34 protein-coding genes are annotated in these 42,896 nt (G+C 61.2%); 20 read left to right on the forward strand and 14 right to left on the reverse strand.

Going from position 1 to position 42,896, the window contains the following annotated elements:
• Positions 1-138: 138 nt before the first annotated feature.
• Positions 139-1,284 (reverse strand): glycosyltransferase family 4 protein, encoded by a 1,146-nt coding sequence (locus tag CCD76_RS15225; protein ID WP_256961331.1) that lies wholly within the window; start codon positions 1,282-1,284, stop codon positions 139-141.
• A 168-nt stretch (positions 1,285-1,452) separates the two neighbouring features.
• On the opposite strand from CCD76_RS15225, the gene CCD76_RS15230 reads away from it, so the two are divergent.
• The 6 genes from CCD76_RS15230 (at position 1,453) to CCD76_RS15255 (ending at position 8,949) form a co-directional block, all read left to right on the forward strand.
• Positions 1,453-2,190 carry a 3-deoxy-D-manno-octulosonic acid kinase gene (locus CCD76_RS15230; protein ID WP_071232425.1) on the forward strand — a complete coding sequence of 246 codons (738 nt, stop codon included), beginning with the start codon at positions 1,453-1,455 and terminating at the stop codon, positions 2,188-2,190.
• Between the two features lie 6 nt (positions 2,191-2,196).
• Positions 2,197-4,038 (forward strand): DUF3413 domain-containing protein, encoded by a 1,842-nt coding sequence (locus tag CCD76_RS15235; protein ID WP_071232426.1) that lies wholly within the window; start codon positions 2,197-2,199, stop codon positions 4,036-4,038.
• 126 nt (positions 4,039-4,164) lie between these two features.
• Positions 4,165-4,968, forward strand: coding sequence for a glycosyltransferase family 2 protein (locus CCD76_RS15240; protein WP_071232427.1), 804 nt, complete (start codon positions 4,165-4,167; stop codon positions 4,966-4,968).
• A gap of 4 nt (positions 4,969-4,972) precedes the next feature.
• Positions 4,973-6,034: a glycosyltransferase family 4 protein gene (locus CCD76_RS15245; protein WP_087720311.1), complete on the forward strand. Its 1,062-nt coding sequence runs from the start codon at positions 4,973-4,975 to the stop codon at positions 6,032-6,034.
• Positions 6,035-6,166: 132 nt separating this feature from the next.
• A complete protein-coding gene (gene ddlA / locus CCD76_RS15250; RefSeq protein WP_087720312.1) occupies positions 6,167-7,264 on the forward strand; it encodes a D-alanine--D-alanine ligase in 1,098 nt (365 codons plus the stop codon).
• Positions 7,265-7,386: 122 nt separating this feature from the next.
• Positions 7,387-8,949, forward strand: coding sequence for a sulfatase-like hydrolase/transferase (locus CCD76_RS15255; protein WP_087720313.1), 1,563 nt, complete (start codon positions 7,387-7,389; stop codon positions 8,947-8,949).
• On the opposite strand, the gene CCD76_RS15260 is transcribed toward CCD76_RS15255, so the two are convergent.
• The 5 genes from CCD76_RS15260 to rfaD form a co-directional block, all read right to left on the reverse strand.
• Positions 8,942-9,607, reverse strand: a complete 666-nt coding sequence (locus tag CCD76_RS15260; protein ID WP_256961332.1) for a hypothetical protein — start codon at positions 9,605-9,607, stop codon at positions 8,942-8,944. The two genes, CCD76_RS15255 and CCD76_RS15260, sit on opposite strands and share 8 nt — an antisense overlap.
• Positions 9,608-10,025: 418 nt before the next feature.
• Positions 10,026-11,171, reverse strand: a complete 1,146-nt coding sequence (locus tag CCD76_RS15265; protein ID WP_087720315.1) for a glycosyltransferase — start codon at positions 11,169-11,171, stop codon at positions 10,026-10,028.
• Positions 11,172-11,183: 12 nt separating this feature from the next.
• Positions 11,184-12,092 (reverse strand): hypothetical protein, encoded by a 909-nt coding sequence (locus CCD76_RS15270; RefSeq protein WP_087720316.1) that lies wholly within the window; start codon positions 12,090-12,092, stop codon positions 11,184-11,186.
• A gap of 33 nt (positions 12,093-12,125) precedes the next feature.
• Positions 12,126-13,178 carry a lipopolysaccharide heptosyltransferase II gene (waaF, locus tag CCD76_RS15275; protein WP_087720317.1) on the reverse strand — a complete coding sequence of 351 codons (1,053 nt, stop codon included), beginning with the start codon at positions 13,176-13,178 and terminating at the stop codon, positions 12,126-12,128.
• Positions 13,171-14,154 carry an ADP-glyceromanno-heptose 6-epimerase gene (gene rfaD / locus CCD76_RS15280; protein ID WP_087720318.1) on the reverse strand — a complete coding sequence of 328 codons (984 nt, stop codon included), beginning with the start codon at positions 14,152-14,154 and terminating at the stop codon, positions 13,171-13,173. The genes waaF and rfaD overlap by 8 nt, the downstream gene beginning before the upstream one ends.
• Before the next feature lie 163 nt (positions 14,155-14,317).
• Here rfaD and glyQ point away from each other — a divergent pair, with 163 nt between their 5' ends.
• The 6 genes from glyQ to CCD76_RS15310 all read left to right on the forward strand — a co-directional run bounded on the left by glyQ (position 14,318) and on the right by CCD76_RS15310 (position 22,221).
• On the forward strand, positions 14,318-15,280 hold the full coding sequence (glyQ, locus tag CCD76_RS15285; protein WP_071232499.1) for a glycine--tRNA ligase subunit alpha: 963 nt from the start codon (positions 14,318-14,320) through the stop codon (positions 15,278-15,280).
• Between the two features lie 2 nt (positions 15,281-15,282).
• On the forward strand, positions 15,283-17,349 hold the full coding sequence (gene glyS, locus CCD76_RS15290) for a glycine--tRNA ligase subunit beta (RefSeq protein ID WP_087720319.1): 2,067 nt from the start codon (positions 15,283-15,285) through the stop codon (positions 17,347-17,349).
• Positions 17,350-17,664: 315 nt separating this feature from the next.
• Positions 17,665-18,195, forward strand: coding sequence for a CinA family protein (locus CCD76_RS15295; RefSeq protein WP_087720320.1), 531 nt, complete (start codon positions 17,665-17,667; stop codon positions 18,193-18,195).
• A 72-nt stretch (positions 18,196-18,267) separates the two neighbouring features.
• Positions 18,268-19,086 carry an ammonia-dependent NAD(+) synthetase gene (nadE, locus tag CCD76_RS15300; RefSeq protein WP_087720321.1) on the forward strand — a complete coding sequence of 273 codons (819 nt, stop codon included), beginning with the start codon at positions 18,268-18,270 and terminating at the stop codon, positions 19,084-19,086.
• A 353-nt stretch (positions 19,087-19,439) separates the two neighbouring features.
• The gene (gmhB, locus tag CCD76_RS15305) at positions 19,440-19,991 is read left to right on the forward strand and encodes a D-glycero-beta-D-manno-heptose 1,7-bisphosphate 7-phosphatase (protein WP_087720322.1); all 552 of its coding nucleotides are present in this window, start codon (positions 19,440-19,442) and stop codon (positions 19,989-19,991) included.
• A gap of 154 nt (positions 19,992-20,145) precedes the next feature.
• Complete coding sequence (locus CCD76_RS15310) at positions 20,146-22,221, forward strand: AsmA family protein (protein ID WP_087720323.1); 2,076 nt, start codon at positions 20,146-20,148, stop codon at positions 22,219-22,221.
• Positions 22,222-22,454: 233 nt separating this feature from the next.
• Here the strand turns inward: CCD76_RS15310 and CCD76_RS15315 are convergent, their stop codons facing one another.
• The gene (locus tag CCD76_RS15315; RefSeq protein ID WP_087720324.1) at positions 22,455-22,856 is read right to left on the reverse strand and encodes a hypothetical protein; all 402 of its coding nucleotides are present in this window, start codon (positions 22,854-22,856) and stop codon (positions 22,455-22,457) included.
• Positions 22,857-23,050: 194 nt separating this feature from the next.
• On the opposite strand from CCD76_RS15315, the gene exaC reads away from it, so the two are divergent.
• Positions 23,051-24,571 (forward strand): acetaldehyde dehydrogenase ExaC, encoded by a 1,521-nt coding sequence (exaC, locus tag CCD76_RS15320; RefSeq protein ID WP_087720325.1) that lies wholly within the window; start codon positions 23,051-23,053, stop codon positions 24,569-24,571.
• A gap of 160 nt (positions 24,572-24,731) precedes the next feature.
• Here the strand turns inward: exaC and CCD76_RS15325 are convergent, their stop codons facing one another.
• Entirely contained in the window at positions 24,732-25,706 is a 975-nt protein-coding gene (locus tag CCD76_RS15325) for a threo-3-hydroxy-L-aspartate ammonia-lyase (protein WP_087720326.1), read from the reverse strand.
• 162 nt (positions 25,707-25,868) lie between these two features.
• Between CCD76_RS15325 and CCD76_RS15330 the strand changes: the two genes are divergently transcribed.
• Complete coding sequence (locus CCD76_RS15330; RefSeq protein ID WP_087720327.1) at positions 25,869-26,342, forward strand: GNAT family N-acetyltransferase; 474 nt, start codon at positions 25,869-25,871, stop codon at positions 26,340-26,342.
• A gap of 109 nt (positions 26,343-26,451) precedes the next feature.
• On the opposite strand, the gene gabT is transcribed toward CCD76_RS15330, so the two are convergent.
• Positions 26,452-27,726: a 4-aminobutyrate--2-oxoglutarate transaminase gene (gene gabT / locus CCD76_RS15335; RefSeq protein ID WP_087720328.1), complete on the reverse strand. Its 1,275-nt coding sequence runs from the start codon at positions 27,724-27,726 to the stop codon at positions 26,452-26,454.
• Positions 27,727-27,832: 106 nt separating this feature from the next.
• On the reverse strand, positions 27,833-29,254 hold the full coding sequence (locus CCD76_RS15340; RefSeq protein WP_087720329.1) for an APC family permease: 1,422 nt from the start codon (positions 29,252-29,254) through the stop codon (positions 27,833-27,835).
• A gap of 185 nt (positions 29,255-29,439) precedes the next feature.
• On the opposite strand from CCD76_RS15340, the gene CCD76_RS15345 reads away from it, so the two are divergent.
• Entirely contained in the window at positions 29,440-30,903 is a 1,464-nt protein-coding gene (locus CCD76_RS15345; protein WP_087720330.1) for an aminotransferase-like domain-containing protein, read from the forward strand.
• A gap of 118 nt (positions 30,904-31,021) precedes the next feature.
• Here the strand turns inward: CCD76_RS15345 and gyrB are convergent, their stop codons facing one another.
• The 4 genes from gyrB to dnaA all read right to left on the reverse strand — a co-directional run bounded on the left by gyrB (position 31,022) and on the right by dnaA (position 37,559).
• Entirely contained in the window at positions 31,022-33,436 is a 2,415-nt protein-coding gene (gene gyrB, locus CCD76_RS15350; RefSeq protein ID WP_087720331.1) for a DNA topoisomerase (ATP-hydrolyzing) subunit B, read from the reverse strand.
• Between the two features lie 19 nt (positions 33,437-33,455).
• A complete protein-coding gene (gene recF / locus CCD76_RS15355; RefSeq protein ID WP_087720332.1) occupies positions 33,456-34,541 on the reverse strand; it encodes a DNA replication/repair protein RecF in 1,086 nt (361 codons plus the stop codon).
• A gap of 241 nt (positions 34,542-34,782) precedes the next feature.
• Entirely contained in the window at positions 34,783-35,886 is a 1,104-nt protein-coding gene (gene dnaN, locus CCD76_RS15360; RefSeq protein ID WP_087720333.1) for a DNA polymerase III subunit beta, read from the reverse strand.
• A gap of 194 nt (positions 35,887-36,080) precedes the next feature.
• On the reverse strand, positions 36,081-37,559 hold the full coding sequence (gene dnaA, locus CCD76_RS15365) for a chromosomal replication initiator protein DnaA (protein ID WP_087720334.1): 1,479 nt from the start codon (positions 37,557-37,559) through the stop codon (positions 36,081-36,083).
• A 606-nt stretch (positions 37,560-38,165) separates the two neighbouring features.
• Between dnaA and rpmH the strand changes: the two genes are divergently transcribed.
• The 5 genes from rpmH to CCD76_RS15395 all read left to right on the forward strand — a co-directional run bounded on the left by rpmH (position 38,166) and on the right by CCD76_RS15395 (position 42,896).
• Positions 38,166-38,300: a 50S ribosomal protein L34 gene (gene rpmH, locus CCD76_RS15375; RefSeq protein ID WP_019019264.1), complete on the forward strand. Its 135-nt coding sequence runs from the start codon at positions 38,166-38,168 to the stop codon at positions 38,298-38,300.
• A gap of 11 nt (positions 38,301-38,311) precedes the next feature.
• Positions 38,312-38,695: a ribonuclease P protein component gene (rnpA, locus tag CCD76_RS15380; RefSeq protein WP_083387420.1), complete on the forward strand. Its 384-nt coding sequence runs from the start codon at positions 38,312-38,314 to the stop codon at positions 38,693-38,695.
• Between the two features lie 105 nt (positions 38,696-38,800).
• Positions 38,801-40,486 (forward strand): membrane protein insertase YidC, encoded by a 1,686-nt coding sequence (gene yidC, locus CCD76_RS15385; protein ID WP_087720335.1) that lies wholly within the window; start codon positions 38,801-38,803, stop codon positions 40,484-40,486.
• Positions 40,487-40,620: 134 nt separating this feature from the next.
• Complete coding sequence (gene mnmE, locus CCD76_RS15390; RefSeq protein ID WP_087720336.1) at positions 40,621-41,991, forward strand: tRNA uridine-5-carboxymethylaminomethyl(34) synthesis GTPase MnmE; 1,371 nt, start codon at positions 40,621-40,623, stop codon at positions 41,989-41,991.
• A gap of 170 nt (positions 41,992-42,161) precedes the next feature.
• Positions 42,162-42,896, forward strand: a complete 735-nt coding sequence (locus CCD76_RS15395) for a phage integrase SAM-like domain-containing protein (RefSeq protein WP_087720337.1) — start codon at positions 42,162-42,164, stop codon at positions 42,894-42,896.

A 42,896-nucleotide genomic window follows, 5' to 3' on the forward strand; every position in this document is an offset into this window, starting at 1 on the left:
CTCATTTGATCATCCGGAACCCTACACCTAGCTTTTTTTCGCCAATAAAGATCCAACCACATATCAACAAAGCCTCTCTTTCAACACTTTCACATATCTATTTAAAACAGCCACTTCCAAAAATTCGTAATAGCGAAGTCATCTAGAGACATCTTTGAATAAAAACAGGAAAGAACTTCTCAGCTTTTCCGTTTGCTGACGATAAGAGTAATCAATCACCAGGTGGGAAAGGTTCGTACCCAGAGAGTCGAGACTTGGCTCCTCCAGCATCCGCTCGAGACGATCGACCCAGGCTTTGGTATCCCGACTTTCCAGAATCAGGTCGGCGTGGTCAGCCTCGAGCAACTCGGCGGCGCCAGTGGTCGAAGAAAGCAATACCGGCGTGCCACAGGCCATGGCCTCGAGCGAGACGCGTCCGAACTCTTCGATATGGGCCGGCAGAACGAATATGTCGAGCGCCCCGTAGAGCGTCTCGACGTCACTGACCGTAGTGCGCCAGATGAAGCGTTCGGCGATGCCGGCTTGTTCAGCCTGGCGTTGATAGGGTGAAAAGTCGTCCTTGCCCACGACCAGAAAGCGGCACCGGCCGGGCAAGCGCTGATCCAGTCCGGCCGCCATCTCGACGAATCCCGCCACGTTGCGTTTGGTGAAGTTGCCGGAGGTGATCAGGCCGATCAGCCGGGTGTCGTCATCGATACCCAGTTCGCGTCGCCGCACCGGGCGTCCTGCCGTGGCCCGCTCGAGATTGAATATCTCGGGGTCGTAGCCGGGGTAGCTGATTTCGATTCGCGACTCGTCGATGCCATAGCGATCACGGAAATCATTAGCCATCATGCGCGAATTGACCGCCAAACGGCGGAACTTGCCGCCTTTCAGCACGTGATCGTGAATCGCGGCAACTTCATGGCCCGGTGGCAGATCGCGCCCGTGAATGCGCTGGCTGGCGAGATGGACGCAGTTGTGCATGTAGACGACATCGGGCGTCTCGACATCGCCATGGCTGACCAGCATGGCTGGTCGATGACGCCGACACCAAGCCTGCACCCGGCGATTGAACCAGAAGCGCCGAAAAGGCCCTTTGAACGGCCAGCGCTTCAGCCGAACCAGCTCGGCGCCGGCCGCTTCCGCCAGCTCGCGCCGGCCGCGCTCGGCCAGAATCGCCACGCGATAGCCCAGCGCTTTCAGTGCGATGGACTGTTCAAAAGCGTTGCGACTGGCGCCGGTACTCTTTTCCACCTGACGAATGGCGATCACGGCTAACGGCGCTTGCGAATCTTCAGTCACGACGGCTTCCTTGCGATGTTCGATGGGTCCCGGGCGGTGAAACGCCGACATGCGGTGACGGGGTTGCCCGGTTACAATGCGCCCCGGCGGCTCGTTGCCGTCTATTCTGTCTCTTTTCGCCGGCCCGCTACGATTCAAACGCACCAGGCCCAACGTCAAGGATCGGTCATGTCGTTATCGACCTATCATCATCGAGACGCGCATATCTTATACGATCCTGCGCGTCTCGCTCAGCCTGACCTGCCGATTCTACCTGCGTTCGGTGAAGCGTGGCTCGACCCGGATGCCTGGGCCGAACGCGGCCTGGTGGTCGGCTCGGCGCCGGGACGCGGCGCCAGCCAGTTTCTCGCGGTGGACGACCATCAGTGGGTGCTGCGGCCTTATCGCCGTGGCGGCATGGCGGCCAAGGTCAGCCAGGCCAACTATCTCTGGACGGGACTCGAGCGCACCCGCGGCTTCCGTGAAATGCGCCTGACACGCGCCCTGTTCGAACAGGGGCTGCCGGTACCGGCGCCGGTGGCAGCCATCGTGGTACGCCGCGGTATCACCTATCGCGCCGCGCTGATCACCGAGCGCCTGACAAAGAGCCAGGCATTGGCAGAGCGCCTGGCAAGTGCCTCGCCGCGGTTGCTCGCCGATGTCGGCGCCACCATTCGGCGGTTTCACGATGCCGGTCTCGACCACGTCGATCTCAATGCGCGCAATTTGCTCGTTTCAGCCGACGATAAGGTTTGGCTGATAGATTTCGACCGCTGTCGATTGCGCTCGGAAGGCGCCTGGCGCCAGCGCAATCTGTTACGGCTCAAGCGCTCTCTCCTGCGTTTCTCACCCGCCAACGCGGAACCATTTTTCACCGCCCTCGTCGATGGTTATCGGAGCGTTCCGGCGGATCACGATAAGGTTTGACCCTGCATGCAAGACACGCTGAGGCGCCGTTGGCGCAGCACCCTGCTTTTTGCCCTGTTTCAACTACCGCTCGTCTGGCTGATCGCCCTGCGTTACGTGCCCTATCTCGCGATTCCCCATGACCCCATGGGAATCGCCTATCTGATCCTGACCTGGATCGGCCACTTCGGCATGCTGGTGCTGCTTGGCTGGCTGCCGCTTGCCGTGCTGGCCGTCGTGACAAAGGCGCGCTGGCTATGGCTGCCGGCCACGCTGCTTGGTGCGCTGGGTCTGAGCGCGCTGCTGCTGGATACGGTGGTCTATGCCCAGTATCGCTTTCATGTGAACGCCTTCATGGTGTCGCTGTTCCTGAACGACAAGAACGGCGAGATCTTCAGTTTCGCCACCTCCACCTGGCTGGTGGTCGTAGGTTGCGTGGCTGTCGCCTTGGCACTCGAAGGCTGGCTTGCCCATCGTCTGATCGTGGGCAGGCGCGGCCAGCGGCTGCCGGCAGGGCTCGCCTGCGGCACGATCCTGGTGACGCTGATCGCCAGCCATGCACTGCATATCGTCGCCGACGCCCGCTATCAGCGCAGCGTGACCCAGCAGGTCGGCATCTATCCGCTGCTGTTCCCGGCCACCGCCAAAGGCTTCATGGAGAAGCACGGCTGGCTGGATCCCCGCGCGGCTCGCGCCGAACGTGCCGACATCGACACCAAGCAGGCACAGAATCTCGACTGGCCCAAGAACCCGCTCAGTTGCCAGGCCGAGGATCCGCCCAACGTCCTGGTGGTGCTGATCGACTCCTGGCGCGCCGATGAGTATGGCCCCGAGAACACGCCGAATCTCTATGCCGCACTGAACGACAGCGGTCGGCGCTACCTCGACCACTACAGTGGCGGCAATGCCACCCGTAACGGCACCATGAGCCTGTTCTACGGCCTCACCGGCAACTACTACGCCTATCTGGACGACACCCAGACGCCGCCGCTGCTGATCACCCAGTTGCAAAAGCAGGGTTATGCGCTGGGCATCTTCTCGTCGGCCAGCCTCGATGGTGTCGGCTTCGATCGCACGATCTTCTCTTCGGTCGATCCGTTGCGACTTAGTACGCCGGGGGAGTCGCCGGCGGGCCGGGACCAGAAGATGACCGAGGACTGGCTGGACTGGCTCGATCAGCAGGAACAGAAGGACGACGCTCCCTGGTTCGGCATGCTGTTCTACGACGCGCCCCATGGCTACGACGTGCCAGAGGGCGCCGACCAGCCGTATCAACCTTCGACCAACGGCATGGATTACCTCGACCTCGGTCCCGATACCGATCCAACGCCCTACTTCAATCGTCATCGCAACTCGGTCCACTACGACGACGAACTGCTCGGCCGGGTGATCGCCGATCTCAAGGCCAAGGGCGAGTGGGACGACACGATGCTGGTCGTCACTGCCGACCACGGTCAGTCGTTCAACGATTTCGGCAGAAACTACTGGGGCCACAACAGCAACTTCGCCTCGCCGCAGGTCCTCGTGCCGATGATCGTCAACGGCCCCGGCGTCGAGCCCGGCCGCGTCGAGGGCATGACCAGTCATCTCGACGTCGCGCCGATGCTGATGCGACATGCCCTGGGCTGCACCAACCCGCTCTCCGACTACGCCATGGGCAAGGATCTTCTCGCCCCCGGGATCGATCACCCCTGGGTTCAGTCCAGCAGCTACATCGATTACGGCATCATCGAGCCGGATCGCATTACCGTGGTCGACGGCACCGGGCAGTGGGATATCGTCGATCGACAGCTCAAGCCGATCGAGGACGCCGAATTCTCCCCGGCGGTGTTCGAAGCCATGCAGTGGTTCCGTCAGTTCTATCGATAGCCCTGTCAGCGCTACAATGCCCGAGGCGCTATTCGGAGCCCGATCACCGGGCGTCGCGACGAAGGCGGGTCGCGATGCCCGCTGTCGTTTTCGATAGGCCTATCCATCGACGATACAGGACCGCTCATGGCCGCCATCACCGGCGTAGTGATTACGCTCAACGAAGCCGACAACATCGAGGCCTGCCTGGCCTCGCTGAAGCGGGTGTGCGATGAACTGATCGTCGTCGACTCCGGCTCCCGCGACGACACCGTGGCCCGGGCCGAGGCGTTCGGCGCCAGCGTGATTCACCAGCCCTATCTGGGCGATGGCCCGCAGAAGAACGTTGGCCCGCGTGCCGCCAGCCACCGCTGGGTGCTGTCGCTGGATGCGGACGAGCGGCTCACCGACGACGCCGTGGCGGCCATCCAGGCGCTCGATCTGGATGTCCAGGCGAACGGAGCCGGCAGCCACGACGCCTATGCGCTGCGTCGCCGCAATTTCATCGGCAGCCGCTGGATCCGCCATTGCGGCTGGTATCCGGACTACTGCATTCGGCTCTTCGATCGCGATCGCACCGAATTTTCCGACAGCCGTCAGCACGCTTCCGTCCAGGCGACGCATCCGCGACGCCTGGACGCCGATCTGGAACACTATTCGTTCGCCAATCTGGGCGAACTGTTCGGCAAGGCCAGCGGCCGCTTCTCCAATCGTGCCGCCAAGATCATGTATCTCAAGGGCAAGCGGGCCAACGCCTTCTCACCGTTTTTGCATGGCGCCAATGCCTTCGTGCGCAAATACGTTTTCCAGCGCGGTTTCCTCGGCGGGCTCGATGGCGTCTCCGTCGCGCTGTCGGCGGCGGTCAACGCCTACCTGAAATACGCCAAGCTGCTCGAATTCCAACGCGACGCGAAGGTTCGCGACGCCGAAGACTTCGACCGGATCTGGTGAGCCGATGCCACGCGAACCGCTGCATATCCGTCACGTCAATCTCGCCCGGGGCTTCCGTGGCGGCGAGCGCCAGACGCTGCTGCTGATCGAGGCACTGGCTCGAATCGACGATAATAAACAGGGCAGCATCGAACAGAGCCTGGTCTGCCGGCGCGACTCGCCAATGCGTACAGCGCTGGCCGGCATGGATATCGAATTGATCGACGCCGATCATGCGCTTGCCGGCCATGCCCAACGCCCGCGCGCGAGCCTGACCCACGCCCACGAGGCCAAGGCGGTGCACTGGGCGTGGATCGAACGTCGCCTGCGCGGCACGCCATATATCCTGACCCGTCGTGTCCCGCAGCCGGTCAAGGACAAGCGCTTCAACCGCTGGACCTATCGCGGCGCGGCGACCGCCGTGGCGATCTCCTCGGTGATCGAAACCCATCTGCGCGAGCGGGACTGGTGCCCGGTCGTCCGTATTCCCAGCGTGCTTTCCGGCCAGCCGAGCGATCCGACCGAGGTCACGAAGCTGCGCGAGCGCTTCGCCGGACGCCGGGTGATCGGCCATATCGGCGCTTTGGTGGATCGCCACAAGGGGCAGCGGGTACTGCTTGAGGCGGCGCGGCAGTTGCGCGAGACGCATCCGGACGCCTGCTTCCTGCTGCTCGGCGATGGCGCCGATGGCGAAGCGCTGAAGGCCGAGAGTGCGGATCTGGATAACGTGATCTGGGAAGGCTTCCAGCCGAACGTCGGCGACTATCTCGAGATCATGACGCTGTTCGCGTTTCCTTCACGCAACGAAGGGCTCGGTTCGACGCTGCTCGATGCCATGGATCACGGCGTGCCGATCGTGGCGAGCGATGTCGACGGCATTCCGGATCTGATCGAGAACGACGTCAGCGGTTTGCTGGTGCCCCCCGGTGATGCGGACGCGCTGGCAACGGCGCTCACAGCGCTGCTGGAAGATCCCGCACGCTGCGAGAGACTGTCCGCCGCCGCCAGGGCACGCCTCGAGTCGTTCACGCCCGAGGCCATGGCAGTGGCCTATCTCGCCCTCTATCGCCGCCTCGCTGACTGCTGATTCGCCGGCTGGGCGAGGCAGGCGGTAACCGACTCGCCCAGACAATACTTACACAGCGGGAACGTGGCATCATGACGCCCGACAGGCCGCAGCCGAGCGGCGTCGAGATCGTTAGCGAAGTGGAGCAGAACTATGAGCAAGATTCGGGTTGGCGTCATCTGCGGCGGCAAATCGGCGGAGCATGAAGTGTCGTTGCAATCGGCCAGGAACATCGTCGATGCGCTGGATCGCGAGCGTTTCGAGGTCACGGTCATCGGCATCGACAAGCAAGGCCAGTGGCATATCAACGATGCGGCCGACTTCCTGCTCAACGCCGACGACCCTCGACGCATTGCGCTCAACCCGTCCGTCGGCGATATCGCCCTGGTGCCCGGCCGCGAGTACCGGCAGCTGATCGCCACCGAGGCGTCTCAAGGGGCATTGAACCAGTTGGACGTGGTCTTCCCCATCGTTCACGGCACGCTGGGCGAGGATGGTTCGCTGCAGGGGCTGCTGCGCATGGCCAATCTGCCCTTCGTCGGTTCCGGCGTGCTCGGCTCGGCTGCCGGGATGGACAAGGACGTCACCAAGCGCCTGCTGCGCGATGCCGGCATTCCGGTGGCGCCTTTCGTCACCCTGACCCGCCGCACGGCCGCCAGCGCCGATTTCGACGCGCTGCGCGAGGAACTGGGGACGCCGCTGTTCGTCAAGCCGGCCAACCAGGGGTCGTCGGTCGGCGTCAGCCGGGTGGAGAACGCAGCCGAGTTCCAGCAGGCGCTTTCACTGGCGCTGGCATTCGATCACAAAGTGCTGGTCGAATCCGCCGTAGTCGGGCGCGAAATCGAGTGCGCGGTGCTGGGCAACGACGCCCCCAAAGCGAGCGTCTGCGGCGAGATCGTGGTCGAGGGCGGCTTCTACTCCTACGACACCAAGTATATCGACGACGACGCAGCCAGGATCGCCGTTCCGGCCAATATCGATCCTGATGCCAGCGAGGCGATCCGCGAGCTCGCGGTGCGCACGTTCCAGGTACTGGAGTGTGCCGGCCTGGCTCGGGTCGATGTCTTCCTCACGCCGGAAGGCAAGATCGTCGTCAACGAGATCAATACCTTGCCGGGCTTCACCCGCATCAGCATGTATCCCAAGCTGTGGCAGGCGAGCGGCATGACCTATCCGGCGCTGGTGACACGCCTGATCGAGCTCGCCATGGAACGCCATGCCGACGACCTGGCATTGCGACGTTCACGATAGCACCGGGAACTCGTCGCTAGCCTGCTTGTCTTGGATTCGTCATGATAGAGTCATAACGACTCCTCATGCGGTGCCCGGACCCGGCGCCGGTAGAACACGACGTTCACGGATCGAAGCGCGTCATGACCATCTCTCGTAACACTCGGCGCTGGTGTGCGCTTACTTACATCGGCCTCTGCATCGGTTACGCCATCATGGTGGTCTGGGTACTGCCATGGTGGACGCCCGTCGCCATCACGCTGGGCTGGCTCGCCATCGGCTACCACTTCCACTGGGGTCATGTCTCTCAGCGCGCCACGCAGCGCAAGGCGTGGCCATGGTCGCTGCTGCCCTTGATGCTGTGGTGGGTCTATATCTATCTCGACGACAGTTTCGGACAACTCGACCTGGGCGCGGTGATCTTTCACCTGCAGGCCGGCATCGAGGAGAACGGCAGTACCGACCGCCAGATCGCCGGCGTTATCTACACGATGGCGGCCATCGTGATGCTGATGGCGGTGACCTGGCTGGTGCGGGCCGACCACCGCTGGCGCTTGTGGGAGCGGGTGTTGAGTCTGTTTCTGCTCGCATTCAACCCATTGCTGTTCGGGTTGTCGCTCCGTGGCGCTTCGGCGATCGACGACGACGAGTCCTGGCTCAACGACCGCTACCGGCCACCGGAAATCGTCGCCGCGCCACGCCAGCCGCCAAACCTGATCTATATCTACATGGAGAGTACCGAGCGTACCTACAGCGATACCCAACGCTTCGGTAACGCTTACGAGGATCTGGCGCAGCTGGGCAAGGAAGGCGTGGTTTTTCACGGCGTCAAGCAGCTCGACAACACGGGCTGGACGATGGCCGGCATGGTCGCCAGCCAATGCGGAGTGCCGCTGATGCCGGCGGGACTGATGCACGACAACCAGTTCGAGCCGTTGTCGGACGTGCTTCCCGGCGTCAATTGTCTCGGCGACCTGCTCCATGCGCGGGGTTACGACCTGACCTACATGGGCGGCGCCAGCACGAAATTTGCCGGCAAGGCGAAGTTCTATCAGGGCCACGGCTTCGATACGGCTCTGGGTCGCGACGAACTGGAAGACAAGGCCCCCGCCGGTTACCTCAACGACTGGGGGCTCTATGACGACACGCTGCTCGGCCTGGCCGAGAAGCGTATCCGGCACCTGCACGACAGCGACAAGCCCTACGCCTTCTTCGGTCTGACGCTGGCCGGACACCCACCGTTCGGCAATCCGTCGCAATCCTGTATCGACAATCAGGGCCCCTTCGACGGGACCGATATTCTCTACTCGATCAAATGTACCGGCTGGCTGGTCAGGAATTTCATCGAGCGGCTTCGATCCGAAGGGCTGCTGGACAATACGCTGGTCGTGGTGGCCAGCGATCACCTCTCGATGAAGAACTCCGCCTGGGAGGATCTGATTGCCAAGGAGCGAGAAAACACCCTGATGATGCTGGGCAACGGCCTGCGCCCCCGCGTCATCGAGCGGCCAGCCAGCATGGTGGACGTGCTGCCGACGCTACTGGAAGCGATGAACTACACCATCCCTGACCATCGGGCCGGGCTCGGGGTATCGCTGTTCTCGTCGATCCCGACGCTGGTGGAACGTTATTCGCTGGAAGAAATGAACCAGCGCATGCGCAGCGAGAATCTTCTGCAGGAGCGGCTCTGGAACGGCGTCAACTGAGGCCGTCCGCACATGGGTCCGGGTGGCGCGGCGCCGGCCACTCGATGGGCCCCAGGTCCTCGCCAGGATCCCGTTCGCCCGGCCGGGTTTCGGGGGTGGTGTGCTGCAACGCCTCGGCGACTCGAGCCAGTGCCGTCTCCCCTCGCTCCCCTTCGACCACGCGCTCCCACCAGTCGCGGTGGACGGCACGAACGACCACGGGGACGGATGCCAGGCCCAGGCGTTGAGCCATCGCCAAACGGTGCAGGCCGCGATTGATCTTGAGCAGCCGGCCGTCACGGGTGACCGCGACACCCAGATCGTCTTTCCCCAGCTCGGCATTGAATCCGTGAGCCGCCATATCGTCGAGAAAGCCCAGATAGGTCCGCAGGTAGGCCATTATCTTTTCTTCCGTATCGAGCAGAATGCCCTGTTGATAGGAAGACCAGGGATACCCCGACTCGAGCCGCGAACGGTACTGGCGGAAGCGCTCGGTCTGGCTGAGATCGTCCCTGTGCTCGTCGAGATCGCTGATGAAGCGATAGCGAGAGCCGCGACGCAGGTCGCCGCGGCTCTGATCCCATTCACCGTCCCAGATGAAGGCGGAAGACGATGGGCGCTTGCCACCGATTCCCTTGGCATTGAAGTCGCGAATCAGCGCACGGGGATCGACGTGCACGATTAACGCCTGCCCCAATCTCGCTTCGATCGATCGCCGTGGCAGGCCGCGGCGCTCAGCCCACCGACAGCCTGCCTTTCCGGTGGCCCAGCGCCGAAACAGAGACTCTTCCACTGTCTCGCCAACGCTGCGCTGAAAAGCCGCTTTCAAACTCGCCTGCAGACGTGCACGCCGGATCCCCCACTTCATGCGGGGGTCGAGCAAATCGCGAAACGCTACATCCTCGACGGGCAGGCGCGGAGGAGAAGGCGAGTGGTTTTGTGAAGCGCGCACCATGAAAGCCTACACGTTCGAGTACAGAAAAAGCGGAATTATCAAACGCTGTTCTTCTGCTGTATAGCATACCACTCTCATAAGCATGCTATGCAATTAGCTGTAATGATCCCGTATCCGGCTCTTCGTGTCGACATGGCTCCGCCTAGGTCGTTGGCAAGTCGAGGAATTGCTGCATGATGCGGGTATCACGGAAACGCTCAATCAGCTCGGGATCCGCCTCGATCGATGGCGGATTCATCATCCCTTCACGAATCTTCACGGCCAGTCCTTCTATAGAATTTTCCGCGATCAATCGGGCCTGATCATGGATCAACACGTTGCGCACGCCACCCGGGCAATCCACGGCGACACATGGCGTGCCGCAGATCATGCTCTCTGCCAGCACGATACCGAACGCTTCACTGCGCGAGCTCAACACGAAAAGTCGAGCGTGTTTCATCCAGGGGTAAGGATTGGGTCGACTACCGACGAAATGGATGCGCTCGCGAGCGCCGAGCTCGCCGACCAGTTTTTCGAGACTTTCACGCTTGGGGCCGTCGCCGACAATGACCAGATCTTCCTCGATATCGGCCTTCAGATAGGCACGAATCAGCCACTCCTGACGTTTGACGTCGGACAGTCGAGAGACATGGACGATAAAGGGCCTGGCGGGCAACTCGACAGGCTCATCGGCCTGGCGGCGGATGGCCTCGATGTCGCAGGGGTTCATGATGGTGGCCCAGCGTTTGGGCCGGATATCATAGTGTCCTAGCTGACGCTCGAGCTGCTCGCGTACGTTGGGCGTATTGCAGATTACCTGCTTGCCCTCGTATAGCTTGCGCAGATATATCCCCTTGAGCCGGCTGCCATAATCGCCAGGCCAGGAAACGGTTACCTGCCATAGACGCGGGTCCCGCCAGGACCAGACCGTCTCGAAAGCGCCTTGTCCACGCATGATGACACGGTCGATCGGGCCATGTTCCCTTTCGAGCCTGACCACGAAGCGCTCGAGGTAGGAACCGCCATACCAGCCCCGCCACAGGAATCCCGAACCCGGCAGAAGCGGTTTCAACAATGCCCGCGTGAACAGGTCGTACACGAGTCCCAGCCCCGTCTTGCGAAAGGCCTTGTCGAAATCCACCCGGTGAACCGTCACCGCAGGGTCCGGCGCCAGTTCGTAGCCGCCTTTGAGCACCAGCACATGGACGTCGTGACCCTCTCTCGCCAGCACGTTGGCCAGGTTGACGGTGACACGCTCGATGCCGCCGATACTCAGTTTGCGGACGACCAGCAGGACTCGTTGGGACATGTATTCACCGTTCTATGTATGTAGCGGGTCATCACCCGATAGATCGTCGCGAGACTCGAAGATCAGCGACTTGAGCTCCGGGTAGCGAGCAAGGCAATTGGCAAACTGCCTGTCGTTTCCACCGCGTTTGACGTTGTCTTCATGCAAGGCCGACTCCCCGGATGCTGGCGTGGACAGGAAGTCGACATTGCGTGAATTGACCCGCACGCAGCGCGTTCCCGCCTTGAGAGAAGCCATCTTGAACCAGATATCATCGGCATTGGGTGCCAGGGCCTGAAAGGCTTCGACGTCGAAAACCATAGGGTCCAGTACTCCTGGCGGATACAGCACCCCACCACTACCAGTCGGCATCAGTGCGAAGTTGGGTTGCATGGCGCCCGGATCCTGACGGGTCCTGACCTCTTTATAGGAAATTTCACCCGAGCCCGGCGAGCTCTCACAGAGCATATGGCCACGGTGGCAGACGATACAGCCGGGAAACCGATTTGCGCCATCCACCAGGCGCCTTGCCCAATCCGAGGGATACAGCATGTCATCGTCGGCAGTGATGATCGTCGCTTGCGGATATGCTTCCAGCGCATGCACCAACTTGTCGTAGGAACGCAAGTCGATGTCAGTCACGACGATCTTCACACCACGTCGCGTCAAGCGCTGAAGTGACCTTGGCAGGTCACCGACGGCTTCCTTGTCGCGCCGCGAAAGATAGAGATGGACATCGAATGCTTCGATATCCTGCTCGCAGAGAGATTCCAGCGTGGCGAAGACCTGGCGTATACGGGGCGGATGGGTGGTCAGCGAGATGATGAGTCGCTCGCCACTCGAAGGGACCTGCCGGGAGGACCATACGTTCTTCATGCGGTAGTGCAGGAAACGAAGCGCCGAGAGCAACTTGCGCTTTCGTTTGGCAGTCAGTAGCACCATGGTCGCTCTCGATGATTATGGCAATGGCCGGCCTCACCGGCAGCTGTCTATCGGTGATCCCTGAATCGCTTGTTCGATTCTATCGGGCACCATCTGCTTAAGACAGTTGCGGTGACCCAGCGGGCAAGTGCGCTCGAAACAGGGTGAGCAGGAAAGACCTAGATAATGAATATAGGCGTTGTCGGTCAACGGTGGTGTATAGATCGGCGACGACGAGCCGTAGAGCGCCTGGATACGCGTGCCGACGGCTGCAGCCACGTGCATCAGCCCGGAGTCGTTAGTGACCACTTGCTTACAGGCGGCGAGCAGGTCGACGGCGTCCGCCAGTCGGGTCTTGCCGCACAGATTGTGAGCGTGTTCGAGACGCTCGGTAATGACCGCACCGGCGTCGGCGTCCTTCGGCCCGCCCATGACCCAGACCGAATATCCCTTGCCGATCAGGGATTCGGCGAGTTCGCGGAAATGTTCGAGCGGCCACTGTTTGGCCGGCCCGTATTCGGCCCCCGGCATCATGCCGATGGCGGGACGCTCTCCCAGCCCGAGCGACTCCCGCAGTTCATCCTGATGCCGAGAGTCGACGCTGAGTCGCGGATGGGGAATAGCGAAGTTGCCGCGTACGGCTTCCTCGGCATCGAGACCCAGTGCGACGAAGCGCTTGACGGTCTGATTCAGGACCGCCTTGTCGAGTTTGCGGCGGTCGTTGAGCAGCAGGTAGCGCTGTTCGCCGGTGAACCCCGTCCGGCGCGGGATGCCGGCCAGAAACGGCACCAGCGCCGACTTCAGCGAACGCGGCAGCACGATGGCATGATCGAAACGTCCCTTCAGGGAGCGTGCGATCTCACGCCGGGTCTTCCAGCCGAACTCGCCATGTTTCACGTCCAGCGCAATGGCTTCATCGACTTCCGGCATGCGCTCGAGGATCGGCAGCGACCAGCCCGGGGCCAGCACACCAATCGTCGCGTCCGGGTGGCGTTGCTTGAGCGTGATGAACAGGCTCTGCGCCATGACCATGTCGCCGACCCAGGAGGGGCCGACGACGAGAAGACGCGGCCCGGCTTTGGCATTGACCGCCGCGGTATCAGCCATTCAGCCATTCCAGATAGGCGGAAACGCCCTCGCGCACCGTCTTGAACTCGGCGGTATAGCCGGCGTCGCGCAACCGGCCGATATCGGCACGGGTATAGCTCTGGTAGCGCCCCTTGAGTTCGTCGGGAAAATCGATGTACTCGATCTCGCTCTTGACCCCCTGGTTGCGCGAATAGAAATCGATGGCGGTTTCGGCGATCGCCTTGAACGGCTCGGCGCGTCCGGTGCCCAGATTGAAGATGCCGGAAATCTCGGGGTTATCCAGGAACCACAGGTTGACGTCGACCACGTCGCCCACATAGACGAAGTCGCGGCTCTGCATTCCGGCATCAAAGCCGTCCCAGGCGCCGAACAGCTTGGGATTCTCCCCGCGCTGGACCTGCGTGTGGTGGTGGTAGGCGACACTGGCCATCTTGCCCTTGTGCTGCTCGCGCGGGCCATAGACATTGAAGTAGCGAAAGCCCACGACCTGCGAGTCGAAATCGTCCCAGCGCGCGCGGACGTACTGGTCGAACAGCAGCTTGGAGTAGCCGTAGACATTGAGCGGTTTCTCGTGAGCCGGGTCCTCGACGAACACTTCGCTGCCCCCGTAGGTGGCGGCGGAAGAGGCGTAGAGAAACGGAATGCGCTTGGCCTGGCAATACTCGAGCAGCACCTTGGAGTACTCGAAGTTGTTCTCCAGCATGAAGCGGCCGTCCCATTCGGTGGTATCCGAACAGGCTCCTTCGTGGAAGATCGCCTCGATCGGCGGCAGACCGCCGATCTCGCCTCGTATCTCACCACACAGTTCGGCCTTCACTCTCGCCAGGAAATCGTCCTTGTCGAGATAATCGCCCAGCGTGCAGTCCGCCAGATTGACGAACTTGGTGCCGTCGCTGAGATCGTCGACCACCATGACGTCCTGGTGGCCGCGCGCGTTGAGTGCCTTGACCAGATTGGCCCCGATGAAGCCGGCCCCGCCGGTGACTACGATCATGTCGCTTTCCTCTTGTCTCGACTCGGTCGTCGAATGCAGCCGCCGCCGCTGCGAAAACCGTCGCGAACCCGCTCGACGCCGATTGGCGGCGGTGCCTATAACCGATTGAGCGCTAATTGTATACTTGGCGGCTCACGAATTCATGGGCAACGGTGCGCAGTCAATGACAGACTCGACGGCAGATGCGAAAACCTTTCAGGGGCTGATACTGGCCCTTCAGCAATACTGGGCGGAAAAGGGCTGTGTCGTGCTGCAGCCACTCGACATGGAAGTGGGTGCCGGCACCTTTCATCCGGCCACCTTCCTGCGCTCGATCGGCCCGGAGAGCTGGAACGCAGCCTATGTCCAGCCGTCGCGCCGACCCACCGATGGCCGCTATGGGGAAAACCCCAACCGCCTGCAGCACTACTATCAGTTCCAGGTGGTGATGAAGCCCTCGCCGAAGGATCTGCAGGATCTCTACCTCGGTTCGCTGGAACGTCTGGGTATCGACCCGCGAGTCCATGATATCCGCTTCGTCGAGGACAACTGGGAATCGCCCACGCTCGGCGCCTGGGGACTCGGCTGGGAAGTCTGGCTCAACGGCATGGAAGTCACCCAGTTTACCTACTTCCAGCAGGCCGGCGGGATCGAGTGTTTCCCGGTGACCGGCGAGCTGACCTACGGTCTCGAACGTATCGCCATGTATCTGCAGGACGTCGACAGCGTCTACGACCTGGTATGGACGATCGCTCCCGACGGGACCCGCGTCACTTACGGCGACGTCTACCTGCAGAACGAGCGCGAACAGTCGGCCTACAACTTCGAACATGCCGATGTTCCCTATCTGTTCGAGGCGTTCGACCATTGCGAGACCGAGTGCAACAAGCTGCTCGAGGCCAACCTGCCGCTGCCGGCCTATGAGCAGGTACTCAAGGCCTCGCACACCTTCAACCTGCTGGATGCGCGCCACGCCATCTCGGTTACCGAGCGTCAGCGCTACATCTTGAGAGTGCGTACGCTGGCCCGCGAGGTTGCCCACGCCTACTACGCGTCACGGGAGGCTGCAGGCTTCCCGATGGCGCCGGAAGCCCTGCGCCGCGAGCTGCTGCAGGAATCGTCAGAAACCACTCAGGGAGACGCATGAGCATGGCAGTCAACACCCTACTGATCGAACTGGGCGTCGAAGAGCTGCCGCCGGGCGCACTCGCCAAACTCGCCTTTGCTCTGCGCGACGGCATCGTCAAGGGCCTCGACGATGCCGAAGTTCCCCATGGCGAGGCGTATGCGCTTGCCTCCCCGCGCCGCCTCGCCGTCCGTATCGAAGCCCTCGCCGGCAAGCAGCCGGATCGTGAGGTCGAGAAGCGTGGCCCGGCGCTGGCGGCAGCCTTCAAGGATGGTCAGCCCACCAAGGCAGCCGAAGGCTTCGCCCGCTCCTGCGGCGTGACGGTCGATGAACTGATCCACCTGGAAACCGACAAGGGAACCTGGCTCGGCTATCGTGAACAGCAGCAGGGAGATACCGTCGAGGCGCTGCTGCCGGCCATCGTCAATACCGCTGTCCACGCCCTGCCGGTTCCCAAGAACATGCGCTGGGGCGCTTCACGCACGGAATTCTCCCGTCCGGTGCACTGGCTGGTCCTGCTCTATGGCGACCAGGTCGTCCCGGCCAGCGTGCTGGATCTGGAATCCGGCCGAACGACCCGGGGCCACCGTTTTCACGCTCCCACTCCGATCGAGCTCGCCCATGCGGAAGACTACGAAACCGCGCTCGAAAATGCCTACGTGCTGGTAGATCTCGAGCACCGTCGCGAACGTATCCGCGAACAGGTTTTGGCCGAGGCGGAAGTGCACGACGCCCAGGCGGTCATCGACGAAGACCTGCTGGAAGAAGTCAACGGACTGGTCGAGTGGCCGGTAGCGCTGACCGGCAGCTTCGACGAGCGCTTCCTCGAAGTACCGGCGGAGTGCCTGATCTCCTCGATGAAGGCCAACCAGAAATACTTCCACCTGCTCGATGCCGACGGCAAGCTCAAGCCGCAGTTCATCACGCTGGCCAACATCGATAGCGAAGACCCGCAGCAGGTCATCTACGGCAACGAAAAGGTCATTCGTCCGCGCCTGGCCGATGCAGCCTTCTTCTTCGAGACCGATCGCAAGCGGACGCTAGAGAGTCGCCGCGAGTCGCTGGCTAATGTCGTCTTCCAGCACGAGCTCGGTTCGCTTGCCGACAAGGCCGCTCGTACCGAAGTCGTCGCCCGCTTCATTGCCGGCAAGATCGACGGGGATTCCCAGGCAGCCGCGCGCGCGGCACAGCTGGCAAAGTGCGACCTGGTCACCGAGATGGTGCTCGAATTCCCCGAACTGCAGGGGATCATGGGCACTTACTACGCGCGCCACGACGGTGAGCCGGAAGCCGTGGCCGAAGCCATCCATGAGCAGTATCTGCCCCGCTTCGCCGGCGACGAGATTCCCAGGACATCCACCGGGCTGGCGATCGCGCTGGCGGATCGTCTGGACACGCTGACCGGCATCTTCGGCATCGGCCAGCGCCCCACGGGCGCCAAGGATCCGTTCGCCCTGCGCCGGGCCACCATCGGCGTGCTCAATATCCTGATCAAGGGCGAGCTGGATCTCGATCTGCGCGAGCTGCTGGAACTGGCGGCCTCCCAGCACCGGGATCTGCCCAAGGCGGAAGGCCTGGTCGACGATGTCCTGACTTACATGCTCGATCGCTTCCGCGCCTGGGCACAGGACGAAGCGTTACCCGTCGATGTCTACCTGGCGGTACGTGCCCGCCCGGTAACGCGTCCGCTGGATTTCGCCCGCCGCCTGCGTGCCGTACACCGTTTCGGTCAGCGCGAGGAAGCTGCGGCCCTGGCCGCGGCCAACAAGCGCGTATCGAACATCCTTGCCAAGCAGCAGCACGACGGTCGCACCGAGGTGAACGGCGACCTTCTCGCCGAAGAAGCGGAGATCGCCTTGGCCAACGCCGTCAGCGACTGCCGCAACCAGGTCGAACCGCTGTTCCGAGAAGCCGAATACGCGCAGGCTCTCGATATCCTGGCCACGCTACGGGCACCGGTGGACCATTTCTTCGATGAAGTGATGGTCGCCGTCGAGGATGACGCTGTCCGCGCCAATCGTCTGGCGTTATTGGCTGGCCTGCAGGCGCTCTTCCTGGAGGTCGCGGACATCGCCGAGCTGCAATCGTAGCGCCAATCTTGCGTTTCACGTGAAACATTCGCCCGGCCAAGCGCCGGGCGTTCTTTATTCTCTCCCTCTCCCCTCGGTTGTTCTTTTTCTCCCCGCTTCCATCCTGCAGCTCATGCTCATGGCCGAATGGCGTTTCACGTGAAACATCGCGAAGAGCTGCTATCGCATCACGCCCACCCGATGCTATGTAAAAGTTCTCGATGAGTAATCGTTCTCGATGCCCGCGAGGACACTGATCTCCGTTAATAACAGCGGCGCGCCATTGGCGTATCGTCAGGATTCCGTGAACCCAGATCCAGATTCCAGGAGGACGCCATGGCCGACCAGAACGATGCCATGATCAGCTCGCTGATCGATTACATGCAGGAGAAAGGGCTCGTGCTGACCACTGCCGAGTCCTGTACTGCCGGTCTGATCCTGTCGGAATTCGCCAGTGTTCCGGGGTCCGGCAGTCTGGTGGACTGCGGCCTTGTGGTCTACTCGCCGCAGGCCAAACAGCGTTATCTCAAGATCGATGACGAGATTTTCGAAAAGCACTCGATGACCAGCGAAACACTCTCTCGCGAGATGGCGATTGGCGCACTCGACTACACGCAGGCGAACGTGGCGATCGCCAATACCGGTATCGCAGGGCCAGAGCCGGCGGAGGACGGCACGCCCGTGGGTACGGTTTGCTTTGCCTGGGCCTTCCGCACGGGTGAAGGCGACAGCGTCTACTGCGAAACACGCCGCTTCGACGGTGGTCGCAACGACGTTAGACTCGCCGCCGCGCGCTATTCACTGGAGCGACTGACGCACTACCATGCTGAAAGCCAAGGTGCCGAAACGGCTATCGGTAGCCAGTGACATTGGCACCATGACGCCCTGACTGCCAAGCTATTGCATGGCGCCACTCATCATCACTCCCAGGAGCAGACAATGACTGCAACGACCCAACAACAGATCATCGAATCGCTGGGCATCGAGCCGACATTCGATGCACGCCGAGAAGTCGAACGCCGTATCGATTTCATGGTGCGCTACCTGGAGAAAACCGGTACTCGAGCATTGGTGCTGGGTATCAGCGGTGGCGTCGATTCGACCACCGCTGGGCGGCTATGTCAGCTTGCCGCCGAGCGCCTTCGCGACCGTGGCGGGGAGGCAACCTTCTATGCGATGCGCCTGCCTTATGGCGATCAGCATGACGAGGACGACGCCCAGGCCGCGATCGACTACATTCGCGCCGATCAACAGCTCGATGTCGATATCAAGCCCTGTGCCGATGGCTTGCTTGCGAGCCTTGAAACGGGGAAGCTCGCTTTTCAGGATGAGTACCAACGCGACTTCGTGCATGGCAATATCAAGGCGCGAGCGCGGATGATGGCGCAATACGCCGTAGCAGGAACGCACAACGGCCTGGTCGTGGGAACAGATCATGGCGCCGAAGCCGTCATGGGCTTCTTCACCAAACATGGGGACGGCGCTTGTGACATCACCCCACTGGCAGGACTCACCAAGCGCCGGGTCAGAGCGCTTCTGAGCGAGCTTGATGGTCCTGAAGCATTGGTCAACAAGATCCCTACTGCCGATCTCGAGTCGCTCTCACCAGGACGCACCGACGAAGAAGCGTTAGGCGTGAGCTACGATACGATCGATGACTTTCTCGAGGGAAAGGAAGTCGACCGCGACGCAGCAGATCTAATTATCCGCACCTTCGACCGCACCGCACACAAGCGGGAGCTCCCCGTCGCGCCATAGGCGCGTTCGGCTACTTCCCGGCGGCTCCATTCCAGGGAGGCCGCCGGGATAGTGATATCGGCTTTGGCTGCCAATTGTCCTCTCGGTCTAGCTCCTTTGCACTCGCCTTCCGAGCCAACCTTTGCACTCTCCTTCCGAGCCAACCTTTGCACTCTCCTTCCGAGCCAACCTTTGCACTCTCCTTCCGAGCCAANCTCCTTCCGAGCCAAACTTTGCACTCTCCTTCCGAGCCAAACTTTGCAAGCCTGGTCTCCACTGCATGCACGGGATGTTTCACGTGAAACACGAGGCTTTTGCGTCCCGCAGCATGACATCCGATAATCGGTTTCTCTTTTGTCAGAGCACGGTTTCACATGGTCAAGCTCGTCATACTCGATCGCGATGGCGTCATCAATCGAGACTCTGATGCCTATATCAAATCACTGTCGGAGTGGCACCCCTATCCCAGCGCCATTGAAGCGATCGCGCGGCTGCACCAGGATGGCTGGACAGTCGCCATTGCCACGAACCAGTCCGGCATTGGAAGAGGCTACTACGACATCTGGACGCTCGAGCAAATTCACGATCGATTACGCTCACTGGTCGAACAAGCCGGCGGGAGGATCGCAGCGATCGAGTACTGCCCCCACCTCCCATCCGACGACTGCGCTTGCCGCAAGCCGCGTACCGGCCTGCTGGAACGGATAAAGGGTCGATTGCATCTGCAGACGCTGGAGGGTTGCTGGATGGTCGGCGATAGCCTGCGTGACATTCAGGCAGGCATTACCAGCGGTTGCCAGACGGCACTGGTGCTTACCGGCAAAGGGCAACGCTCTCGGCACGAGCTGGACGACACGCTTGCCGACACCTGGATCTGTAACGATCTGGCAGATTTCACCAGCCGTCTGCTGAATCAGAGCTCGTAAGCCAACAACGCCGCTTCTCCACAACGGCGCCTCTCCAGCCTGGCGAATGTTTCATGTGAAACATCGGTTTTTCCCGAGTTCCCGCAACTGATCCCAACGTCATGCTCAGCCTCGACTATCCTTGGAGAGACACTTCAAGGATGGAAACAGGGCCATGACATTGGGGAAGAAGATTGCGCTAGCCGTAGTAGCGATCGTCTTGTTGTCACTCGTGGCGCTAATCGTCGTCGTCATGACATTCGACTGGAACCGGCTCAAGCCCACGATCAACGAGCGCGTCTCGGCAGCCATTCACAGGCCCTTCGCTATCGAAGGCGACCTCGAGCTGTCCTGGGCGTCCCCGGAAGATGAATCCGGTTGGCGCAGCTGGATTCCATGGCCTCATATCCACGCCGAGGATATCCATGTCGGTAGTCCGGAAGCCGTCACCGACGAAGATCTGCTCAGCCTCGCCTCGTTGGATATCGAATTCTCCCTGCTCCCGCTCATGGACAAGACGGTCTCCATTCCCCATATCCAATTCTCGGGTGCCGAGGCTTCTCTGGTCCGTCTTGAAAACGGCAAGAACAACTGGACATTTGCGCTCGGAAACGGTGAGCAGGATACGGCAGCCGAACCCTCGAACAGCGACAGCGGCTGGACAGTCGATGTCGGAGATATCGCTTTCGATCCGGTGAACGTTCACTACGATGACGCCGTACTGACGGCAACCGCCGATGCCACGGTCCGACTCCTCGGCGAGCCCATCGCCTTCAATGACGTTGCGGAGAAAGGCAGTGCCGCTCGGCAAGCCGTCGGGGATCGAGACGTCGCCGATTACGTATTTGGCTGGAAGGCCGAAGGTGAATATCAGAATCAGGCTTTCGACGGAGAAGGCCGGCTCGGCGGACTGGATGCCTTGCGCCTTCGCGATGCACCCTACCCCCTTCAAGCTACAGTAGAAGCGGGCGCAACCCGGGTGTCCGTCAACGGCACCTTGATCGACCCGTTAGCGCCCAAGAAAATCGATATGGATCTGCAATTTGCCGGCCAGAACCTGGGCGATCTCTACGACATCATTGGCGTGACTCTGCCTGACACACCGCCCTACTCTACCCAAGGCCATCTGACAGCCAATCTCGATACCCAAGAAGCGCTCTCCTTTCGCTATCGCAATTTCGACGGACAGATTGGAGACAGCGACATTCATGGCGACCTTACCTACCAGATGGGCGAACCACGGCCATCGCTGGAGGGCGAGGTCGTTTCGCAGCAATTGCGCTTTGCCGATCTCGCCCCGCTGATCGGTGCCGACTCGAATGCGGAAAAGGCAGACCGAGGAGAAGCCAGCCAGCAGCCGGAAGACAAGCTGCTTCCGGTCGAAGAGTTCGATACGGCGCAATGGAAGACGATGGATGCGAACGTGAAATTCACCGCGCAGCGCATCGAGCATGGCGACTCGCTGCCTCTGGAGGATCTCTATACACATATCACGTTGGAGAACGGGGAGATTCTGCTAGACCCGCTTCGGTTCGGCGTCGCGGGAGGCAATCTCAATACCACGGTACGACTCGACGGTAGCCAAGAGCCGATGCAGAGCCGCGTGGACATGCATATCCGCCATCTCTTGCTGAGCCGTCTGTTTCCCGACGTGGAGCTGATGCAGAACAGCCGCGGAGAACTCAACGGGGGCGCCACGCTGAGTGGCACCGGCAATTCCGTTGCCAGCATTCTGGGCACCAGCAATGGTGACCTGCAGATGCTGGTCAATGATGGCCTTATCAGTCAGAACCTGATGGAACTGGCAGGCCTCAATGTCGGCAACTACCTGGTCGGCAAACTGTTCGGAGATGAACAGGTCAATATCAACTGTGCGGCAACCAATCTGGAAGTCACCGATGGACTGGCCAAAACCCGCTTCTTTCTGATCGATACGGAAAATGCGCTGATCAAAATCGACGGCACCGTCAACTTCGCCACCGAAGCGCTGGATTTCACCATCGAACCGGAAAGCAAGGGAGCACGTGTCTTCACGCTACGCTCGCCACTTTATGTGAAAGGTACGCTCAAGAACCCGTCTCCGGGCGTCGACACCGGATCACTGCTGGCTCGAGGCGCTGTGGGCGCGTTCCTGGGAACCGTGGCGACTCCCGCCGCGGCACTGCTGGCGCTGGTCTCGCCAAGCGCGGACGAAACGACACCCTGTAATGATTTTCTGAGTCAGATTAAAACCGGCACCTCTTCTCAGTAAGCAGTAAATGAACGCTTTCTCGATAAGCGCTTGTTTCACGTGGAACACGTCTACGACCTTGTTTCACGTGAAACCAGGCATCCATTTCCTCAAAGCGCAGCGCGCCAATATCTGACCTGGCGATCAAGCCTGATCAACGAATAGCTTCCGAACGGGAAGCGAGGGATCATTGAGATTGAATAGAGCCCGGCGCGATAGAGTGATACTAGCGCCGGGCTTCGAAAGAAAGAGGCTTACCGGGAGGAGTCGTTCTTGTACTTCTCGCCCAGCGATTCCAGTGCACTGATGATCTTCTCGATCTCGGTGTCGAAGCGCTGTTGCTGCTGTGCATAGAAATGCCGCGTATAGGATGCACCCTTGTGCTTATCCACCAGATTGGAAAACTGGGATTCCAATTGCTCTGTGTGGTAACGCAAACGCTCCGTGAGAAACGAGGCATGGCCCTGGTGACAAGCCACATCCATCAAGGCTCTCATCTGAACCGTCAGCAGATACAGCTGAAGCACGTTGCGATCCTGAACCTCCTTCTGCGTGGAGACGCTATCATCGAGCAGGTTGATCGAACTCATCTGGCAGCAGCCGCTGTCGTCAGTCAGCGGGCGATCCTGAGCCGATTTGTCTTGAGTCTGCAACATGGTCAGACCCTCCTTAGGTCGCTGAACCACACGGTTCATAGTAACACCGCGACATTGCCTGACTGTTCATCATTGGTCGAAGTGCTACCGGGTTACCGGGGTCGCCTAAAGCGTAATGGCGAGAGCGCACCAAGGGGCGCAAATTGGTAGAGAAATCCAGCAATCGGCCACCGATTCACCAGGAGAACCTCACCATGCGTTACGCCAACCCGAATACCTCGGACGCCATCACCCAGTTCGAGAAGCGCTATGACAACTACATTGGCGGTGAGTGGGTACCACCCGCCGAGGGACGGTATTTCGAGAACATCACGCCGGTCACCGGCGAAGTCTTCTGCGAGGTCGCTCGTTCCAGCCAGAAAGATATCGACTTGGCGCTGGACGCTGCTCACAAGGCTGCCCCCGGCTGGGGCAAGACCTCCGTTCAGGAACGCTCGGCCCTGCTGCTCAAGATCGCGGACCGTCTGGAGCAGAACCTGGAAATGCTGGCCGTCGCGGAAACCTGGGACAACGGCAAGGCCGTACGCGAGACACTGGCCGCCGATATTCCGTTAGCCATCGACCACTTCCGCTACTTCGCCGGTTGCATTCGTGCCCAGGAAGGCACCACTGCCGAGATCGACGAGAACACCGCCTCCTATCACTTCCACGAACCGCTCGGCGTCGTCGGCCAGATCATCCCCTGGAACTTTCCGATCCTGATGGCCACCTGGAAGCTCGCGCCGGCACTGGCTGCGGGTAACTGCGTCGTGCTCAAGCCGGCCGAGCAGACCCCGGTCTCGATCTTCAAGGTCATCGAGGTCATTCATGACCTGTTGCCCAAAGGCGTGATCAACATCGTCAATGGTTACGGTGAAGAGGCCGGGCAGGCACTCGCCACCAGCAAGCGCATCGCCAAGATTGCCTTCACCGGATCGACACCCGTCGGCTCACACATCATGAAGTGTGCCGCCGAGAACATCATTCCCTCGACAGTGGAACTGGGCGGCAAGTCGCCGAACATCTATTTCGAGGATGTCATGTCGGCAGAGCCCGCGTTCATCGACAAGTGCGCCGAAGGCCTGGTGATGGGCTTCCTCAATCAGGGCGAAGTCTGTACCTGCCCTTCTCGCGCCCTGGTCCAGGAAAGCATCTACGACGAGTTCATGTCGCGTGTCATCGAACGGATCAAGAAGATCAAGCGCGGCCATCCGCTGGATACCGAAACCCAGGTCGGCGCCCAGGCTTCGCAGGAGCAGTTCGACAAGATCATGTCCTACATGGACGTGGCACGGGGCGAAGGCGCCGAGTTCCTGGCCGGCGGCGAGCGGGAGTCACTTGGTGACGATCTCTCCCGTGGCTATTACATCCAGCCGACCTTGCTGAAAGGCAACAACAAGATGCGGGTGTTCCAGGAGGAGATCTTCGGACCGGTGGTGTCGGTCACGACGTTCAAGGATGAAGCTGAGGCACTGGCCATTGCCAACGATACGGAATTCGGCCTCGGCGCCGGCGTCTGGACCCGCGACATCAACCGCGCCTACCGCATGGGTCGCGGCATTCAGGCGGGCCGCGTGTGGACCAATTGCTATCACCAGTATCCGGCCCATGCCGCCTTCGGGGGCTACAAGAAATCCGGCGTCGGTCGCGAAACCCACAAGATGGTGCTGGAGCACTATCAGCAGACCAAGAACCTGCTGATCAGCTACGACATCAATCCCATGGGCTTCTTCTAACCACCTGACCAGGCGTCCCATCGGAGCGCCTGAGGCCGACGGCTACCCGTCGATCATTGCGGCGGGCATGTCCTGAGGATATTGGCATCAGGGCATGTCCGCCGCTTCTCTGTCAGCAACATGGTCAGTCACGCGTCGTCAGCGATGTGTTTCATGTGGGCTATCCCTTCGCACCCTGAATCAGCTCGGCGAACCGGTGCAAGTCGACGTTCCCCCCGGACAGGATGATCCCTACCCGCTGCCCCTCGACGGCTACCCGACCACTCAGGGCCGCTGCCGCTGCCAGGCAACCGGTCGGCTCGACGAACTGCTTCATCCGCCCGGCCATGAAACCCATGGCATGAACGAGCTCGGCATCGCTCACGGTAACGATGTCGTCGACACAATCTCGAAGTACCGGGAACGTCAGACTGCCCAAGGCCTGGGTCTGAGCGCCGTCGGCGATGGTACGTGGCGTGACGATGGAAACGATCTCGCCGCTGGCCAGGCTTCTCTGCGCATCGTTGCCGGCTTCCGGCTCGACCCCGATCACGCGGCAACGCGGATACCGCGCCCTGGCGACCGTGGCACAACCGGAGAGTAGCCCGCCGCCCCCCAAGGGAACGAGCAGCGTATCGAGCTCGCCGACATCATCGAACAGCTCCTTGGCGGCAGTGCCCTGCCCGGCCATCACGTGGGAATGGTTGAATGGCGGAATCAGCGTCAGACCCTCAGCCTCGGCGATCTCGCGCCCCAGCGCTTCACGATCCTGGGTGTAGCGATCGTAGAGCACCACCTCGGCACCATAACCACGCGTGGCAGCGATCTTGATCGCCGGGGCGTCTTCCGGCATCACGATGACGGCGCGAATGCCGTGCAACCTGGCCGACAGCGCGATCGCCTGCGCATGATTGCCCGAGGAAAACGCGATGACGCCGGCAGCCTTCTGTTCGGCATCGAACTGGCTGATGGCGTTGTAACCGCCCCGAAACTTGAACGCGCCGATACGTTGAAGGTGCTCCGCCTTGAAGTGAAGCGATGCGCCGGTAAGATCGTCCGCCGTCGTCGAGCGCAACACCGGTGTTCGATGCGCAATTCCCTCCAGCCGACGGTGTGCCGCCACCACGTCGTCGTAATCGATTGCCAGATTGCTCATGTCGTCATCGCTCTCCTAGTGATCGTCGCCACTGACATTTTTCGGGGCGCTGCGTAAGATGCCGTTCCGAATGCCTGGATACGTATCGTCCATATTCAGATGTCCGTATCCAGATAAAGCGCTTCGATCATGATGGCTGAACGGCGGCGAGGGAAGAGACAGATGGCATCATACGAGTGGACATGGCAGACCGGCCCCGAGCTCGATCCCGGCGAACTCTATGCGCTGCTGTCGTTGCGGGTAGCCGTATTCGTGGTGGAACAGCAGTGCCCTTATCAGGAGCTGGATGGCCACGACCTTCAGGCCTCGACGCACCACCTGAGCGTGATGACGGAGGATCATCTCGCGGCGACGTTACGGCTCAAGGTGCCGGAGGAGAGAGATAAACCCGTTTCCATCGGTCGCGTGGTCATCGATCCCGACCACCGCGGCAACGGCCTCGGCCATGACCTGCTGCGTGCTGCACTGGCGCGAATCGAATCGCTCTGGCCCGGCCGGGATGCAGCGCTTTCCGCGCAAGCCCATCTGCAAGACTTCTATGGCCGCCACGGATTCGCGCCGATGGGGGATGTCTATCTGGAGGATGGTATTCCGCATATCGCCATGCAGCGGGATGCTGGTCAGCAGAAAAAGTAAGCGCTCACTTACGCTTATCGGCATGCCGCCATGAAAAAACCGACGCTGGTCGCCAGCGTCGGTTTCTTGTAATGACCACTACCGTCCGTCAACGGCAGGCGGCTGTCGATCAGGCGCCGAATTCGCTCAGCATGGTCTCGATCAGATCGAGCCCTTCCCCGAGCACCTCGTCACTGATGGTGACCGGCATCAGGAAGCGGATCGTGTTGGCATAAAGACCGCAGGAGAGCAGGATCAAGCCACGCTCGCGCGCCTCGCGACACAGCTTGCCGGCCAGCTCGGCGTTCGGCGCGCCGCTCTCGCCACTGACCAGATCGAATGCCGCCATGGCGCCCAGGTTGCGCGTGTTGGCAACACTGGCGTACTCCTGCTGCCATTTGTCGAAACGCGCCCTGAGCTTCTCGCCCAGCGCCTGGCTCTTCTCCAGAATGCGCTCTTCCTCGAACACTTCCAGCACCGCCAGCACCGCAGCGCAGGAAACCGGGCTGCCGGTATAGGTGCCGCCCAGCGAGTTGCCGCCGGAGGCATCCATCACCTTGTCCGTACCCACGACCGCGGAGATCGGCATGCCGTCCGCCATGCTCTTGGCCATGGTCATGATATCCGGCTCGACGCCGCTGTGCTCGATGGCGAACAGCTTGCCGGTCCGCCCGAAGCCGGACTGCACCTCGTCGACGACCATCAGAATGCCGTGCTCGTCGCAGATCTCGCGGATCGCTTTCAGGAAGCTCGCAGGCGCCGCATGGAAGCCACCCTCGCCCAGCACCGGCTCGATCACGATCGCCGCGGTGTCGTTGACGTTGGCGTCGGTCTTCAGCGTCATCTTCAGATGGCGCAGCGCCTCTTCCTCGCTGACGCCGATGGACGGCACCGGATAGGGCGCGCGATAGACCTGGCCGGGCATCGGGCCGAAGTCGTTACGATACGGCGCCACCTTGCCGTTCATCGCCATGGTCATGAACGTCCGGCCATGGTAGCCGCCAGTAAAGCAGATCACGCTGGAACGACCGGTAGCGGCGCGTGCCACCTTGACCGCGTTCTCCAGTGCCTCGGCGCCGGAGTTGGCCAGCATTACCTTGGCATGGCCGCGTACTGGCGTCACCTCGCTGAGCTTCTGCGCCACCCGCACGTACCCCTCGTAGGGCATGACGGTCTGGCAGGTATGCATCACCTTGTCGAGCTGCGCCTTGACCGCTTCGACCACCTTCGGATGGCGATGACCGATGTTGAGCACGCCGATACCACCGGCAAAATCGATGAAACGCTTGCCGTCCTCGTCCCACAGCTCCGCATTCTCGGCACGGGCGGCGAACTGGCCGGCCGGGCTGGCCGCCCCGTTGGCGACATAGCGCTGCTTGAGTTCGTTGAGTTCTGCGTTGGTCATGGATGTATTAGCCATGGAACACTCCTCCTGACGCGGCATCGAATGCCGCTAACGTGGATTGCGCGTCGTCGTCGAGCTCGGCAGGCGGCGCGCCATGAAATCGGAATCAAGATTTGTCGTAGGTGGCCCGAATGAGGCGATCGCCCATCTCTCGACCGTAGTGCCGTCGAGCCCATCCGTACAGTGCCAATCCGGCGATCATCCAGCCGCCGAAGATGGACCACTCGACGGGCGTCAGCGCCGACGGGCTACCGGGCAGGTAGAGACAGGTCATGCCCAGCGACAGCAGCACCGCCAGCACGCCGACCAGCTTGCCGGCACCGACATGATAAGGACGCGGCATGTCGGGTTCGCGATAGCGCAGGATCAGGAACGACAGCGCCACGAACAGATAGGCGAGCACGATGCCCAGCCCGCCGGCGTCGACCAGCCATACCAGCGCCGGGCGGCCGAAGAAGGGAGCGGCGGTGGAAAGCACGCCGATCAGGATGATCGCGTTGGTCGGTGTCTTGTAGCGGGGATGCAGCTTGCCGAGGAAGGCGGGAAGCATGCCGGAATGGGCGAGCGCGTAGATCGCCCGCGAGCCACCGATGTAGAACGCATTCCAGCTGGTGATGATCCCGGCAATGCCCGCCAGCACCATCAGATTGCCGGCCCAGGAAGCATCGAATACCGCCGTCATCGCGTCCGGTACGCTGAGCGAGCTGCCCTGCAGCGCCTGGTTGTCGAGCATCAGGCTGGTACCGAGAATGATCAGGGTATACCAGCACACCGCCATGATGACCGAAAGCACCAGCACCTTGCCGATATCCCGGAACGGCAGGTTGATCTCTTCCGCCGCCTGGGGAATGACGTCGAAACCGACGAACAGAAACGGCACCAGCACCAGTACCGCCACGATGCCGCCGAAGGCGCCATGCTCACCGCTGGCGAACAGCGGCTGCATGTTGCCGCCGTCACCGGTGAACAGCGACCCGGTCACGAACATCACCCCCGCCACCAGAATCAGCCCGGTGACGACTTTCTGCAGCAGCGCGGCGGTGGAGATCCCCAGATAGTTGACCGCCATCATCACGATCGAGCCGATCACACCGACCGCGACCCAGGTTGCCTTGACCTCCCAGCCGGCGATGGTCCACAGATCACCGACGGCGTAACCGGGAAACAGATGCTCGAATACCGTGGGTAGCGCCACCGCCTCGAACGACGCCACGCTGACGTAGCCCAGCACGATGCTCCAGGTACAGACGAACGAGGCGAAATGGCCGAGCGCACGATAACTGTAGACGTGTTCGCCACCGACTTGCGGCATGGCAGACGCCAGTTCGGCATAGGTCAGTCCCACCAGCAGCACGGCAATACCGCCGATCACGAAGGCGAGCATGGCGCCCACGCTGCCGCCGTCGAGAATGGCGCTGCCGGTGAGGACGATCCAGCCCCAGCCGATCATGGCGCCAAAGGCCAAGGCAAGGACGTCCGCACGAGCCAGGACTCGCACGAACTCCGGAGGTTGAGAAGCGTTCGACATGACGGGATTCTCTTCAGGTTGTTATTGATGAGCCGAGATCGTGTTGGGTCAACCCGGAGCTCGGCCCTGACGCCACGCTACCACCCCGGCGCCTCGCCGGGACTAGACCACTTTTCAACGACTGTAGACCACCTCCCGCTCCCCACGCATAATCCGAACCTTTCCGCGTCCGCGAGGGGAAGATCATGGACGACCGCCGCCGGGCGCTGGATCGCATCGCGCAGGTTTATCAGGCCCAGCCGCGTCATCTGACCAAGCATTGCCGCCTAGAACAGACCTTGCTGAGGCTGATCGACAGCGAATGGCAGGATGGTCAGCGATTGCCTGGCCATCGGGCGCTGTGTGCCGAACTCGGCGTGGCTCGCAACACGCTTGCCGGTGTCATCGAGGACCTGATCCGCCAAGGTCAGCTGGTCACCGACCACGGCCGCGGCACCTGGGTAAGTCAACGCTTGCATTCGCGAGAGCGCGAGATGGCCGATATCGGCCCGATCTCTCGCCGTGCCAACGACATTCTCGGCGATGTCGGCGCCAGCCCGCTGCAAAGTGGCGCCTTCGTGCCGGGCGTCCCCGATATCGCGCACTTTCCGATCGCCCGGTGGCGCCAGCTCTACTCGCGCATTACCGTGCCCCACAATACGCTGCTGCTCTCCTACGCCTCGGGTGGCTATGGGCCCCTGAAGCGGGCCATAGCCGGCTATCTGGCGCGATGGCGAGGTATCGACTGCGCGCTGGACCAGATCGTGATCACCGAAGGCGCCCATCATGGCCTGCAGCTCTGCGCGCTGACACTGTCCGATAACGGGGATCGCGTAGTCATGGATTCGCCGTTCTACTGGGGCGCTCGCAACGTCTTCCAGGCCGGCGGCCTCGCCATCGAACACGCCATCTGGGAACCTGAGAAAGGCTACACCGGGATCCTGCCGCAGCCTCATCCAAGGTTGCTCTACTTTACCGGGACTCACCATTATCCGTTGGGCGTGAAGTCAGTAAGCACTCACAAACGTGACTTGATCGAACACCTCGGATCGGACTGGATACTGGAGGACGACTATGAATTCGGCGACGGCCATCACCGGGAGCTGTCGTTCGACCCCGATGCCGGCAACCAGATCCTGATCGGATCGTTTTCCAAGCTGATGTTTCCGGGTCTGCGGCTGGGCTACCTGGTGGTGCCGAGAGGTCTGAGCGACGCGATCAACCGGGTACGTACCGGCGTCTTTCGTGAAGGTCGGCTGCTGGATCAGGCAGTGCTCGCCACGTTCATCGATGATGGCGATCTGGATGGCTGGTGCCGCCGCATGGCGAGCGAATATCTTCGGCGTCAACAGCGGCTACATGATCTGCTCGTCGGCACGCCCGGAGTCATTGGCGTTTCACCACCGGCCGGCAACATCAGCTTGAGCCTGGCGCTCTCGCCGACGCTGGACGACGAGCGCTTGTCGAAGGCACTGCTGAACCGACAGCATCTGGTCACTCGCCCGCTGAGCCGGGTCTGTGCTACAGGCGATCATCGACGCGGCCTGATACTGGGCGTCGGCATGGTCGAGGGCGAGACGCTGGAACGCCAGGGCCGACGCCTCGCCGAAGGCATCCGCGAATTCGTCGAGCAGAACCGCCAGCCGCCGGTTCACAGCCGGGACGGCTGACGCGGGCCGATCGCCCACCTCTCGCCTTAAACACGGCACAAAAAAGCGGCTCACCCCGAAGGATGAGCCGCTCTTTATGATGGCTGGCCGACCGACTGGCCGGCTGGTCAGAGGGAGATCACACGTCCAGATTGGCCACCAGCGCGAAGCGCTCGATGAAGTCGCGTCGTGGTTCGACTTCGTCTCCCATCAGCGTGTTGAACATCTGATCGGCGGCGACGGCATCCTCGATGGAGACACGCAGCATGCGTCGAGAGCCCGGGTCCATGGTGGTTTCCCACAGCTGGTCCGGGTTCATCTCGCCCAGCCCCTTGTAGCGCTGAATGCTGAGACCGCGCTGCGCTTCCAGCATCAGCCACTCGAGCGCATCGTAGAAATTCGCAATGGGCTTCTGACGTTCGCCACGGGCGATATAGGCGCCCTCTTCGATCAGGCCATCGAGCGTCTCGCCCAGATTGGCCAGCGCGCGATAATCCGCGCTGCGGAAGAAGTCGATGCCCCAGATGTAGTCCGTGGTCACGCCATGCGCGGTCAGCGCCACGCCCGGCATCCACAGGCCGCGTTCGGTATCTTCCTGGAGCTGGAAGGTATAGCGCGGGCCGCCTTCGTGGGCGATCAGCGAATCCATCTCCACCTGCAGCGCATCGATCCAGGTCTGCATGGTGCCTCGATCACCGAGATTGCTCTCGTCGAGCTTGGGAGCGTGGACCATCTTGCGCAGCACGGCGTTGGGATAGACACGCGACAGACGGTCGATGCGCTTCATCACGTCGCGATACTGGTTGACCAGCGCTTCCAGATGCTCGCCGGCAATGCCCGGCGCATCGGCGTTGACGTAAAGGCGGCCGCCATCCAGTGCCGTGGTGGTGAGATAGTCGGTCATCGCCTGCTCGTCTTTCAGGTACATCTCCTGCTTGCCGCGCTTGATCTTGTAGAGCGGCGGCTGGGCGATGAAGACGTGGCCGCGCTCGATCAGTTCCGGCATCTGACGGAAGAAGAACGTCAACAGCAGCGTGCGGATGTGCGACCCGTCGACATCGGCATCGGTCATGATGATGATCGAGTGGTAACGCAGCTTGTCCGGATTGAACTCCTCGCGACCGATCCCGCAGCCCAGCGCGGTAATCAGCGTACCGACCTCGGCGGACGAGAGCATCTTGTCGAAGCGCGCCTTCTCGACGTTGAGGATCTTGCCCTTGAGCGGCAGGATCGCCTGGGTGCGGCGATCGCGGCCCTGCTTGGCACTGCCGCCGGCGGAATCACCCTCGACCAGGTAGAGTTCGGAGAGGCTCGGGTCCTTCTCCTGGCAGTCGGCCAGCTTGCCCGGCAGCCCGGCGATGTCCAGCGCACCCTTGCGCCGTGTCATGTCGCGGGCCTTGCGTGCCGCTTCACGCGCGCGCGCAGCGTCGATCATCTTGTTGACGATCGCCTTGGCCTCGTTGGGATGCTCGATCAGGTAGTCCGAGAACTGCCGGCTCAACTCCTGATCCACCGCCGTTTTCACCTCGGAAGAGACCAGCTTGTCCTTGGTCTGCGAGGAGAACTTGGGATCCGGCACCTTGACCGAAATGATGGCCGTGAGCCCTTCGCGGGCGTCGTCACCGGCCGTGGCGACCTTGGCCTTCTTCTGGATGTCTTCCGCGTCGATGTAGCTGTTGAGCGTACGCGTCAGCGCCGCGCGGAAACCCGCCATGTGAGTGCCGCCGTCGCGCTGCGGGATATTGTTGGTGTAGCAGAAGACGTTCTCGGCGAAAGTGTCGTTCCACTGCATCGCCACTTCGACGACGATGCCATCCTCGCGCTGAGCCTCGAAGTGAAAGACCGGATTGAGCGCGGTGCGGTTGACGTTGAGGTGATCGACGAACGCCTTGAGGCCGCCCTCGTAATGAAACAGCTCTTCCCGCCCATCGCGCTCGTCGACCAGACGAATCGCCACGCCGGAATTCAGAAACGAGAGCTCGCGCAGGCGCTTGGCGAGAATGTCGTAATGAAACTCGATGTTGGCGAAGGTGTCGCTCGACGGCTTGAAGCTGATCTGCGTACCGGATTTCTCGGTCTCGCCGACCACGCTCAACGGTGCCTGTGGCACGCCGTGATGGTAGATCTGCTCGTGCACCTGGTTGTTGCGCCAGATCGTCAGCTTGAGCTGCTCGGAAAGCGCGTTGACCACCGATACACCGACGCCATGCAAACCGCCGGAGACCTTGTAGGAGTTGTCGTCGAACTTACCGCCGGCGTGCAGCACAGTCATGATGACTTCCGCCGCGGAGACGCCTTCGGCGTGGATATCGGTAGGAATGCCGCGACCGTCATCGGAAACGGTGACCGATTCGTCCGGATGGATGACGATCCGGATCTCGCTGCAATGGCCAGCCAGCGCTTCGTCGATGGAGTTGTCGACGATCTCGAACACCATGTGGTGCAGCCCGGTACCGTCATCGGTATCGCCGATGTACATGCCGGGACGCTTGCGCACCGCGTCCAATCCCTTGAGGACCTTGATGCTCGATGAATCGTAGGCCTGTTCGCTCATTGCTCACTCCATGGTGAAATCATTCCGAATGCAGCCGTCCGTCGGCAAGTGTCGATGCCACCACATCCGTGCTTGGCTGCCAGACGTCGGCCAGCGCCTCGCGATCGACGCTGGTGATGAAGACCTGACAACTGAGCTGCTCCAGCCACTGACAGAAGATCCGCCGATGGTTGCCGTCGAGCTCTGCCGGCAGGTCATCGATCAAGTAAAGGCAGGTACGTCCCGTCAACTGCTCGAGCAGGCGCCCCTGGGCCAGTTTCAGTGCGCTGACCACCAGCTTCTGCTGACCCCGCGACAACACTTCCACCGCCGGATAACGGCCAAGACGAATGCGAAGATCGGCGCGCTGCGGCCCCTGCTGCGTGAAACCCATCTGGCGGTCGGTTTCACGCCCGGCCTCGAAAACCTCCAGCAGCGCCCGTTGACGATCCCATCCTCGCGAGTAACGCAGGGTCAGATCCGGCAACGGCAACAATGCCGCCAGGGTCTCTTCGAACACCGGCGCGAAACGCGTCATGTAGCGTTCCCGCAAACCATCCAGCTGTTCGCTCCAGTGTGCGAGTTCACGCTCCCAGATGCGTATCGACTGAACGTCGATTCTATCATGCCTGAGCAGCGCATTCCGATGTTTCAAGGCCCTTCTGACCCGCTTCCAGCTGTCCAGAAAGTCACGTTCAGCGTGGAAAACGCCCCAGTCGAGAAACTCGCGACGGGAGGCCGGCGAACCCTCGAGGAGACGGAAGGCATCGGGATTGATCAACTGCAGCGGCAGCGCTTCGGCCAGCTGGGTGATTCGCGCAGCACGCTCCCCTCTGACCCGGATATCGAGCTCGGAACTATCGCGCCAGCGCCGCACCCCTATCGGCAGCGGAGGCTCACCGGCAAGCCGGCCGAAAAGCGTCATCTCGTCGCTGTCGTGATCGATCAGCGACTTGAGCTTCTGGGTACGAAAGGAGCGCGCCATGCCGAGGACGTGAATCCCCTCCAACAACGACGTCTTGCCGCTGCCGTTGGCACCGCTGATCAGATTGATATGCGGACCCGGCGCCATCTCGAACGCGCGCAGATTGCGCAAGCCGTGGAAACTCAACCGATCAAGCGGCATGGATACTCGGATCGCAGGGCGAAAGGAAATTGGGTCGAAACCGACATGGCGGGTATTCGTCTTCCGACGTCAAAGAAACTGGCGAGCGATGGCCAAGCTCGCCATCTCTCGCGGGTAATCGGCGAGCGTGATGAAACACGCGGCGCACGACGCTCAAAAAGCGAGACATAACAACGGGGTTAGGCGAGCTTTGAGAGCGACGTGCAACAAAGTGGTTCGCACGCGCAGGCATTACCGTTCGTCAGAGGCGCATCGGCATGACGACGTAGCGCGCATCCCCCCCACCCGGCTCTTCCATCAAGGCCGAGCTGTTGGCGTCGGAGAGCGTCATCTGCATGCGATCGGCGTCCAGCACGTTGAGCACATCGATCAGGTAGCCGACGTTGAAGCCGATCTCCAGCGCGTCGCCGCTGTATTCGATGCTGACGTTCTCTTCGGCCTCTTCCTGCTCGGGATTGTTGGCCATCACCTTGAGGTTGTTCTCCTCGAGATGGAGGCGCACACCGCGATATTTCTCGTTGGAAAGAATCGCGGTACGGGCTAGGTTCTGGCGCAATTCGCTGCGTTCGGCGATGAAGACCTTGTCACCGCCCTTGGGAATGACCCGGTCGTAGTCGGGGAACTTGCCGTCGACCAGCTTGGAGGTAAACGTGAACTCGCCGGTGTTGGCGCGAATGTGGTTGGAGCCCAGCATCAGCTCGACCGGCTCGTCGCTGCCGTCGAGCAGGCGGGTCAGTTCCAGCACGCCCTTGCGCGGCACGATCAGCTTGCGCGGTGTTTCCATCTCGATATCGGCGCTGCGTTCGCAGACCGCCAGACGGTGCCCGTCGGTGGCCACCGTGCGCACCAGGTGGTCGGCCAGTTCCAGCAGCATGCCGTTGAGATAGTAGCGAACATCCTGCTGCGCCATGGCGAACGAGGTCGCGTCGATCAGGTACTTCAGCGTGCCGCGCGGCAGCGACAGCGTGGTGTCGTTCTGACCATCCTCGATGTTGGGGAATTCGGCCACCGGCAGCGTGGAGAGCGTGAAGCGCGAGCGTCCGGCACGCAGCACCACGCGCCCGTCTTCCAGCGAAAAGCTGATGGCGGACTGATCCGGCAGCGACTTGCAGATATCCATCAACTTGCGCGCCGGCACCGTCACCGAGCCGGGCTCGTCGACCAACTCCGGCGTCGCGCGGCCGATCAGTTCCACCTCGAGATCGGTACCGGTCAGCGCCAGCTGATCGTTCTGCACTTCGATCAGTACGTTGGAGAGCACCGGCAACGTCTGGCGGCGCTCGACCACCCCGGCCACCAGCGTCAGCGGGCGCAGCAGGGCTTCGCGAGAGATGGAAAATTTCATTGGGGCTCCGTTGTTGGTTCAATAAGCCTGAAGTCGAATCCAGTAACCGGTGGATCGATCCTGATCATGAGACTCGTTCATAAGGTCCGGTCATGAGAATAGACGGCGAGCGCCGTCGGGCCGCGCCGCCCATTCTTGCCTCGGCGGACGCCACCCGCAATCCCTGTGGTGGCGGAAGTTGGCGGGATACCGCCTCAACTCGTCAACAGCCGCATCAGATTCTTGTAATCCTCGCGGATATCGGCGCTCTCTTCCTTCAGGGCCACGACCTTTCGACAGGCGTGCAATACGGTAGTGTGATCGCGCCCGCCAAAGGCGTCGCCGATTTCCGGCAGACTATGGTTGGTCAGTTCCTTGGCCAGCGCCATGGCGACCTGACGCGGACGCGCCACCGAGCGTGACCGGCGCTTGGAGAGCAGATCGGCGAGCTTGATCTTGTAATATTCCGCCACCGTGCGCTGGATGTTCTCGATGCCGACCTGCTTGTCCTGCAGCGCCAGCAGATCCTTGAGCGACTCGCGGATGAAATCCTGAGTGATCGGCTTGCCCATGAAGTGAGAGTCGGCGATCACCTTCTTGAGCGCCCCTTCCAGTTCGCGCACGTTGGAACGGATCTTCTGGGCGATGAAGAAGGCCGCATCATGGGGCAGGTCGACCTCGGCCTGGTCCGCCTTCTTCATCAGGATCGCCACCCGCGTCTCGAGCTCCGGCGGCTCGATCGCCACCGTCAGGCCCCAGCCGAAGCGGGATTTCAGCCGCTCCTCGACACCGCTGATCTCCTTGGGATAGCGATCCGAGGTCAGGATCATCTGCTGGCCGCCTTCCAGCAGGGCATTGAACGTATGGAAGAACTCTTCCTGGGAACGCTCCTTGCCGGCGAAGAACTGGATATCGTCGATCAGCAGGGCATCGACGCTACGGTAGAAGCGCTTGAAATCGTTGATGGCATTGAGCTGCAGCGCCTTGACCATGTCGGCGACGAAGCGCTCGGAGTGCAGATAGACGATCTTGGCATTGTCGCGCAGTCCCGCCAGATGATTGCCCACCGCATGCATCAGGTGGGTCTTGCCCAGACCCACGCCACCATAGAGAAACAACGGGTTATAGGCACCGCCAGGGTTTTCGGATACCTGGCGCGAGGCGGCGCGGGCCAACTGGTTCGACTTGCCCTCGACGAAGGTTTCGAACGTGAAATTGGGATTGAGCCCGCTGCCATGCTTGAGGCTACCCTCGACCTGGACCTGACGCTGGCCTCCGCGCCGACCGCTCTCTTCCCGTTCCCGCGAGCGATCGACCTGTCTTTCCTCGGCCGCCTCGTCAGACCGCGTCGCTGTCTGCACACTGGGCGAGGATGGCCGTTGCGGCGGCCGACTGGGCGCGGAAACGGGAGCACCCAGATCTCGCGGGGAAACCGCGGCCGCGCGACGGCTTCCCACCGTCAACCGCACCTTGGGCGGTTTGTTGCTGGACGCGACTTCACGCAACAGTTCGTTGATTCGCTTCAGGTACTTGTCGCTGACCCAGTCACGGACAAAACGGTTGGGCGCCAATAGACAGAGTTCGTCCACTTCGCCGTCCTCTGCCTGCAGGGGACGAATCCAGGTATTGAATTGCTGAGAGCTCAACTCATCCTGCAGCGAGTTCAGACATTGTTGCCAGAGAGCGACCGACACACGACCTCACCGAACGTTGAGAAAACGAGAATGGAAAAAACGGGCGCACATTGTAGCGTCGACCTGCCAGGTTATCCACACGAGGGTAAATTCGAGGCAATTGTGGATAAGTTGCCGTCCTTCAGGCCGAAATCTGTGGATTTTCTGGTGATAGCTGCGAATAACCTGTTGCAGGCGCTTGCCTTCATCTTCGAAGGCATCCATCCCGCCCACCGCTAATGCGCAACTTCCCCACAACCTGAATCAACACATAGGCCTTTGTTATAAAGGGGAAAAAACAGCTTATCCACAAACATTATCCCCGTTGTTAACCACATGAGCGACAAGCCCACTTCGGAAACGGTCATCCACGGTACGCCTCCAAGGCCGATCATCGCGGGGTCGCCCAGTTCGGATCCGTTGCGGCACGAGTATCCGACCCGACACGTCAGGGCCCGCGCTCGACCCGTAACAGGGTGTGGATAATTCACGGAAAAATTGCACCGGCACCGCGGATTCACTAGAATTCCCGCTCTTGAGTCGAGTGAGCCCGCTTCCTGCAAACGTGTCGGGCACCCCGCTTCAACCCGTTTTCTTTAGAAATCAACTAATTGGGAATTAGCAGCTATGAAACGCACCTTCCAGCCCAGCGTTCTGAAGCGTAAGCGCGTCCACGGTTTTCGCGCCCGTATGGCCACCAAGAACGGCCGTCAGGTCATTGCTCGTCGCCGCGCCAAAGGCCGCAAGCGTCTCAGCGCCTGATCGGACGCCGAGTGTCCGATCAGCGTTTTCCCCGGCAGTTGCGTCTGCTGAATGCCGGGGACTACAAGCACGTTTTCGACCACGCTCCTTACAAGGTCCATGGTAAAGGATTGCTGGCGTTGGCTCGTCCCAACGCGTTGGGCCATCCGCGGATCGGGTTGATCTTCAGCAAGAAGAACGTGCGTCGTGCCGTCGACCGCAACCGTCTCAAACGCCTCGTGCGCGAATCCATCCGCCATCAGCAGCATCGTTTACCGGCCGTGGATATCGTGATACTCGCTCGGCGAGGGGTACACGAGTTGGACAACGCCAGCGTCTCTCGCCAGCTCAATGGCATGTGGAAGCGCCTGGAAAAGTCCGCTCGTCAGACGCGACAAGACGCTTCGTCATCCTGATCGGACTCCCCCGCGCCGAAAGCCGGGGCGTACCGGCGAATTTTGCCGGTCGACTGCCGATGCCCGGCGCCCACTGACCCATTCCCTTACCGGGCAGACCTCTATATGGATTTGAAACGACTCCTTTTCGTGATTCCGCTGGCCGTGCTGGCCTATCTGCTGATCATGCAGTGGAATCAAGACTATGGTCAGAACGTCGTGAACAACCCGGCGCCGGAGATGGCAGCGTCATCGGGTAACAGCGACAATGGTGAAGGCAGCGCCCTGTCCGCACCGACGGACAGCAACGGCAATGCCAAGCCGATCCAGGATGACATGCCCGCCGGCGCCGATCCGGCCCGAGGCAGCAACCTGATTCAGGTCCAGAGCGACGTGCTGGATCTGCGCATCAATCCCAACGGCGGCGATATCGTCTATGCCGCGCTGTTCGGCCATGATCAGGCGCTCGATTCCAATACGCCTTTCGTTCTGCTCAGCGACAACAACGTGCGCAGCTACGTGGCCAAGTCCGGGCTGCAGATCGAGGGGCATTCGGGTCGCATCCCGTTCACCGCCGATCAGAACAGCTACCAGCTCAGTGAAGGTCAGGACTCGATCAACGTCGATCTGCACGGTAGCGTCAACGGTGTCGACATCATCAAGCGCTTCGTCATCAATCGCGACGATTACGCCATCAAGGTCGAATATCTGATCGACAACGAAAGCCAGCAACCGGTCACCGCACGCTTCATCGGCCAGTTGGCGCGTGATCAGAGCGAAGACCCCACCAACGGCTCCGGCGTCGGTATGCATTCCTTCCTGGGTGCGGCGTTCTCCTCTCCGGACGAGAATTACAGCAAGGTCGACTTCGAAGACATTCGCAGTGGCAACTTCCAGAACCGTGACGTGAAAGGCGGCTGGGTCGCGATGATCCAGCACTACTTCACCTCTGCCTGGGTTCCGGACGCCGACCAGCAGAACCTCTACTACGGCAGCGTCGACAATCGCGATCGCACGGTCGCCGCCTTCGCCGGCCCCAACCAGACCATCGAGCCCGGCCAGCAGGCGACACTCGCCGCGACGCTGTTCGTAGGCCCGAAGGTGCAGGATCGCCTCGAAGCGGTTGCGCCGCACCTCGAACTGACCGTCGACTTCGGTTGGCTGTGGTTCCTGGCCAATCCGCTGTTCTGGCTGCTGGAGAAGATCCACGGCATCGTCGGCAACTGGGGCTGGTCGATCGTGCTGTTGACCGTCTGCGTCAAGATCATCCTGTTCCCGCTGGCCGCCAAGGCCTACAAGTCGATGGCCCGGATGCGCAAGATGGGCCCCGAAATGCAGCGGCTCAAGGAACAATACGGCAACGATCGCCAGAAGATGTCGCAGGAGATGATGAAGTTCTACCAGAAGGAGAAGATCAATCCTCTGGGCGGCTGCCTGCCGATGGTCATCCAGATGCCGGTGTTCATCGCCCTCTACTGGATGCTGATGGAATCGGTCGAGCTGCGCCACGCGCCGTTCATGCTGTGGATCAACGATCTATCGGCCAAGGATCCGTACTTCATCCTGCCGATCATCATGGGCGCCACCATGTTGCTGCAGCAGTTCCTGAACCCGACGCCGCCGGACCCGATGCAGGCGAAGATCATGAAGATGCTTCCGGTCGTCTTCACCTTCTTCTTCCTGTGGTTCCCGGCAGGCCTGGTGATCTACTGGATCGTGAACAATTCGATTTCGATCCTGCAGCAGTGGTTCATCACCAACAAGGTGTTGAAGGAAGATGGCGGTGGCAAGGCCGTGAAAGCCAAGGGCTGACACTGATCTCCCCCGCACCTCCAGACCCTCGCCTCGGCGGGGGTCTGGCGTTTTGATACCTGCCCCCGGACAATACTCGGCCAGGCTTGCCGAACGGCAATGGCCACCCTCGATCCCCTAGACCGGAGACTGCCATGAACATGCCGCTCTACCGACAGGACACCATCGCAGCCCTGGCCACGCCGCCCGGGCGTGGTGGCGTGGGCATCGTCCGCGTCTCGGGGCCGTCGGCCAAAGCCCTGGCGGAGACCATCCTCGGGTATCAGCCGACGCCTCGCTACGCGCACTACGGCGCATTCCAGGGCAACGCCAGCGTCATCGACGAAGGCATCGCGCTCTATTTTCCCGGCCCCCACTCCTTCACTGGCGAGGACGTACTGGAACTCCACGGCCATGGTGGCCCGGTGCTGATGGACATGCTGCTGGAACGCTGCGTGCAGTTGGGTGCGCGGCTGGCGCGGCCTGGCGAATTCTCCGAGCGCGCATTCCTCAACGACAAGCTCGATCTGGCCCAGGCCGAGGCGATCGCCGATCTGATCGACGCCAGCTCTCGTGCCGCCGCGGAAAATGCGCTGCGATCGTTGCAGGGCGAGTTCTCGCAGCGTGTCTCGCAACTGGTCAGCGAACTGATCGAACTTCGTCTTTACGTCGAGGCAGCGATCGATTTTCCCGAGGAAGAGATCGATTTCCTCGCCGATGGCGTGGTCGCCGCCAAGCTGGCGACATTGAGGCACACGCTGGAGACTGTCCGCGCCGCCGCCAATCAGGGCTCGCTGATGCGCGAGGGCATGAGCGTGGTCATCGCCGGTCGCCCCAATGCCGGCAAGTCCAGCCTGCTCAACCGCCTGACCGAACGCGACAGTGCCATCGTCACCGAAATCGAAGGCACGACCCGCGACGTGCTGCGCGAGCATATCCATCTCGACGGCATGCCGCTGCATGTGATTGATACCGCCGGGCTGCGCGACACGCCGGACGCGGTAGAGAAGATCGGCGTTCAGCGCGCCTGGGCCGAGATCGAGAAGGCGGATCGCGTGCTGTTGCTGGTCGACAGCCGAGAGACGGACTCGCTCGATCCGGTGAAGATCTGGCCGGAATTCGTCGAACGGCTGCCCGATCCCGGCCGGCTGACACTGGTGCGCAACAAGATCGACCAGAGCGGCGAAGGCAGCGACGTCGACTTGTCCACAACGCCTCCGGTGATCCGAATCTCGGCGGAGACCGGTGCGGGTGTGGATAACCTGAAAGCGCATCTCAAGGCGGTAATGGGCTTCGACGCCACCACCGAAGGCCGCTTCTCCGCCCGCCGCCGTCATCTCGATGCTCTCGAACGAGCGGCCCAGGCCCTGGCCAACGGTACTGCCCAGCTCAAGGGCGCCGCCGCCGGCGAACTGCTCGCCGAGGATCTGCGCGAGGCCCAGCAATCCCTCAACGAGATCACCGGCGAGTTCACCGCGGACGACCTGCTCGGGGAGATCTTCGGCAGCTTCTGCATCGGGAAGTGAAACGGCCAAAAAGATCGAAAAGCATCCAATAAAATACAAATAAGCCATTGTTTTATAACGAAATTTATTCTATTTCTTTGCAGGCAACTTGATCCGTTTTGCCCCCCCTTGCTCCGTGTGTGCTCCGAGTATAAGTTTTCGGAGCACTCGGAGCACAAAAGGAGCAAAACATGAAAATCACTATCCAGAAACGCGAACCAGACAAGAACGGCCACCGTGCCTTGCGACTGGTCTACTATCACGGTTCCAAGACGGGTCAGAACGGTTCTCGGGCGCAGAAGCGCTCATATGAGCCCCTGAACCTGTTCCTCTACGACAAACCCCGCCTTCCGGCGGAGCGTGAGCACAACAAGACCGTGAATCAGAAGGCTGAGGCCATCAGGGCAAAGCGGCTGTTGGAAATCGAGTCGTCACGACATGGATTGGATGATCGGACCAAGCTTTCTGCCAGCTTCTTCGATTACTTCGACCAGTTGACCGACGAGAAGGCTTCCGGGAGCAAATCCAACCATTCGATCTGGATCTCCACCCGTCATCACCTGCACCGCTACCATGGCTTGTCTGAACTGACCTTTGAACAAGTCGATAAGCGATTCCTGGAAGGGTTCCGGCACTACCTTCAGCATGAAGCTACCACCAAATCCGGTACCAAACTGGCCAAGAACACGACCAGCAGTTACTTCAACAAGGTTCGCGCTGCGCTCAACCAGGCCTATCGGGACGGCATTGTCCGCGACAACCCGGTTCAACAGGTCAAGTCCATCAAACCGGAGAACACCAAACGAACGTATTTGACCCTGGAAGAGGTCCGGGCTCTGACCAAAGCCGAATGCCGGTATGACGTGCTGAGGCGGGCTTTCCTGTTTTCCTGCACTTGTAGTGGCATAGTGAATCTGGCCACCTGA

Origin of the sequence: Salinicola salarius (assembly GCF_002179555.1) — a bacterium.
Lineage (GTDB): Bacteria > Pseudomonadota > Gammaproteobacteria > Pseudomonadales > Halomonadaceae > Salinicola > Salinicola salarius_A.

What these genes read in the sequence shown, in the direction of transcription:
- CCD76_RS15230 (WP_071232425.1), top strand. Translation starts at nt 1,453, where the DNA reads ATGTCGTTATCGACCTATCATCATCGAGACGCGCATATCTTATACGAT.
- CCD76_RS15235 (WP_071232426.1), top strand. Translation starts at nt 2,197, where the DNA reads ATGCAAGACACGCTGAGGCGCCGTTGGCGCAGCACCCTGCTTTTTGCC.
- CCD76_RS15240 (WP_071232427.1), top strand. Translation starts at nt 4,165, where the DNA reads ATGGCCGCCATCACCGGCGTAGTGATTACGCTCAACGAAGCCGACAAC.
- CCD76_RS15245 (WP_087720311.1), top strand. Translation starts at nt 4,973, where the DNA reads ATGCCACGCGAACCGCTGCATATCCGTCACGTCAATCTCGCCCGGGGC.
- ddlA (WP_087720312.1), top strand. Translation starts at nt 6,167, where the DNA reads ATGAGCAAGATTCGGGTTGGCGTCATCTGCGGCGGCAAATCGGCGGAG.
- CCD76_RS15255 (WP_087720313.1), top strand. Translation starts at nt 7,387, where the DNA reads ATGACCATCTCTCGTAACACTCGGCGCTGGTGTGCGCTTACTTACATC.
- CCD76_RS15265 (WP_087720315.1), bottom strand. Translation starts at nt 11,171, where the DNA reads ATGTCCCAACGAGTCCTGCTGGTCGTCCGCAAACTGAGTATCGGCGGC.
- CCD76_RS15270 (WP_087720316.1), bottom strand. Translation starts at nt 12,092, where the DNA reads ATGGTGCTACTGACTGCCAAACGAAAGCGCAAGTTGCTCTCGGCGCTT.
- waaF (WP_087720317.1), bottom strand. Translation starts at nt 13,178, where the DNA reads ATGGCTGATACCGCGGCGGTCAATGCCAAAGCCGGGCCGCGTCTTCTC.
- rfaD (WP_087720318.1), bottom strand. Translation starts at nt 14,154, where the DNA reads ATGATCGTAGTCACCGGCGGGGCCGGCTTCATCGGGGCCAATCTGGTC.
- glyQ (WP_071232499.1), top strand. Translation starts at nt 14,318, where the DNA reads ATGACAGACTCGACGGCAGATGCGAAAACCTTTCAGGGGCTGATACTG.
- glyS (WP_087720319.1), top strand. Translation starts at nt 15,283, where the DNA reads ATGGCAGTCAACACCCTACTGATCGAACTGGGCGTCGAAGAGCTGCCG.
- CCD76_RS15295 (WP_087720320.1), top strand. Translation starts at nt 17,665, where the DNA reads ATGGCCGACCAGAACGATGCCATGATCAGCTCGCTGATCGATTACATG.
- nadE (WP_087720321.1), top strand. Translation starts at nt 18,268, where the DNA reads ATGACTGCAACGACCCAACAACAGATCATCGAATCGCTGGGCATCGAG.
- gmhB (WP_087720322.1), top strand. Translation starts at nt 19,440, where the DNA reads ATGGTCAAGCTCGTCATACTCGATCGCGATGGCGTCATCAATCGAGAC.
- CCD76_RS15310 (WP_087720323.1), top strand. Translation starts at nt 20,146, where the DNA reads ATGACATTGGGGAAGAAGATTGCGCTAGCCGTAGTAGCGATCGTCTTG.
- CCD76_RS15315 (WP_087720324.1), bottom strand. Translation starts at nt 22,856, where the DNA reads ATGTTGCAGACTCAAGACAAATCGGCTCAGGATCGCCCGCTGACTGAC.
- exaC (WP_087720325.1), top strand. Translation starts at nt 23,051, where the DNA reads ATGCGTTACGCCAACCCGAATACCTCGGACGCCATCACCCAGTTCGAG.
- CCD76_RS15325 (WP_087720326.1), bottom strand. Translation starts at nt 25,706, where the DNA reads ATGAGCAATCTGGCAATCGATTACGACGACGTGGTGGCGGCACACCGT.
- CCD76_RS15330 (WP_087720327.1), top strand. Translation starts at nt 25,869, where the DNA reads ATGGCATCATACGAGTGGACATGGCAGACCGGCCCCGAGCTCGATCCC.
- gabT (WP_087720328.1), bottom strand. Translation starts at nt 27,726, where the DNA reads ATGACCAACGCAGAACTCAACGAACTCAAGCAGCGCTATGTCGCCAAC.
- CCD76_RS15340 (WP_087720329.1), bottom strand. Translation starts at nt 29,254, where the DNA reads ATGTCGAACGCTTCTCAACCTCCGGAGTTCGTGCGAGTCCTGGCTCGT.
- CCD76_RS15345 (WP_087720330.1), top strand. Translation starts at nt 29,440, where the DNA reads ATGGACGACCGCCGCCGGGCGCTGGATCGCATCGCGCAGGTTTATCAG.
- gyrB (WP_087720331.1), bottom strand. Translation starts at nt 33,436, where the DNA reads ATGAGCGAACAGGCCTACGATTCATCGAGCATCAAGGTCCTCAAGGGA.
- recF (WP_087720332.1), bottom strand. Translation starts at nt 34,541, where the DNA reads ATGCCGCTTGATCGGTTGAGTTTCCACGGCTTGCGCAATCTGCGCGCG.
- dnaN (WP_087720333.1), bottom strand. Translation starts at nt 35,886, where the DNA reads ATGAAATTTTCCATCTCTCGCGAAGCCCTGCTGCGCCCGCTGACGCTG.
- rpmH (WP_019019264.1), top strand. Translation starts at nt 38,166, where the DNA reads ATGAAACGCACCTTCCAGCCCAGCGTTCTGAAGCGTAAGCGCGTCCAC.
- yidC (WP_087720335.1), top strand. Translation starts at nt 38,801, where the DNA reads ATGGATTTGAAACGACTCCTTTTCGTGATTCCGCTGGCCGTGCTGGCC.
- mnmE (WP_087720336.1), top strand. Translation starts at nt 40,621, where the DNA reads ATGAACATGCCGCTCTACCGACAGGACACCATCGCAGCCCTGGCCACG.
- CCD76_RS15395 (WP_087720337.1), top strand. Translation starts at nt 42,162, where the DNA reads ATGAAAATCACTATCCAGAAACGCGAACCAGACAAGAACGGCCACCGT.